We start from the raw sequence: 57,671 nt of genomic DNA, 5'->3' as shown, positions 1-57,671 counted from the left end.
TGCGATTAGGCCAGAGCAGGCTCAAGCAATTGGTTTGGCAGATACTCAACCGGTTTCTACGGGCACAACGGAAGAAGATTATGCTAAAAACAGACGGGTAGAAATCTTAATTACACCAGAAAAGTTTAGACCCAAATAGTTGATTTGATTAGAGCAGCTGTTTGATTACAAAAAAACCGACTTATAGTCGGTTTTTTGTTATATCTAATAATATAGAAAAATAAAAGATTTAGAATAATAAAACTACTAGCTATATTAGCTGGCTTTAGAGACATCTGCCATCTGTGTTGGGATGGTATTACGTGTATGTGTAATCTCATTCTTTTCATTGAAATAGACTAACTTCGGCTTAAAGTTATCCGCTTCTGCTTCATCCATAGAAGCATAGGTAGCAATAATCAATAAGTCTTGTGGATTAGCTTTATGAGCTGCAGCACCGTTCACAGAAATGATACCGCTATTATCTTCAGCACGAATCGCATATGTGGTAAAGCGTTCGCCATTATTCACGTTATATATTTGAATTTGTTCGTACTCACGAATGCCAGCTACATCTAACAGATGCCCATCAATGGCACAAGAACCTTCATAATCGAGTTCGGCATGAGTGGTTGTAACACGATGTAATTTCGATTTTAGTAGTGTAACTTGCATAAGATTCTCTTTAGTTCGAAGAATGGGATCACCATCACTCAGTTTAAAGCCTAGTTAAACAGTAAACTGCGAAAAATTAATTTTTAGCACGACATTATACTGTTTTTTTTACAAAATTCTAATGATTAAGTTTAGTTTGTTGAGCTATAAACAAATATATTTGCGGATTTGAGGCAATAAAAAAACCCCGGATAGAACGGGGTTTATAGGCTTAATAATGTGATTAATTTACCCTGTATTACGCATACCAGCAGCAATAGCATTAATGCTGTTAAGTAGAGGTGTTAACCAAATATCACGTTCTTCATCGGTTGCATCTACGGCTTTGTAACGAGCAAGTAGGGCTATTTGAATATTGTTTAATGGCACCAAATATGGGTTGCGTCTCTTAAGAGAGAGGGCAATTGTAGGTGTTTCGGCCATTAGGTATTCATTACCGGTAATTTCTAAAATGCGTTTTACTGCACGTTTATGTTCTTCAGAAATCATATTATAGATTTTTTGTGCATCTTCTTGGTTTTGACCAAGTTTGCTGTACTCTTTACCAATGGTTAAATCGGTTTTGAATAACGCCATCTGAATATTGCTTAATAATGCTCTAAAGAAAGGCCAATTTTCGTGCATCTCTTTAAGTTCTGCATCACTATGTTGGTTTATCCAATTATCAAGTGCATATCCTGTTCCTTGCCACGCAGGGAAGGTAAGACGAGCTTGAGCCCATCCAAAAATCCACGGAATTGCACGAATTGATGATTTAGAAAGGTTGCCTTTTTTACGGTGCGACGGACGTGATCCAATATTAAGTAAACCAATTTCAGTAACAGGAGTCGCTTCATAGAAAAACTCAAAGAATCCTTTAGTGTGATCAGTTAATTCTCTGAAACAATGTTCACCATCTTTAGCTAAAGTCTTCATCGTTTCTAGATATTTAGGATGATCTTCTTTAATGTCAGACACTAGACATGTACTGGCTTTCATTAAGCCTGTAACCCCTAAAGACAATTCATACATTGCGGTTTCTGAATTGCTGTATTTATAAGAAAGTACTTCACCTTGTTCGGTAAACTTAATCGAACCACGAACGGTACCTGTTGGCTGAGAAAGAATAGCAAAGTGAGTAGGGCCTCCACCACGACCAACTGTCCCACCACGACCGTGGAATAATCGACAGTCAACGCCGTGAGCATCGGCTAACTTCATAATTTGTTGTTGAGCTTGGTATAAACTCCATGCTGAAGATAGGTTACCGCCATCTTTCGCTGAATCAGAATAACCCAACATAATTTCTTGTTGGTTACCAGATGCTTGTAGAAGTGCTTTATAAGTTGCGTTTTCAAATAGAGCTTGGGTTACTGGTACGATTTGTTCTAGATCTTCTATGGTTTCAAAAAGAGGTGCAATTTCAATATCGCAATACGGTTTACCAGAGTTGTAACCTGCTAGTCCTGCTTGGTGTGCCAAGAATAACACTTCCATAACATGACTTGCTTCGTGAGTCATTGAGATAACATAGTTGTTAAAGGCTTTTGGACTAATCTCTTTACGCATCTCACGAATCACATTAAATACTTCAAGTACCTCAGTGGTCATCTTGTCTAATTCGAGATGTTGAGTGTCGATAATAGTTGCAGAAGCGACATGCTTAGCGAGCAGGTCTAACTTTTCAGTTTCACTTAACTTCTTATAGTCGATCTCTAGGTGAGAAAGAAGGTCGGCAACAGCATCACTATGTACATTAGATTCTTGACGAATATCTAAGCGCATTAAGTAAAAACCAAATGTTTTCACTAAACGAATTAAGTCTTGTAGCTCTTCATTGGCGACGTTTTCATCGCCATGGTTACACAATGAAGTGTAAATGAGCTCTAAATCTTCTAAAAGTTCATCTTCTGAGGTGTAGGCAAAAGAAGATTTGTCTTTTTTCTCATCATTTAACCAGGCTTCTATATATTGAAGGTTTTTACTTAGGCGGCCTTCCATTAAATATAGGAAACGACGGTAAGGTTCATCTTTAAAACGTTCAGGACGTTTTTTGAAAACGGCTTCAATTAAGTCAGCATCCACAATCGTAGAGCGGTTAATGATTTCTTGTGAAATGTTACATAAATAGCGAGAGTGGGTAAGCTTAGAACTTAAATCAAATATACGTTTTTTATATTCATAGATTACGGCACGAGACTGAAGAAGAAGGGCTTTGATTGTTGTGTCGTGAGTAACAAAAGGGTTACCATCTCGGTCACCACCAATCCAAGAACCAAAGGTTAAGAAGTTTGGTGTTTTAATTTCAGCTTCTGGATAGTGTTTAGATAAGGCACGCTCCATATAGCGATAAACGGTTGGTACAGCATCAAATAATGATTTACGGAAATAGTAAATACCGTTACGGATTTCATCTTCGACAGTAGGTTTTTGACGGCGTACTTCGTCAGTTTGCCAAAGCACTTGAATTTGTGATTCTAGCTGTTGATATAGAGATTCTTTTACATACTCGTTGTTGTATGCATCCGCTTCATTTAGTGTACCGATATCCAAGAAGATTCTTCTTAGATTATCCATAACTGAACGGCGTTTTGATTCAGTAGGGTGAGCGGTAAAAACTGGAATATAGTGAAGTTTGTTCAGTAGTTCTTGAACTTGATTGGCATCCATGCCTTGTTCTTTAAATTCACCAACGGTATTTAATACAGAACCCATCCATAGAGGGCCATCTGATTTTAGCTGGCTTTGTCTTTCATGGTAGTGATGTTCTTCTTCAGCTAGGTTAACTAAGCTAAAGTACAAGTTAAATGCACGAATGATTAGATTTAATTCATCTGCACTTCTAGACTCAATGAATGCGGTAAGTTCTTGGCGTAATTCTGGATTATCAATTTTTTGTAAACTTATATAACCTTTACGAAGTTTTTCAATCGAGTTATATGTATCTTCACCTACTTGTGAAGTGATTACTTTTCCAAGGACAATCCCTAGAAGTTTAACACGTGCCCTTAACTGCTTATCACGAATATCAGCTGCCATTTTTACTCTCAGTTTTAAAACAAAATTAGTAGGAATTATAGCAGATATTTCTGATGAATTAAGCAGATAGAAGGGAATATCCAGTATATTTGGGTCTATGTGGGGTTTTTAGTTAATTCTTAGGTATGGAAAGCAAAAAGCCCTCTTTAAGAGGGCTTAAAAAGACAGGGTTTCAATGTTGAAAGTTCGAAAAATTATTTTGCTTGGTAAGCTTTTACACCATTCAAAATTTCTTCACGAGCGGCTTCAATATCTCCCCAACCATCAACTTTTACCCATTTACCTGGTTCAAGATCTTTATAGTGGCTAAAGAAATGTTCAACTTGCTCTTTTAAAAGAGGAATATCTTCTACTTTCTCTATTTTAGAGTAGATTGGCGTTAGTTTATCTACTGGAACGGCAATCACTTTTGCGTCTTCACCACCGTCATCCGTCATTTTAAAAATTCCGATTGGGCGACAACGAATTACAGAGCCAACCATTAATGGATGCGGCGTCACAACTAAAACGTCAACTGGATCACCATCGTCAGATAGGGTGTCATTAATGTAGCCGTAGTTAGCTGGGTAAGACATGGTTGCACCTTGTAAACGGTCAACCCATACAAGGTCAGTATCTTTATCTACTTCGTATTTAATTGGTGCTGCAAAAGCAGGAATTTCAATAATAACGTTTACGTCATTAGGAACGTCTTTACCGGCAGGAACTGCTGAATATCCCATGTTTTATTTCCTTTTGTCTTTACCACGAAGACACGAAGACACGAATAAAGAAAGGCGTGAATCGGTCAGTGGTGCTTTATATAGAGTGAATTTTATCGTTTTTATAACGCAAAACACCCGCATTAATTTTCCGTTTAGACAACAAAAACTTCGTGTCTTCGTGGTTAACTTTTGCGGGTGTTTGAGGCTTAATAAGCTAAATAAGCTTATTTATTGTGGTAAGCCACAACTTTAGCCACTTCATTTTTAGAACCAAGTACAACTGGTACACGGTCATGAATACCTTCAGGTTGAACATCCATAATGTCCATACGACCTGTTGAAGATGCACCACCAGCTTGTTCAACAATCATAGACATTGGGTTACCTTCGTACATTAGACGAAGTTTACCAGCTTTTGACGGATCGCGGCTGTCGTATGGGTACATGAAGATACCACCACGGATAAGAATACGGTGAACTTCTGCAACCATAGAAGCAACCCAACGCATGTTGTAACGCTTACCTAAAGGACCTTCTTCACCCTGTAAACAGTCATCAATATACTGCTTCATTTCAGGTTCCCAGAAACGCTGGTTAGACATGTTGATAGCAAATTCAGCAGTATCTTCAGGGATTTCTAATGCTTCTTTAGTTAGAACGAATTCACCAATGTTTGTATCTAAAGTGAATAAGTTAACACCTTTGCCTGTTGTCATTACTAACAAAGAAGATGGTCCGTAAAGAACATAACCAGCAGCTACTTGCTTACGACCATTCTGTAAGAATACTTCTTGGTTGTCACCTGGAGTATTATCTTGAGCTTCTAAAACTGAAAAGATAGTACCAACAGAAAGGTTAACGTCGATGTTTGAAGAACCGTCTAATGGGTCAAAAGTAACAAGGTATTTACCATCTGCGTTAGCAGCGATGGTGTAGTCTTCTTCTTCAGAACCAACACCACGAACATATGGGTTAGCAACTAAGATGTCTTTAAGAAGATCGTTAGAGATAACATCTAACATCTTTTGTGTTTCACCTTGTACGTTTTCGTCTTCAGTTGCTCCTAAAATACCAGCTAACTCACCTTGACCTAGTTTGTATGCGATGTCTTTACATGCAACCATTACGTCTTTGATAACAAGCTCTAATTCAGCATTTACACCATCAGCAGCTAGTACTTGATCTAATCTTTTCATCGAGGGTCTCTCTGTTTTAAATTGAAATAGTAAACTTTAAGAATTTTAACATGCACAAGTCATATTTATCAATTGAATATCAAAATTCATCTATTATGGTAGGGGTTTTATTGAAGTCTCTAGTCATTTTTCTAAAGCGTTGTGAGCTGACATCCTCTTAAGATTAGAGATGGTTAGTGTTGTACAATATGAGCATTCATGGCACTTTTATGTTTAAAGCTGGTTTATCCAAAATTACATTTAAAAAGCAGTGTCAAACAAATTTAAAATTTAAATTAATAAAATTACCAGGCCTGGTAATTTTATAAAAAGTGTTAAAGAAAGAGTTAAAGATGAAGTTTATTGTTAAGTTATTTCCAGAAATCATGATTAAGGGTGGCCCTGTTAAAAAACGCATGATTAATATGCTTACGGATAATTTGAGAACGCTTCTGTACAGAGTGGATAAAGAAATTGAAATTAAACGTTTCTTTGACAAGATAGAAGTTCAGGTTGTTGAACAGCATGTAGATGCTGTGCGAAGAATTTTAAAACAAACACCAGGTGTTGAGCAGTTTTTGGAAGTCATTCAATATGAAACAGGAGAGGATTTAGAAGCCATTGCTGAGATCGTTGCTAAGCATAAAATAGCTTTGATTGACGGTAAAACTTTTGTGGTCCGAGCAAAACGCAGTGGCGAACATCAAATAACTTCTTTTGAAATTGAGCGTTATGTTGGTTCTTATCTTTTTAATAAGGGGAATCCAAAGGGTGTTGATTTACGCAATCCAGAAGTTAAGGTTGAATTTGAGCTCAATCAAAATATTTTGAGTGTGATTACTAAAAGACAATCTGGCTTGGCTGGCTTTCCAATAGGTACACAAGGAGATGTTTTATCTCTAATGTCTGGTGGTTTTGACTCTACGGTAGCAAGCTTTTTAACCATGAAGCGTGGAATTAAAACCCATTTTGTCTTTTTTAATTTAGGTGGGGCAGCTCATGAAGTTGGGGTTAAGCAAGTTGCACTCTATTTATGGAGTCAATTTGGAGCTTCTCATCGTGTTCAATTTATTTCTGTGCCATTTGAAGAGGTAATAGAAGAAATCTTTAGATCAACTCACGAGAGTTATATGGGGGTAACTCTAAAAAGATTGATGATTATGGCTTCAGAAAAAGTAGCGGATGCAATGGGGATTGATGCACTTGTTACTGGAGAAAGCGTGGCTCAGGTAAGTAGTCAAACTTTACGTAATCTAGCGGTTATTGATGAGGTTTCTAATAAATTGATTTTAAGACCTCTTGCGACAATGAATAAGCCTGAAATTATTGACATAGCAGATAAAATTGGCACTCGTGAGTTTGCTGAAAATATGCCAGAGTATTGTGGCGTAATCTCTAAAAATCCAGTGACGAATGCTTCTTTTTCTAGGATGGAAAGAGAGGCTGGCAGGTTTAACTATGATGTTTTGGAAACGGCTGTAGAAAGATCCGTTAGTATTGCGGTTGATAAGATTATTGAGGATGTGAATGCTGCTGCACCTGTTGAGGTTGTTAATTCACCTGATGATGCGATAGTGATTGATATTAGGCGTCAAACAGAAGCAAGTCATTCGCCACTGTCCATTGAAAATACCAATATTCCATTTAACGAATTAAATCGAACTTTTAAAAACTTAGATCAGTCTAAAGAGTATGTTTTGTATTGTGATAAAGGGGTAATGAGCCAGTTACATGCACAGTATTTAAGAGATGCCGGCTTTGAAAATGTTAAGGTTTATCGTCCTTTGGTAAGTTAAGAAGGTTTTGAATTCCTCTTTATTTCTTTAGATTAACGAGTTGTATTATTAATTGCCCGAAGGTTCTTGAGGCAGGTCATTGTCAGTCTGAGAATCTTGATGTTCTTCAAGCGTCTCTTCTTTGAATTGATGTTTTTGAATCGCCAATTCTTTAGCCAGTTTTAAGGCTATCTTGGTTTTTTGAATTTTGGTTACATAGTTAACCGTTTCTTGACCAATCTCTTGTCTTGCAAGTACTTCAACATTGTAATGCCATTTATAAGGGTTTAAGCCTTTGGCTTTTGTCATGCGTTGTAGTTTACGAATACGACCAGGCCCAGCGTTATAGGCAGCTAAAGTGAAGTTGATACGGTCTTCTTTAGAATATTCAGGTTTACTAAAGTAATAGTCTCTAATAAATGCTAGGTATTTAACACCAGCCAGAATGTTATTTTCTAGATTATTAATATTGGGCACATTGACGATTTTTGATCGAGCTGTAGACGGTTTTATTTGCATAATGCCTATCGCATTGGCACGGCTTCTTAAATCTTGTTTAAAGCCTGATTCCTGAAAAGCTTGTGATGCAATTAGATACCAATCAAAATCAAAAAATACGGCATATTTTTCAAAATAATATTGCAAGCAGGGCGTTTCATCTAAAGCATTTAAAGAGAGTGGTTGCTTAACCCAATAAGGGTTTTTAAAATATTTTTTATAAAGGCTGTTTCCTAAAAATTTACCAGGCCTGGCATATTTGGTAATAAAGTCGTTAAGTGTCTGTTTAAGTTCAGGAAGGTTTTGGTTTATAGCCCAGGCGATATTCCCACCATAGTGAAAGGCAAAATCTTTTTGTAATCGAATGTTAGGAAAAACGTTTTGATATATTTCAGCGATATGATCATCAACAACGGTGTAATCAAATATTCCGGCATTAACCATTTCAAGAATATCTTCTGCCTCTAAAAGAGGGTCTGCGGTCACTATTTCAATAGCTGGTAATCCAAGTCGTCCAAGCTCTTGGTTTAATCGTTGTATATGTATGATGTAACTACTATTGCCAACTACAACAATTTGTTTACCTGAAAGTTCTTGAAGTGTTTTTGGAGCGGGGTTGTTTTTGTTGGATATTAAAATTTCGCTTATGTCTGTAATGTACGGCCTGGTAAAGTCAACATAACTCTCTCTCTCAGGGGTGACCGTCAAACCTGCCGCGACTATATCACCATAGCCTGCTTTTAAGTCGGGTACTAGCTGGTCAAAAGGGTGGGCTAAAAACACAATGTGAGTTCGATAACGCTCTTTACGAGGCCCTCGATTAAGATACTTTTCAAATTCTTTCATTAGGTCATGTTCAAGACCTCTATCTCCACGTAAAGTGTGAAAGAAATTTGTTCTATTGTAACTAACCAAAACCCTTAAGATTCTTCGTTCTCTGATTTTGTCTAGATCGCCAATAAATGGTTGGTTAATGCGTTCAGTAATGCTTTTGGGGTTTGTAATTATACTAGCGTTGCATTTTAAGCTAACAAACAGTGTTAAACCGATAAGGGTTATCAGGAATCGGTTTGTCGTAAATAAACTGAATGTTGACCTTTGCAAAAGTCTGCCCCATTAAGGTTTGTGAATGGTTATTCTAGTTGAGTTGTACTGCGAATAAAACCAAAAAAAATTAGGTATTCTATAAATCACGATATAGGTCAGGTTAAACCTCCTGTTTAAGAAAGAAAAATTGAAAAAAATAAGGCTGTTTAAAACCCAATATTTCAATTAAAAAGGCTAGAATTGGTAGTAGTAATAAATACAAATTAAAAGGAGTGCTTAATGCGAAAAGTTAAATATGCCATTTTAGGTGCAGGAACGTCAGGTTTAACTGCATTAGGGATTATTAGAAAACAGACAGATGATTTTGTCATTATTAATGGTGGCCATCTAGGTACAACCTGTGCACGAGTAGGGTGTATGCCTTCAAAAGCAATGATTCAGTCCGCTAATTTGAATTTTAAAAAACATCTATTAAGCCAATTTGGCCTCGAAGGCGGTGAATCTCTTGAGGTTGATAATGTAAAAGTACTGCAAAGAGTAAGGCTGTTGCGAGACCGATTTACCAGTGGCGTTAAAGCTGGTACAACAGAAACTTTAAAACCTGAGCAATTTATTGAAGGGTATGCAAAGTTTGTTGGTGAAAATCAGTTGGAAGTAAATGGAGAGGTTATAGAAGCCGAAAAAATTATTATTGCTACAGGTTCTCGTCCAGTAGTGCCTGCACCATGGTTAGAGCTTGGTGAAAAGTTATTAACCAGTGATGAAATTTTTGAATTAACCGACTTACCAAAGCGCATCGCCGTCATTGGTTTAGGTATTATTGGCTTAGAGCTTGGGCAAGCATTGTCTCGTTTAGGTGTTGAGGTAATTGGTTTTGAAATGCAACATACTGTTGGTGGTTTATCTTCACCTGTGGTGATTGAAAAAGCCACTGAAATGTTCTCTAAAGAATTTCCAGTTTATCTTGGTGCAGCGGCTAGATTAGAGAATGCAGAAACAGGCGTAAAGGTTAGTGTTGAAAAAGAGAGTTTTGAGGTAGATGTGGTATTAGCTGCTCTTGGAAGAAGACCAAATATCGATGGAATTCAACTTGAAAAAGCCGGAGTTAAATTGGATGAAAGAGGGATGCCCTCATTTAACGTAAACACTATGCAGATTGAAGATAAACCCATCTTTATTGCGGGCGATGTAAACGTCTTTAGACCTATTTTGCATGAAGCTGGGCATGAGGGAAAAATTGCTAGTCTTAATGCAATGGATTTTCCAAGTGTTACCGCTTACAAACGAAAAACACCATTAGGTATTGCGTTTACAGACCCAGATATTGGTTTTTTTGGTCAAAGTTATCGTGACTTAGATTTGCAAAAAGTAGAAGTGGTGAACTTTAACCTAGAAAAAAATAATGGCAGAGCGATTGTTATGGCTGAAGACCATGGGGTGATTTCATTGTATGGAGATAAGGAGACCAAGCAGTTAATTGGTGGTGAAATATTTATGCCTCATGCTGAGCATTTTACTCATTTACTAGCCTGGGCTGTTGAGCAAGAAATGACGGTTTTAGAGTTAATAAAAATGCCATTTTATCACCCAGTATTAGAAGAGGCGATTCAATCGGCATTATATCTACTTTACAAAGCCTTATATTCAGAGGGTGAAAGAGTAATTAAAGCAGAGTTAACAGTAATGCAATAAACTTGACTAACTATTTGTTATAATACTGCGAGTTTTTTTAATATAACGCTCTAAATCTAATCACTTTGTGGAGTTTTAAGTCATTAGGTGGAGCGTTTTCAATTTTTAGATGGTATTCGTGAGCAAAGAAAATACATCGGGTCAACAGGATCCACATGCACAGCGTGAAGCTGAGAAGTATGAAAACCCAATTCCTAGTAGAGAGTTTATTTTAGAAGTTTTAGAAGAGGCTCAAAAGCCTTTAAGACTTTTTCAAGTTGCTAAAGCAGTAGATGTTGATGAAGATGATGAAGAGCGTTTTGAAGCTCTTTCACGCCGTATGAAAGCAATGGTGCGTGATGGTCAACTAATTCGTAACCGTCGTGGTGCTTTTGGTCTTTTAAAGAAAATGGACTTAATCAAAGGTCGTGTTTTGGGCCACCCAGATGGTTACGGATTTTTAGTGCCTGAAGAAGGTGGTAAAGACCTATTCCTTTCTGAGAAAGAGATGCATAAAGTATTGCATGGCGATATCGTGATTGCATCGGTGATTGGTGAAGATCGTCGTGGTCGTCAAGAAGGTGCGATTATTGAAATTACCGAACATAACACTAAACAAGTGTTGGGTCGTTTAAATTTTGAAGATGGTTTATCTTGGGTTCGTCCAAACAATAATCGCATTACTCAAGATATCTTCATTCCTAATGACGGGTTACTTGAAGCTAAAGAAGAGCAGATTGTTTTAGTTGAAATTATCCACCAGCCATCTGTACGTTCTGGGCCAATCGGTAAAATTGTAGAAGTTGTTGGCGATTACATGGCGGCAGGAATGGAAATTGATTCTGCTATTCACGCTTATGGTATCCCTAATGAGTGGTCTGAAGAGCTTGAAGCTGAACTAGCAAATATTCCTGATGAAGTAACCGAAACGGATCTTGAAGATCGTAAAGATTTACGTGCTCTTCAGTTAGTGACTATTGATGGTGCTGATACTAAAGATTTTGATGATGCTGTTTTTGCAAAACGTCGTAAAAACGGTTGGCGTTTAGTGGTTGCGATTGCTGATGTTTCACATTATGTTAAGCCAGGTACAGAGCTTGATAAAGAAGCTTTTAAACGTGGTAATTCAGTTTACTTCCCGCAACGAGTTGTACCAATGTTGCCGTCTAAGTTATCTGATGGGTTGTGTTCGTTAAATCCTAAAGTTGACCGATTGTGTATGGTTGCAGATTTATCACTTACCGAAGATGGCAAGCTAGAACGTAGTCAGTTTTATCAAGCAGTGATGAATTCAAAAGCACGTTTAACGTACACGCAAGTGAACGATATCTTAACGAATGAAGACAGTGAATACCGTGAAGAGTTTAAAGAGCAAGTTCCTTTACTGCATGATCTGCATGATCTATATAAAGTATTAAAAGTTGCTCGTGCTGAACGTGGTGCTTTAGAGTTTGAAACTACTGAAACACGTATGGTATTTGATGAAGAACGTAAGATTCAAGAAATCGTTCCTGTCACTCGTAATGATGCTCATAAATTAATTGAAGAGTGTATGTTAATGGCTAACGTTGCAACTGCACGTTACCTAAAGTGGCATAAAATGCCAATACTTTATCGTGTTCACGAAAAACCAATGGAAGAACGTCTTAAAAACTTAAGAACTTTCTTATCAGACTTTGGTTTAACGTTGGAAGGTGGTGATGAGCCTACTGCACATGATTATGCTGCAGTTTCAGCTAAAGTTGCTGGTGAACCTCACGAACATTTAGTGCAAACCGTTCTTTTAAGAAGTATGAGTCAAGCCGTTTATCAACCAGAAAACAAAGGGCACTTTGGGTTGAATTACGAACATTACGCTCACTTTACTTCTCCTATACGTCGTTACCCAGACTTATTGATTCACCGTGCAATTCGTCACGTGTGGAGCAAAGAAGGGGTTGAGAAATTTGATTACACTGAAAACCAAATGGCTGATTTAGGGCAGCACTGTTCTGATACAGAAAGACGTGCAGATGAAGCAACTCGTGATGCCGTGACTTTCTTGAAGTGTGAATTCTTATCTCATCGTATTGGCGGTGAATATGAAGCAGTGGTTTCTGCGGCGACTAACTTTGGTTTGTTTGTTGAACTGCAACCTTTATATGTTGAAGGTTTGGTTCATATTACAGAGCTAGGTGAAGACTATTTCCATTACGATAATGCTCGTCATTGTTTGAAAGGTGAGCGTACAGGGAAAACATATCGTTTAGGTGATCGTATTAAAGTACAAGTGGCTCAGGTGAATTTAGATGATCGTAAAGTTGATTTACGTTTTATTGAAAGCCTCACGGAACATGTTGAACCAGAAATGACTGATGCTAATGGTGATGACTCTGCTGAATCACAAGGTGAAGAAGAGAAAAAACCAGGTCGTAAAAAACGTTTCTACCGTAAAAAGAAACGCTCTGGTTCAAAGCCAAAGGCTGACTAATGAAGCAAGAAGTCATTTATGGTTTACATGCGATTGAAAAGTTTATTAAACAATCACCGCAATCTGTATATAACCTGAGTTTTTTGAAAGGACGATTAAATAATCGCCAACAAGCTTTATATGACCAAGCTAAAAGAGTTGGTTTAAATATAGAGCTTGTGAGTAAATCTGCTTTTAATAAGATTGATGGAAATCATCAAGGTGTTATGGCAACCGTTGCCAAGCAAGCTGATTTAGTAGAATCTGATCTAAAAAAACTGATTGAAGAAACCTCTAATCCACTTTTTGTTTTTCTAGATGAAGTGCAAGACCCTCATAATCTAGGTGCTATTTTACGAACAGCAGATGCGGTAGGAGTTAATGCGGTCATTATTCCTAAGCATAATTCTGTTGGAATGAACCCAGCAGTTCGTAAGGTGGCTTCTGGTGCCGCTGATAATGTTAAATTGATTGTTGTGTCTAACTTAGTTAGAACCATGAAAGAGATGCAGCAAGAAGGTATGTGGATGATTGGTTTGGCTGGAGAAACTGAGCAAACAATCTACGACCATGATTTAACCGGTTCAATTGGTATAGTAATGGGAACGGAAGGCAGTGGTTTACGTCGTTTAACCCGTGAAGCCTGTGACCATTTGGCGGCTATTCCAATGGTAGGTGTTGTTGAAAGTTTAAATGTTTCTGTTGCAACAGGTGTAACCGTTTATGAAGCGTTTAGACAAAGAGCTATAAAAGCAAAATCCTAATAGCAAATTAATTACATATTTTTATTTTATTAGTATTTAAAAAGCCAATTTACCCTATGCTCACACGTCATAGATGGCCATAGGACATGCCAGGCCTGGTAAATTGGCTTTTTGCTTTTGTAGGATATGTTTTAAACAATATGTTGTTTAAGCCAGGAAAATATCACCGTTTTCATCTAACTTGATAGCAATTGATGTCAGAGACTCGTCCCAACACGGTCCCTCAATACATAAACCATCCTCAATATTAAAATAGGCATCATGTACTGAGCATTTCATGGTTTTCTCAAAAGGATTTACATCAATTTTGTAAGCTTCATTTAAAGGTACATCTTGATGTGGGCAATTATTCAAAAAGCAACGCACACCATCTTCATATTTAATTAATACCAATGATCGGCCAGAAGCATCGTTCACAATAGTTGTTTTAGCATTGCTTAATTGTTTAATGTTGGCTAAAGCTTTATTCGCCTCATTTGCCTTCAATAAATTATCTAAGCCTGGTTGCAGGCATTTTTTGGCAGCAAGTTTACTGGCATAACTAACGGCATCAGCAAGTGGTTGTTTTTCTGTTAAAGCGTGAATTAAGCCAGCATTGAATGTATCTCCAGCGCCTAAAGTATCAATTACAGGATTAACTTGCTCGGCTTCAACATGTTCAATAGAGCCTCCAGGCGCTTTCAACCAAACGCCATCTTCTCCCCAAGTACAAACAAGATTAGCATTTGGTAGGTCAAGGCTTTCTAGTAGTTCTTTACCATTTGCAAATCCTTTCGCTTTAGCATAATGATGTGAAAATATGATTAGGTTAACGCTGTTAAATAAGGTTTCGATACCTTCTCTAGGTTTTTCAACTTCAAGAGAAATTGGCTGATAGGTTAAAAACGTTTTAGCAATATTAACCATGCCTGGTAGTTGAGCCATATTACGGCCTTCAAAATGTAACCAGTCATATTCCTCTATTTCTATTTTGGCAAAAAAGTCAAAGCTGATTTCAGGCAGATCACGAAAATGAACAATGGTTCTATGACCGTTTTCTGCATTTAACGTCACAAAAGAGGTTGGCGTTCTACCTTTTATAAATTTTTGAACATGCTCAGTAGAAATGTTACGTTCTGCAAGGCCTGACAAAAGTTGTTTAGATTCACTATCTGCTGCAATGGTAGTGCAAATGTCGGTTTGGTGACCTAGCTGATTAAGCACGTATAAAGAATTGTTAACATTGCCACCAGTAGAGATTTGTTTATTGCTTGCTCGTAACTCTTCATCTTCTTGGGGGTGGTGGTCAACGGTTAAGATGATATCTAAAACTGAATTTCCGATGCCTAAAATTTTTGACATGTCATGCTTTCCAAATTTTTTTAATGAATGTAGTGATTTAAAGGTTTTGTTTAAGAATCTTCAAAGCACCATAGAAAATTGCAAAGAATTTTAACATAGGTATACAAACTGTGTAGATCTTGTGATTTTTGTATAAAGGTGAATAAAATTAAAAAAAGCTTGACAATGCTTTATGTTGATTTAGTTTTCGATAGTTAAAACTAGTTTTATGTTTATGTTGTAACACCTTGTAAATAAAGAGGTATAGGGTGTCCTTATGGAGTTATTTTATAGACTGTTATAATTTGTTTTCTTTTCCACAAAACCTGTGGATAACTTTGTGTGTAAAGTTAATAAAAATGCCTTAAGTGCTTTAAATTAGCCAAAAAACATTAAACTGCTTAAAAAATAAGCAGAATGATTTTTTGATTAAAAAATCCCAAATATTAAATAACTTTATGTGTTCATAAGCACAAAAAGAAGAAAAAATATTCGCTAAAAGATGACAAAAAGATTAAAAACGATACAATCAAAAAAATAGAACAATAAAAATAATATAAAACCAAAAAAACCAATCAAATGATAATTCATTAGGGCTACTATGAATCAAGTCAAATCAGCGTTTAACGCAAGTTGTTTAAATTGCGGGCTACAAAAAATATGCTTTCCTACAGGATTACAAAAATCAGATGTTGATCGTCTTGATGATATTGTTGAGAGAAAGTCCCCTTTAAAAAAGAACCAGCTTCTCTATGAAGCTGGGCAGAAATTTCACTCTATTTATGCCATTCGTGCAGGAGTTCTTAAATTATATTCATACTCTGATTCAGGCGAAGAAATTGTTCATGGTTTTTATTTACCCGGCGATGTCGTTGGGTTTGATGGCCTTGTTGATCAGCATTATTTATACAATGCGGTTGCTTTGGATAGTACAAGTGTGTGCAATCTACCCTATGAAGAATTAAGTGATTTATCGATGAAGATACCAAATCTTAATCATCAAATTATGACCGTTATGAGTAAAAAAATGCAAGATGGGCGTTTACATTCTGAGTTATTAATCAAGAGGAATGCAGATCAGCGTGTAGCACAATTTATTTGGAATATGGCAGAACGCTACAGAAGCAGAGGGTATGCTTATGATGAATTTCGATTAAGCATTTTGCATCGAGACGTTGCATTGTACTTAGGACTAACGCCTGAAACAGTGTCTCGAATATTAGCTAAGCTGAATACAGAACGTATTGTTAGCTGGAAGAAAAAAGAAGTAATTATTTATAATGAAGCGGCATTAAAAAGCTTGGCTGGTATTAGTAGTTGCGATGTTTGTAAAGAAGTTGGTTAAATCTTTATAAATTAAAATGAATACTTAGTATTTATATGGTTTTTTATTGATTTCAATCAATTTGATTCAAGCTCAGTTATGGTCTAATAAAATTATGAAAACGTTGTAATTGGATTTACGTTTTTCATAATGTAGCCCGCTTACCCGGCCTTTCGGTCGGGGTCTTTTTAGCCTTTGCTGAAAACGTTATCTAACACTCCTTATTAATATTCCTTTCAATTTTCTTTCAGAAAAAGTATTTATTTTTAATTAATAGTTTGATTTGTTAAATTTTTACTTTTTTAATGGTCTTTTGCCATTAAGTTCGGTATATTAATACTATCCATTTACTTATAAATTTAGGAATAAAACGATGTCTTTAAAAAGTATTTCACAGTTATTTTTAGTTGGTTTTTTAGGATTTGCCTTAGTTGGTTGTAGTTCTACACCAAAAAATGATTCAGATGACAGTAAAGAGGTTGCTGTTGCTCAAGTTGATACAGATATTGAAGCTGCTAAACGTGCAGCAGCTGAACAGGCTGCTGCTGATTTGGCTGCTAAAAAAGCTGAGTTGCAAGCGATGATTAACGGCAAAGTAATTCATTTTGATTTTGATCGATCTGAAATTCGTCCTTCAGATTATGAGTTAATTAAAGCTAATGCTGATTATCTTAATCTTGAGCAAGACGCATCTGTAACAATCAAAGGTTACTGTGATGAACGTGGTACTCGTGAATATAACCTAGCGTTAGGTGAGCGTCGTGCACAAGCGGTACAAAACGCTTTAGTTGCAGAAGGTGTTAGTCCAAGCCGTATTAATGTTATTAGTTTCGGTGAAGACAACCCAGTTGATGAGGGACATAACGAGGCTGCATGGGCTAAAAACCGTAGAGCTGAGTTTTCTTATTAATTGAAAATTTAGTTTAGTAGCTAACTGTTTTTTTAAAGCCTTCCTGTCATAATGACAGGGAGGCTTTTTTGTTTAAAATTACCGAGTTTACCTATGAAAAATGATACCCCACTAGTTCACTATTTATCTGATTACCAAGCACCTAAACTTGAGATTCAATCAAGTTATTTAACTTTTGATTTACAGCCGACAGCAACGGTTGTAACGAATTCTATGAAAATAATTAATTCATCAAAGCAGACGCAACTGAGTTTGGATGGTGAGCAGTTAAAACTAGTATCGGTTTTCATTAACAGTGAAGAAATTACACAAAAATGCCAGCAAACAACTGAGAGCCTTATTGTTTGTTTACCAGGCCTGGAAGAATTTGAATTAACGATTACAACGGAATCGCCCCACAAAATAATACGGCTTTAGAAGGTTTGTATCGTACAAGTGGTAATTATTGCACTCAGTGTGAGGCGGAAGGTTTTAGAAAAATCACCTACTTTATGGATAGGCCTGATGTTTTAACTTTATTCACGACTAAGATCATTGCAGACAAATCTGAAAATTCCGTATTACTATCTAACGGAAATCTGATTGATTCTGGAGACCTCCCAAATAATAAGCACTACGCTGTTTGGCAGGATCCATTTAAAAAGCCTTGTTATCTATTTGCTCTGGTTGCAGGTAATCTTGAATATATTCAAGATACATACCGTACATTAGATGATCGTGATGTGGATCTTAGAATTTATGTTGAACCAAAAAACATAGATAAATGCGAACATGCTATGAAGTCACTTATCAAATCAATGAAATGGGATGAAGAACGTTTTGGTCTTATTTATGATTTAGATATTTATATGATTGTTGCAGTTGATGATTTTAATATGGGGGCGATGGAGAACAAAGGGTTAAATGTCTTTAACTCTAAGTTTGTACTAGCAAAACCTGAAACAGCTACTGATGTTGATTATGAAGGTATTGAAGCAGTAATTGGTCATGAGTATTTTCATAACTGGACAGGCAACAGAGTAACCTGCCGCGATTGGTTTCAATTAACTCTTAAAGAGGGTTTAACGGTCTTTAGAGATCAAGAGTTTACTGCGGATATGCTCTCTCCAGCCGTAAAACGAATTGAAGATGTAAAGCGTTTAAGAAGTAATCAATTTCCAGAAGATGCTGGCCCGATGTCCCATCCCATTCAGCCTCAGTCGTATATTGAAATGAATAACTTTTATACGATGACAGTTTATGAAAAGGGTGCCGAAGTAGTAAGGCTTTACCATTCTTTGCTGGGTGAGCAAGGTTTTAGAAAAGGAATGGATTTGTATTTTAAAAGACATGACGGTCAAGCTGTGACGGTGAATGATTTTAGAAATGCAATGGCAGATGCTAATGATGTCGATTTATCTCAAATGCATCAATGGTATATACAAAATGGAACGCCTGTTCTTTCAGTAGTCACTTCATATAATCAACGAGCTCAAAGTCTAACCATTGAATTTACCCAAACGATTCCTGCTTTAGAAAATAACTTCACGCCACTTTTATTGCCGGTAAAACTTGCTCTATTCTCAAAACAAGGTCAGTCATTGGCTTTAGAGGTTTCTGAATCGTGTCAAGATTTTGTTAAGATAACGGATTATGAAGCATTAGTTTCTTTAACTAAAAATACACAAATCGTTAAGTTTGAAAACGTAACGGTTGAACCTGTTGTCTCTATGTTACGAGGTTTTACATCACCAGTCATTCTCGATTATCAGCAGAGTGATGAGGATTTAGCAGGCCTGGTACAATTTGATACCGATAGTTTTGTGCAATGGGAATCTATGCAGTCTTTGGCCTTAAGAGAGATTGGTCGTAATATTGTCGCTTATGAGAATGAACAAGATTTGCATCTGTCTAAGAACTTTATAGCAGCGTTTGGCGGTGTTTTAAATAATCATTCTTTAGATAATGCATTAAGAGCACTTGCTTTGACATTACCAGATTTCACTTATATCGGTGAGCAATATAAACAGATTAATGTTGATGCAATTTATCACGTCCACCGCTGGATAAAAACGGCATTGGCAAATCATTATGAATCGGTCTTTACAGATCTGTATAGAGAATTAAGTGATTCTTCAGAGGTGTATCGATATCAAAAAGATGATATTGCTAATCGAAAATTAAAAAATATTTGCTTAAACTATCTAATGAGTGCAGATAATCATATCGATAAAGCCGTAAATCAGTTTAATAACGCACATAATATGACTGATACCTTAGCGGCATTAGAAACCTTGTCACATACTGATAGCCCGCAAAGACAAGTCTGTTTAGAGAGCTTTTACTCTAAATGGAAAGAGGATTCTTTAGTGCTTGATAAATGGTTCACACTTCAAGCCTCTTCTCATCATATTCATGCCTTAGAACATGTTAAGGCACTGGTAGAGCTTAAAGATTTTAGTTATACCAATCCAAATAGAGTGAGAAGTGTTTTAGGAGTATTTGGTCGTTTAAACATGCTGGGCTTTCATCGTATAGACGGTGAAGGGTATACCTTTTTATCACAGCAAGTGATTAAACTGGATGCCATTAATCCACAAGTTGCGGCTAGAATTGTGGCACCATTCACTCACTGGCAAAGGTATGACACTCAACGCCAAGAGATGATGAAACAGGCCTTAAATAGCATCTTAAAAACAGATAACTTATCTAAAGATGTTTATGAGATTGTGTCTAAATCCCTTAATATTACCTAAGCCATGGGTTAATAGATGGCTAATACGGCATCAATAAAATAAGGTTTTTGTAATGCGAATTTGGCTTGTAATGTTTAGTTGGCTAGTGATTTTTTTGCCTATGGCAACCTTTGCCTATGCAAGTGAGTGGGATGAACTGCTAAAAGGGTCAAAACAATCAGGTGCTTATGCGGGTAATGAAAATAGGCAAAATCAATCTAGTTCTCGATTACAACAGGTTAAGCGGTTAGATCAAGAAATCATGATCCTTCGTGCTGAAATGTCTCAAAAGCACGGTGATGCAAAGCAGGTAAAGCAGTATTTAAATCAGCTTGATAAGCAATATATTCTGCCTGGTTTTCAAGCGCGAATAGAAAGATTAAGAAAATATGTTGAGTCTATTCCTAAGAAAAGCTCATCATTTTTTTCGTTTTTTTCATCGGGCAAATCGATTGATTTTCCAATGCATGACAAAAATGCGGTAGTTGCTATAGTGCTTCCTGTGACTGGTGTTTATGGCAGTGTGGGAGCAAGTATTCAAAAAGCGTTACAGAAAGGCCTAACAGAGGCCGGTTTTGAAGGCAAATTAATCGCTTTAGATTTAGCTATTTACGATTCAGCTTTTGAAGCCTGGGAGGTTTTAAAATACTATGATCCGAGTTTTATTTTTGGACCATTGCAAAAAGAAAAAATCGCTCAATGGCAAGAACTAAAGACTGGAGTTCAAACACTTTATTTTAATGATGTGACCTCTTTTACGAATTATGAATTTAGTTTGTCTCCAGGAAAACAAGCGGGTTTAGAGCAGGTTTTTCAAATCCTTAATCAAGCAGGTTATGAGCGTGTATTGGTGTTAAAAGAACCAGAACCAACTTCCCAAGAGCTTGAGGAAGCATTTTTACAGGCCTGGTCTAATTATCCACATGCAGAGAGCTATATTTCTAAAGATATAGAGAAAACAGTTGGTCAGGCAATTGATGATGGTTTAAATATTAATCAGTCTGAGGCTCGTAAAGCTTGGTTACAAAAAGTATTGCATACCCACTTAGAGTTTTCGCCAAGAGCTCGTAAAGATATAGATGCGGTTATTTCTTTTGTACCTCAAAACCTTGCTATCCAAGTTGCACCTTATTTGAATTTTATTGGAAACTCTAAACCCATTACTCATATTTGGTATCCGAGTAAGAACCCGTCAGCTAACTACTTGCTTAACCATCTTGATGCATGGCAAGAAACATTTGCTGTTTTACCTCTCTCTTTGTCAACTGAAATGACAAACAATAAATCAAAATCACAATCATTTTCTAATAATGGCCTATTTTATGCTTTAGGACGTGTGGCGATTGAAATTGTCAAATCAAGCAATCTTTCATCTGATGTAGATACCTTGATTGAGACGGCTAACGGAACTTATATTCGTGATGCTAATGGACAATTTCACTTATTGCCAGATGTTTACTGGGCAGATGATGGTGTCTTCGAAAAGTTTGTTAATTTTTCTGAATGAATTAAACAAACTATCTATCTATTACTCTAATTTGCCCATAAAGTTTGTGCCTTGGGTGGTAACAACTTGTTATTACTCTAAGTATGCTTAAGGAAGGATTAGTGGCAACTACTGACGAAACATTTGATCCTAATGATCTTGAAAGTATTGATGCTTTATTAGACGAGGCAGAGCTGGAAGCTGTGTCAGAAGTTGCTGATGAAGAGGTTGTGCCAGATGATCAGCTTGATGATTTTGACATTTCTGATAATGCCGAAGATATAAAGGCAACTGAAGAAGATTTGCTTGATTCCATCGATGATTTAGTTGCAACCGATGATGGCGAACCTGAAGTGATTGGTGTTTCTGAGCCTGTTTTACAGTCTAAAGAAGTTAGAGAGCCAGCCGTAAAATCAGTAGAAGCTGAAAAAAGTACAGATTCTAAAATTGATAATACTAAGGATCGTTCTATAAACGACGAGATTCTCGCAAAACGAGACTCAGCATCAGAAGCAAAAAATTCCAAGAAAATGGCGGCAGATATGGATTCTATAAAAAAACTTATCATTATCTTTGGTTCTATTCTTAGTGTATTAGCAGTTGTTGGAATAGGTATCGGTGTTTGGAGTGCTTTATCAGCTTCCTCTGCAGGTATAGATGAGGAAACACAAACCTTAATTGAATCGATTAAGGTCTCAAGCGAACATAATGGGCAGTCTGTTAAGTCTGCTGAAAAAAGTGTTAAGTCGATAGAGAAAAAGCTGGATGCTTTAGCATTTCAATTTGAACAACTTTCTGCTGATATCGGTCAAGTGGGTGGCGGCGTTGGTAAGGCGGCACAAAATGAAGTACTTGATCCTCTCGGTTTAGGAAATCAAAACAAGCCTGGTAGTCACGCTAGTAATGCGCATATGGCAAATCAAGGAGCACATGGCACTACACCAATGGTTAATCCAGCTGCAGTAACTGCTGTAACGCATACTGAGGCGATAAAAAATACAGTATCACAAGATCCTGCATTGCTGAGTAAAGTGAGTTCGGTAAATAAGAAGTTAATTACTGCTCAAAGACGTATTGATGAAGTGAATCGCCGAGTGAAAAAAATTCAGGCACAGTACGATTCTTTAATACATAGTGTTAAAACGGTAGAGAAACAGGTCTTATTAGAGCAAGCTGAAAAAATGGCCAAAGAAGAAAAGGCCAAAGAAGCCGCCAATAAACAAAGATACCAATACAGTGCTCCTGATGGAGGTATGTATGACCAGTCGGTTACGGATTCTTATCCATAAATTTAGGTGTTCTTTATGAAGCTAGGACTAAGCGTTTGTGTATTAACTATGTTTTTAACAGGTTGCAGTGATAGTTCCTTATTAACCAACATTAAAAGTAAAACGGTTAAATTTGGTCAAACAGTGGGTCTGGTTGAAGTAAGGACAATGAAAAAACCTGATTATTATTCAACTAAGCAATTGAATAGAAATTATCAGTTTGCAAAAGAATACGATTTAAATGATTTAGATTGCTCTGCAAAACTAAATCAATGTAACTAAATAGCTAAATAGATTAAGTATAAACATTAAATTTTTGAGTAAATATTTGAGTAAAAGTGGAGTATAAACCATGAAAAAACGTTCATTTTTAATAGCAGGGTTAGCCAGTGTAGCTGTTCTGTCCGGTTGTAATGAGATTAAGTCTGATTCACCTTCTGCAGCACCAGTCCAAGCTCAGCAGGCAGCTCCGGTTCAAGTTGTTCCACAGCACCAACCTGAGAAAAAGGCTGAATTATTAAAGATTACAGGTATTGGTTATGGGGCAGAAAGTACCTACGCTGCTTACACTCCTGGGCAAAGACGTTTAATGGCAATTCGAGCTTCTAAATTGGATGCTTATAGAGCGCTTGCTGAACAGTTATATGGTATTAAAATTGACAGTAATACATCTGTCTCTACCTTAACGGCAAAAAATGATAGCTTTAGAGCTCGTGTTAATGCTGTGGTAAGAGGAGCTAGAGTGGTAAGTGTTACTCCAATGGCTGATCAAAACTATGAAACTGTATTAGAGGTTTATGTAGATAAAAAATTCTTTGAAGAGGCTTTTATTTACTCGAGCTCAAAGACGCAAGCTGTAGAGCCTGAAGCCGCTTATAAAATAAGTTCTTACTAAGATTGCCTTATAGCTATATATCCAAAAAATATTTGATATTTAGTTAATGGGTAAGGGACATTAAGGTGTGATGACATGAAGATTAAAAAAGTCTTAGTAGGTTTGTTATTATCTTTGTTTATGTGGCAAAGTGTCGCTGATGCGGCAAGTATTAGTACGCGAGTTCGTATACTAGAAAGTAAGGTGGCAAAGCAGAATAAGGTTATTAAAGACTCTGCTGAATCACAAAAAGACAATGCTTTAAAAGTAGATAGAGGATTGGCTAAGATTCAAGCTTTAGAAAAAAAGCTTTCTGGGTTGTTAAAAGATCAAAACTCACCTAAAAAGGCAGAAAGACGTGATAAGCGTTATGCTTATCCATAATTTAATAACGTTAGTAAGTTAATACCCACAAGCCAATATTTAGATTACTCAAATTACTCAAAATTTATAAAATGCCTCTTAGTTAAAATGAATTTTTTCAATTCAACTAAGGGGCTTTTTTGTGTCTGAATTAAAACTGGGTCGTTAATTAACTTATAAGAGGATTGCTTATAATGAAAAGCGTTTATTTGTTTTTTTCTTCTTTATTGCGTTTTTTCTGAGCAAACTCAATTTCTTTAGCTTGAACAAAATAGACAAGTTTTCTTCGATCATCTTCTGAAAGAGAGGTATATTCTAAGGCAATTGTAGAGCCTGTTGAAGATCCATCTGCTAATGGTGTGATTTTTATAATATTGCAACGCACGAGGATTGGAGATTCATTTGGTAGAGGTTTAATCAGTAAATCAACCTTATCACTCATCTGAACATCTTCTTCTACATCAATAGCAACACCGCTTCCACTTAAATTCACTAATCTTTGCGGAATTGCTCTAGAGAGCTGTTTCTCATCTACCGTTTGTAGTAAGAAATTGATTTTACTATTCATTGCGGTTAACGCAGTGGCTAGAAGAGAACTTTTTTGATTAATATGTGAGATGACTTCATTGATTTGTTCATCTAACTGAGTCAAGTTTTCCATAAAGTAATCTTCAATGTACTTAGCATCTGGAGAAGTGGGCAGTAAAGTATTTTCAGCCTCTTCCTGTGACAAAATACGGTAGCTGCATGGCATGATGACATCAATTCGGTAATAAGAACGTTGGTCTTTACGCATAGTGGTCTCTCTAAATCATATCAAAAGGCTGAGCATATTATTTATGGCTCAATAATGGATTGCGTTAGTTTATTACAAAATAACTCTTAACACTAAAGTCTCTTTAATCATAAAAAATTATTTAGATTCTATTTTAAAGAATAAGTGTTTAATAAAGCTTGAATAAGCATTAAATACGCCAGGGTTTATCTTTAGGGGATTTCTTTTGAAAGGAATTAAAGAAAAAGGTAATGCGGTTTTTATGAAATTCTCAAAAAGAATTTTTTGTTATTAAGCTTTACCTAGAGAGCCCTGAGAACTGCTGCTATTGGTTTTTTCGCCACTTGAACCATAGAGCTTTAAATCTTGCGGCTTTCCTGAGATTAAATCCAAAGCATGCTTGTTGATATTGCTAAGCATTTGAATTGACATGCCGTTGGCAAGGTTTTTATCATGACAGTCTTTAATTTTAACCATTAAGTCTCTAATGTTTGCTTGCGTGTTGGCACTAAGCATCTGAAAACTGTTGTGATCAATTAATGTGGTTAGAGTTAAGTTCAAAGGTTCAAGTTGTTTTTCAATGCGATTAGTTGCATTGCTCAACTGATCAGCTAAGGCATTTTTATTTTGAGCATTTTCAATAAGTTTTTCAGGTAGGTTTTTTTTAATACAGTTTGATTCTGTATCAAGTACATCAGAAAACTGATTCAATAAACGAACTAATTCCTCAATCTGTGAGGGAAATTGATTAGAATTTAATTCGTTTAGTTGATCAGTCATTGTGATGAATTAAGCCTTTGCGAACAGTGCTTCAGTTTGAATCAGTTTTTCAGCGATTTTTTGAGTGTCAACCTGGTATGAACCATCTTGCACAGCTGCTTTGATAGCGGCTACTTTTGCTGAGTTATCTATGTTTACGTCTTTAGATTGAGTCTCTAAATCCATTACTTGAGACAAAACATCGGTTAGCGTGACTTTATCAGTGTTTGCAGTTGAAGAAAGTTGTTTATTGCCTTCTTCCATGCCTTTTAGCTGCGGTTTAACCGAGTCATTAGCTCTATTGGCCGCGACGCTTGTCGTTAAATTTTTAATGTCCATTTCTCTAGCCTCACCTAGTATTTACTGTCATTTTAACAGTATTGTGTATTGTTTCTAATATTTGTAACGGCAGATATTAGAAAGCTTTAGAAAAAAATACTTATTTTTCTAAAAAAGTTTATGGAATCAATACTGCGTTAGGAGCAATAACTATGCCTTTAATGATTTTTTCAGATGCATTGTTTTTAACACGAACTTGTTCATCAGCCACCGCATCATCTAAAGCGGTACCTTTGGTTTTTACCTCAATGCCACCAATACGAGTAATAATATTGACTTGTTTATTTTTAAATACCCAATAAGGTGGTTGCAAGTCTCTTATTTTAATCACGGCATTAGGAGCAATGGCTTTTTTGGTTCTCATGCCAATAACTTTATTGGGGTCAATCATTCCGCCAGAAGGTATATGTTTGTAATTTAATAAAACTTGACGAACATCTCCAGGTTTTATAACGGCACGTTTAAGAATTCCATGAGTCGAAATAACAACAGGTTTTTTGCCTTCAACGGTAACAGGGACAAAAACTCTCCAATTGGGTTTGTTGCAGAAAACGCTAATGGTCATTCGTCCAGCCACATTTTCTAGATTTTTATCAACCAACCGTAATGGTATTAGACATTTTGGAAGTTTTAAATCTGGAGTAAGTTTTCTCAACTGAATTGTTGGGTCAAATATTTTTTGGTCAATTTTTTGCTTAACATGCTTTAAGACCAATTCATGTATTTCCTCAAGCGACTGATAGACTTGTGTTTCAGGCTCTGTTGGAGAAGGATGTTGGTTTATTGATTGGTTTGCTTGAGCATTTATATACATAAATGCCAAATTAAGCATGAGCCAAAACATAATAAATGGTTTAATTTTTTTCATGTGCTCAGTCTAACATGACTGGAGTTGGCTTTTAAAGTGACATGAAAGCAACCTAAGTGGCTTGTTTTTTTTCAAGTCAACCGAATAGTAAGTAAAGTAATACGTAAAACATTTTGAGTTATACAATAGATGCTTTAAGAATGCATACAGATTAAATGGAATAAGGTAGCGTTAACATGGCGAGCTTTTTAAAAGGGGTTGATCAAAGAACTTCTCTAGCAGGTATGAACCGGATGGAGTTGCTTCTCTTTACTATAAAAGGGAAGCAGTTGTTTGGTATTAATGTATTTAAAGTGCGTGAAGTGATTCGCACGCCTGAAATTTCTTCTGTTCCTAAGGCCGATTCTAGAGTAGTAGGAGTTGCTGATATTCGTGGGCAAACCATGCCTATGATTGATTTGGCCAAGGCACTTGATTTAGAGCCAGTGGACCCAGCAAAATATTCAGAGAGTTTGACGATAGTCACGGAGTTCAACAGTTCAATTCAAGGTTTTTTGGTTGAAGATGTAGATCGTATTGTGCATCTTAGATGGGAAGATATCTTGGCTCCACCAGATAGTTTACAAAATGTTAATTATTTGACAGGTATTACCCGTGCTCAAGAGCAAATTGTACAAATTGTTGACGTTGAAAAGGTATTAGCTGAAGTTTCAGGCTTGAGTAATGAAGTATCCGATGAGTTTATTTCATCACACATTGGTAAGACTAAAGATCAAGAGTACTTTGTTTTAGGTGCGGATGATTCAACCGTTGCACGTACTCAGTTAAAAAGTATTCTCGACAAAATGGGTATTGCCAATAAAATTGTCAACAACGGTAAATTGGCTTTAGAGTTTTTACAAAAATGGGCTGACGATGCCGATAAAGGAATTTCCCCTAGGGTGAGTGATCGAGTGTTGATGGTAATCTCTGATATTGAAATGCCAGAGATGGATGGTTATACGTTAACCTCAAGTATTCGTAAAGATGATCGCTTAAAAGATATTTTTGTGGTGCTTAACTCATCGCTTAGTGGCGGTTTTAATGAAACCCTAACCGAAAAGGTTGGGGCTAATGTATTTTTGTCTAAATGGCATTCGGATGAGTTAGCCAATACGGTCGTTAATCGTATTGATGAAGTAAATAGAGCCAAACAACACCAGGCCTAGAGAATTACATATGTATAAAACGATACTTGGTATTTTTTTCTTGATTTATAGCTCAATTAGTTTGGCCAACAATGTCACGCTATATTTAAGCCCAGATTCTTGTATTGATAACCCTAATTCACCAGAACAAAAATGTCCTGTAGATTATGGTGATAATGAAAATAATGAAGATAATAAAGATGATGTTAAAAATAACAACATTGGGCATGATTCAAATTCTTACTCAGGCATGTCTAAGCCTCAAGCTTCAAGGCACGATTCTCAATCGGCAGTAAAACAATCTGATAGCAGCGAGCAATGTGTTGTGGTTAAGGGTTCTGCCAGTTCTAAAGATGTAAGTAAAGCATTTGCCAGAAAAATGGCAATTAGAGACGCTTTACAGCAAGCCAGTTTAAAAAACAATGTTGTGGTTAAAACAGATCAATCAGTTGAAGCCTATCAACTCAAGCTTGATAGTACTCGTTTTATCTCAAATAGTAAGGTAAAAAGTTTTGAGGTTCTTAAAGAAGGGTATGAAGACTCTGATGATATGTATGGCAAAACAAAAGAAGGGTCTTTAAATTACGAGGTGACCATGAATGTTTGTTTAACTGAGGAGCGGGGAGTATGTACTAATTTACCAGGTAACAAGTATCAAACCCGTTTAGCAGTTGCACCTGCTGTATTTGCTCACGCTAGTCAGGCTAATGATATCTCTAATTTGCTGAATGGTTACCAGTTAGAGTTAGATCGTCGTATTCGTAATCAAGGCTATAAAAACTATACCTTATTAAAGCAGCCAGTAGATTTACAACCTAATTTGCAAGTCGCCCCTAATTTAGACCCTGAATTGCTGGCATCAATTCGTAATCAAACAGGAGCACAATATTTACTTTTAACTATTTTGCGTTCAATGTCATCTCATCAAGAAGACTCCGTGTTTAATAGCATGAAACGCCTTTACGATTTAGAAGTTAAACCTACAGAACGTCATATTGAAACGGATTGGTATGTGGTTGATTTAATGCGTAATGAAATTGTGCATCAATCACGTGGCGGGTTTGATATAAAAGGTGATGTTACGGTAGGCCGAGATAGACCTTTTGGAACCAATGCTTTTTTTGCTACTGATACAGGCAAAGTGTTTCATGCTCTTCTTGAGCAAGAGGTGAATGATGCCCTTGATTATTTACACTGCAAATCGTTTGAAAGTGAAATTATTGATGTGCGAGATAATGAGTATGTGATTTACCTAAATGCTAACTCAGGAGCTAAGGTTGGCGACGACTTGGCGGTTTATCACAAAACAGGCCGACCTGTTCGTTTTAACGGCATGAATTTAGGAACAGATCAAATTCCAGGTGCTTTTTTAAAGATTACTCGAATTATGCCAAAATTTGCAATCGCAGAGATAACAGCAAAAAAAGGCATCGTTCAGGTGGGCGATATTGTTAAAGCTTGGTAGTGAATTTAAATTACTGTAAATGTTTTGACAGCAATATAAAACCTGTTTTTAACAGGTTTTTTTATGTCTGCGATTTAAGGAATTTTGAAAATATTCAAAGGTTTTTAAATTTACCAGGCCTGGTAAATTCATCTAAAAGGTATTTTTTTCTTTAAGTAATCAACTGTTTTATAAAGAGAATTTTTTATGTTGTATGCCATGCGGCAATTTTTTCCGTTTTTTTATTAAAGTTTTCAGAAATCAGCCGATAACCGGCAATTTTTTAAAAACTTTAGCCTTTTTTAAAGGAATAGGAGAAAAAAACGAAGTTTGGCATCTCTGTTGCTAACTCTTAACTAATAGATTATTGGGGTGTCAAAAAAATACCCAAATAAAAAACAGATAAGGAAAGTGAGATGTCAGAGTCAATTTTTGGTATTCATGAAGCAGCCTTAAAAATCAGAACGCAAAGAGCAGAGTTATTAGCTAATAACTTGGCTAATGAAGATACGCCTAATTTTAAGGCTAGAGACATCGACTTTAGAAAAGCGATGCAAGATGCGACATCTCATGTAAACAACGGTGATGAAATTAAGATGGCAAAAACCAGTTCGGGCCATATTTCTGGAGATGACTTTACCTCTACATCACAATACTTAATGTACAGACAGCCAACACAACCTTCTTTGGATGGTAATACGGTTGAAACCCATATTGAAAAAGCCCAGTTTATGGAAAACGCCATGCAACAACAAGCCACTTTAGAGTTTATAAATGGCAAGATTTCTGGTATTCGAGGAGCACTTCGTGGTGAATAACCATGAGTAAGGAGAAATAACGATGTCAATGTTCAATATTTTAGATATTTCCGCTTCTGGGATGCATGCACAAACGGTGCGTTTAAATACCATCGCTTCTAATATGGCTAATGCTGATAGTGTCAGCTCTAATAAAGATGAAACCTATAAATCTAAACAACCTGTTTTTCAAACTATTTTAGAGGGGCAGGGTAACGAGCCAACAGGCGGAGTTAGGGTTAAAGAGATTGCTGAAAGCAAAGCACCTCCGATTATGGAGTACAACCCAAATCACCCTATGGCAGATAAGAACGGATATATCTATAAGCCTAATGTAAATGTGGTTGAAGAGATGGCCAATATGATGTCAGCATCGCGTTCTTATGAAACAAATATCGAAGTAATGAATACCTCAAAACAGTTATTACTACGCACCATTCAGTTGGGCAAATAGGTAAAGGAGTAGGTTATGGCAGATTATTTTCCAGGCGTGACAACGGGTAATGCTGATTACGTAAAAGCTATGCAGCAAGACAGTAATCCAAGTGCATCTGCTCCTAAAGATGTTATGGGTCAGGCTGATTTTTTGATGTTGTTAACGACTCAGTTACAAAATCAAGACCCTTCAAAACCAATGGATCCGACAAGTTTTGTAACCGACTTAACTCAAATGAGTCAGTTAGAAGCAACTACCAAAATGAATGCGTCTATTTTGGCGATGACACAGGGGTTTCAAAATTTACAAACCATGCAAGCGGCTTCTATTATTGGTAAGAATGTTCAAGTTAATGGCGAAGATTTTTCCCATACTCAAGATGTTGCATCGCAATTTAGATTATCTGCAGATCAGCCATTAACTGATGTAAAAGTGGTTATTACTGATGAAAATGGTGTTGTAAAAGAATTGGATTTAGACGATATGCAGGCCGGAGAGAAAGTCGTAGATTGGAATGGTTTGGATAATTTTGAACGTTCTAAGCCATCTGGTGTTTACTCGTTAACGGCTTATGGAACGGATGAAAATGGAGATTTAAAATCGATTGATACTGTGGTGGCCTCAAGAGTTAATTCGGTTGGAGTAAGTGCAGATGGTGGCATGACGCTTACGTTAGCAACAGGAGAGCGTGTGGGTATGGATAAAGTACGCGAGATTAGCGGTTAAATATTATAAGAAATGTTAATCAATATTAAGTTGATTAATTCCTTAAGAATAAGTTATGTGAGGTTGTGCTACACAGAGAGTGTCAACCTAATTGATAAACAAAATACAAGCAAAACGGGAGAGTCATTATGGCTTCATTTGATTTAAATGCTTTAAGTGGTATTAATGCTGCATCTAGCGGGTTGGCCGTTATTTCTAACAACTTAGCTAACTCACAGTCTGTAGGGTTTAAAGCCTCGCGAGCAGAGTTTGCAGATATGTTTGCAGGTGCACAAAGCTCTCCAGGAGCTGGTGTTCGTGTAGAATCGATTACCCAAGACTTTACACAAGGTACTGTAAACGGTACTGGCCGAGATTTGGATATGGCAATGAATGGGGAAGGTTTTTTTGTTCTTGAAGACCAAACTGGTAAGTATGACAATGTTTATACTCGTAATGGTTCATTTAAATTGGATAAAGATGGCTTCTTAACAGATCAAACTGGTAATAAGGTACAGGGGTATTTATTAAATGAAGCCTTATCTACTGAAGCCAATCCAGTCTTTAGTACTGCATTATCTTCAATGGATTTAGATGCATTAAATAAAGAGCCTAAAGCAACATCTGAAATGACGTATGACATTAACCTAGATGGTGAAGAGATTAATAACGTTGACTCTAACGGGGTTTCAGTGGGTGCTAGCATTGCACAACTGACTACTCCTGGCGATGATAATTTGAATGCTTATGATGGTTTTCCAGATTATTTTTATCCAATGACAATTCACGATAGTTTAGGTGGTGAACACACTTTAAACTCTAATTTCTATAAAAATGACGTGGTTGATCAGGCGACTTCTTTGATTGATGCTGATGGTAATACCGTTGCGGCTGGTTCTGGTGTTAAATATACGTCTTGGCTTGCTCAATACTCAATTACCGCAACTGATGCTCAGGGCAATACAACCTATACCGGGCATGTAAATGGAACCGGCGATCAAGGCCAGGTTTATGAGCTTCGCTTTGATACTAATGGCGGATTTTTAGGGGCTTTTGACCCTACTAGTGCAACTCCTGATGCAAAAGTTACACCAGCATTAGACTTTGTTATTGATAACCCAGTTACAGGTGCAACCGATCCGCTAGGTGATCTTGCAGGTATCTCACTAGATTTTAGTAATATGAGTCAGTTTGCTGGTAGTTATAATCAGCGCGGTACGACACAAAACGGTTATTCAATTGGTGATTTAGTAGGCTTAAGTACTGCTTCTAATGGTGTTATTGAGGCACGTTACTCAAATGGTCGTTCTATTCCTGTAGCCCAGTTAGCGGTAGCTAACTTTGCAGATAAAAATGCGATGGAAAAATTAGGTGGACAGACTTACGCGCAGTCATTTGCTTCAGGTCCTGTTCAGTTAGGTCAGCCGGAGAATAATGGTTTTGGTTCTATCGTGTCAGGCTCACTAGAGTATTCCAACGTTGATACTGCCGCTGAGTTAGTTAACATGATTCAAACTCAAAGAACGTATCAAGCATCAGCTCAAGTTATCTCAACATCACAGCAGTTGACTCAAACAATTTTGAATTTATAAAAGAGTTAACTAAACCCTTTTCTGGTCTTGCCGGCATTTTTTTGCCGGCTTTTTTATTTAAAAAAACCTCTCTATATAGGCTTATCGGCCGTCTTCTAAAATCTTTAGTTAAAAAAACAATTCTTTTGGCACAATCTCTGCTAAATATTCCTTGAACGTAATAGCGTGACAAAATGCTAACACATAAGGGAAACACATCCGGGCACTTAGACCCAAAATTATATAAAAGTGTTTCAAGCTAACAGGATGAAAGTGATAGGTTTTCATCCTCTTTTTGACTAGAACAGTTTTGGCAAAAACCAAATAAATATGGAGTAAGCATCATGGATCGTATGCTGTATATCGCAATGAGCGGAGCTAAGGAAGTTATGCTTTCACAAGCTAATAACGCTAATAATTTGGCGAATGCGAATACCGATGGCTTTAAAAAAGATTTTAATATTTTTAGAGCACAGCATGTTGAAGGTCCGGGATGGGAATCCCGAGCTTACTCAATGGACGAAAGGCCTGCGACGGACTTTAGTGCGGGTGCCATAAAAGTGACAGGCCGTAATTTGGATATTGCCACAAACTCTGATGGTTTTATTGGTATTCAATCACCTACGGGTGATGAAGCCTATGTTAGAACCGCTAGTATGCAAGTTTTAGAAAACGGTAACTTAGTTGATGTTAAAGGTAATTCTGTTTTAAATGAAAGCGGTACACCCATTAATATTCCACCCACTAAAAGTATAACAATAGGTGACGATGGCACTATTTCTATTGTACCGGCAGATTCACAAAGCAATCAGCTAGTAGTATTAGATCGTATTCGTTTGGTTAAACCTAATATTGCAGATTTAGAAAAAGGTTTAGATGGCTATGCTCGATTAAAACCAGGTACAGCTCCTTTAGTGCAAGAACCAGTTTCTGTAGTAAGTGGAGCTTTGGAAGGGAGTAATGTGAATACCGCTGAAGCTTTAGTGAATATGATTGAGTTATCACGAAAATATGAGATGCAGGTAAAAATGATGTCAACCGCCAAAAGCCATGCTCAAAAATCTGACTCATTATTGTCGATTCGTTAAATTAGGAGATTGAAATGAACAGAGCTTTATATATTGCAAAAACAGGGTTAGAAGCCCAGCAATTTCGCTTAGCGGCAATCTCTAATAACTTAGCGAATGCCAATACTTATGGTTATAAATCTGGCCGTGCTGAATTTGATGATTTACTTTATCAAAATGTTCGACAGCCAGGTGCACAAGCCTCTCAAGATATAGCAAACACTCTGCCTTCTGGTTTACAACTTGGTACTGGTGTTACAGCCGTAGGGGTGCAAAAAATCCATACACAAGGTAACTTGATGGTAACCGGTAATGAATTGGATGTTGCCATTGAAGGTAAAGGTTTCTTTCAGGCCTTGGATCAGGAAGGCAATCTTATGTACACGCGTGATGGTTCATTTCAGGTAAACCAAAATGGTGATGTTGTAACTTCTTCGGGTTATTTATTGGAACCTAATATCAATATTCCTCAAGATGCGACAAATATTTCTATTTCTCGAGATGGTGCGGTATTTGTTAGTCAACCTGGAAATATTGATCAAAACCAAGTGGGTCAAATTGAATTAGCCTCTTTTATTAATCCAGCAGGTTTAGAGTCAATAGGGCATAACTTTTACAAAGAGACTACCGCAAGTGGAACTCCTAACATTAATAACCCTCAAACCGCAGAAGCTGGTGCCGTAACACAAAGATCTCTAGAGGCTTCTAACGTAAATACCGTTGAAGAATTAATTGGCATGATTGAGGCACAGAGAACCTATGAGATGAATTCAAAGGCAATCTCTGCAGCTGATGGCATGATGCAGTACCTAAACAATAATACCTAAGCTAACAATACTAGGTTCAATATGATTTGAATGAGTTACTTAGCAAAAAATATAGGATGAGAATAATGAAAAAGTTAACAGACAAAAAACTATTAATACTGAGTTTTGTATTAAGTTCTCTGGTGTTAACGGGTTGTTCTAGTACACCAGAAAGATTACAGCATATGAGTTATGCTCCAAGTTATCCGTTAAATATACCGCAAGCTGAACAGCCTAAAAATGGCTCACTTTATCAGGCGGGTGCAATGACCTTATTTAACGATGCTCGAGCTCACAAGGTGGGTGATATTATCACCATCTCATTAAGCGAAAGCATGACGGCTAAAAAGAAAGATGAAGCTAAATATAATAAATCAAACAGCCAGGATTATGGGGTAAGCACTCCCTTTAGTGTGACAACGCCTAATAATGTAATTGGTAATGCTATCAGTACGGTTGCTTCTCCATTAAAAGGTTTAAGTTTAGGTTATGGTTCAGAGGGGGCGTTTGCTGGTAAAAGTGATGTTAAACAAAATTCAAGTTTAACGGGGTCTATTGCGGTCACTGTTGTTGAGGTTATCTCTAATGGGAACTTAGTCATTCGCGGCGAGAAATGGATTACCATCCATGATGGCGATGAAGTGATCCAATTTGCAGGTATTATTCGTCCAGAAGATATTCAGCCAGACAACACGATTGCCTCTGAAAAAGTTGCCGATGTTAGGCTTGTCTATAAAGACGTCGGTATGGCGGGAAATAATGCTCGTCCGGGTGTAGCTAGTCAGTGGCTAAGTAAGTATTGGCCACTTTAGAAGGGTGGTAACTATCTGTTAATGCTTGGATTTTTTTAATAAATAAGTTAAAATCCTTATCTGTTCAAATTACATTAAGGTTGTTACTTTGTTAGCAGCCTGTACCATTTTTTACCGGCTTGTTTTTAAATCTCCTTTTTGCAAGTCGGTTTTTTCTTTCCCTTTTATCTCTCTATTTTTGTTTTACCAGGCCTGGTAATTTACTTTGTTTATTTCAATTTTTCGTTTTTAACGTTTCATATTTTATTTGTTCATAAGAAACTGTATCGGCCATATTCTTATATACCTTAGATTTTTTTATTTTTTTGGCACAGGCTATGCTTAAAGTGTTAATAGAAAAGTCCCTCTTTAGAAAAGAGATGGATAAAAATATAAAATGAGCCATTAGAGCTATTCATAACCAGAAAAAACCTTACGCAGGGGATTGTTCGATGTATAACAGAAAAATAGTCATCATTTTGACATTACTGCTTTCTTGGAGTAGCGGTAGTTACGCCGAAAGAGTCAAAGATATCGCCAATGTGGCAGGTGTGAGAGCTAACCAATTGGTTGGTTATGGCTTGGTTGTTGGTTTGAACGGCTCTGGTGATAAGACCCCTTTTGCCGAGCAAAGCTTACTTAGTATGTTAAATAAGTTTGGTATCAAAGTTCCGGCAGGAGTAAAAACTAATTCTAAAAATATAGCCGCGGTTGCCGTTCATGCAGAGCTTCCTGCTTTTGCTAAGTCAGGCCAAAAAATTGATATTACGGTCTCTTCTCTAGGTAATGCAAAAAGTTTAAGAGGTGGTACCTTATTACTAACCCCTTTAAAAGGGGTGGATGGTAATGTGTATGCTTTGGGACAAGGTAATTTGGTTGTTGGCGGGTTAGATGCAAGTGGGGCGGATGGTTCAAGAATTACCATTAACGTTCCAAGTGTGGGCAGAATTCCAGACGGTGCAATGGTTGAAAGAACTGTTAGCACGGGATTTGATCTGGGCAATACTATTACTTTAAATTTAAAAGATGCCGACTTTACTACGGCATCAAATTTAGTGAATGCAATTAATAAAAAACTTGGGGCAGGCACCGCAAATGCATTGGACGGAGAGTCTGTTGAAGTAATGGCACCAAGACTGCCTAATCAACGTGTGGCCTTTTTGTCGCTGTTAGAAAATATTGAAGTAACGCCTGGTGAAGGCGCGGCCAAAATCATCGTTAACTCAAGAACGGGTACGGTGGTCATTGGACAAAATGTAAGAGTTAGCCCAGCTGCGATTACGCATGGTGGTTTGACTGTTAAAATCACAGAAAATACAGATGTTTCTCAACCTAATCCTTTTGCAGGTGGTAATACAGCCGTCACACCAAGCTCAGTTGTAGATGTTCAAAAAAATGGCACAGGACGCATGTTTAAGTTTCCAAAAGGTGCTTCTTTAAATGATATTGTGCAAGCTGTGAATAAGGTAGGAGCCGCCCCTGGCGACTTGGTTGCTATCTTGGAAGCGTTAAAACAATCTGGTGCTCTTAAGGCAGATTTGATGATTATTTAATCATTGAGGAGTAATATGATGGATATAAAAAGTAATCCTTTAACATTGCCAGAAAATAATAGCACGCTTCAGTCGCATCAAAATTATGTCAATATTCAAGGTTTAGAAGAGCTCAAGCAAAAGGCTAGAGAAGACCAGCGATCAGCCTTAAAACCAGTTGCAGAACAGTTTGAAGCAATTTTTGTTCAGCAGGTTTTTAAAGAGGCCAGAAAAGTCAGTTTTGATGATGGTTGGTTAGACGGAAATCAAGGTGATTTTTATAAAGATTGGCATGATAAACAACTCGCTCAAGATTTAGCGGCTAAAGGAACCTTGGGTTTTGCCGATAAGATAGTAGAGGACCTTCTACCTAGTCTTCCTGCTGTTGAAAAAGCTAAGTCACCCGAGATGGTGGAAAAAACGAATATGCAGGGAAAGATTTTAGATAGCGAAAATGTTACGCCTTCTACGGAAGCGGTTCTAAAACTAAGAAATATCAAGTAAATAAAGATTAAAAAATATACTGAGCAGAAATAGGAGTACGTTATGGCTGATATGTTAACGATAGGTTCTTCAGCAACCATGACTTTTAAAAAAGCATTGGATGTAACGAGTCATAATGTCGCTAATGTGAGTACTGAAGGTTATAGTCGTCAGCGTGCTGAAATTTCTAGTAACTCGCCGAATACTGTGGGAACAAGCTTTATGGGTGGCGGGTCTCAGGTTGATTCAGTAGAAAGAATCAGTGCAGAGTATTTGCAGTCTCAACTGAATAACGGTAATGCGATGGTAAGCCGTTATGAATTACAAGCCAGTTTATCAAGTCAGGTTGAAGGCGTAATTGCCGGAAATGATGCTGGTGTGCAAGAGTTTGTGCAAGGTTTTTTTGATTCATTACAAACGTTAGCTAATAGCCCAACCTCAACAACAAGTCGTCAACTTGTATTAGATCAAGCTAACGGATTAAGTAGTCATATCTCAAATTTAACGTCAATACTAAACGATACTCAAGCGCAGGTTAATAACCAAATAAAAGATTTGACCGTAGAGATTAATAATCGATTACAGACTGTCCAGACTATTAACTCTCAGGTTGAAAGAGCTTTAAGTAACTCTCAGCAACCACCTAATGATTTACTTGATCAGCGTGATCAAGCCATTATGGAGCTGAGTAAATACATTGACATTAAATCTTTTCCACAAAAAGATGGGCGACTAGATTTATTTACTAATGATGGTAAATTGCCTCTGTTAGCTGACAATAAAATTGTTCCAATCAAAGCTGCTTTAAGTCCATACCAAGATGAAAATCGTGTTGAATTGTACATGACTATCAATGGCGCGACACAGGTAGTTAGTGATCGAATTTCAGGGGGCGAGTTAGGTGGAGTACTTGATTTTAGAACCAATATGCTTGATCAAGCTCAAAACGATTTAGGGGTCGCTTTAAACGGCCTAGTTGGCTCAATGAATTGGCAGAATTATCAAGGGTATGATGTAAACGATCAACCTGGAGGCAATATCTTTAAACCTCTAGAAATTGATGGGGTTTATGGAGAGGTAAATAACGCACAGGATGGTAGTGCCATTAAGGTGAGTTTTAATCCTAATCAAGGTGTATCAGAACCGCCATATTCTTTACCTGAAGCGGGTACATACATTCAAAAACAAGGTTATTTAGAAAATGCTTTTTCAGCGATAGGCCAATTTGCTTCACGCGAATATGAAATTAAAGCCGATGGTGCAGGGTATAAGTTTTATGATAAAAACACTCACGAAGAACTGACGCCTACTCCTGGAACCGTGGCTAATACCTTTCAGTTAGATGGTTTATTGTTTGATTTAAGTGCTAATACAAATGTAGCTGGAGACAGCTTTTTAGTTAAGCCGCATCAACAAATTTTGCAAGACTTTGCCACCGTAACAACTGATACAGATTCTATTGCGACACGTGGACAATCACCAGATCCAGCGGATACCAATCCAACGCCTGCCGCTGACGGAGATAATGTGAATATTGCCAATATGGCTAGTTTACAGTCGGCCAAAATTTTATTTGCAGATCAAAGCGGTCAAGCTTCAGAAACCTTATTGGGTGGATATTCTAAAATGGCATCTAATGTTGGGATGTACGTAAGAAACTCTGATATTCAACTTACCGCACAAACTAATGTTTTTCAGCAGCTAGTTGATCAAAGAGAGTCTATTTCAGGGGTGAGTTTAGATGAAGAAGCTGCCAATCTAATTAAATATCAGCATGCCTATCAGGCTGCTGCACAAATAATTTCAACTTCACAATCAATATTTCAAACGCTATTAGGCGTGGTAGGAAGATAAAATCATGAGAGTTTCTACTAATTTATTCCAGAGCCAGGGCATTAACTCTATTCAAAAACATCAAACGGATATTTTGGATGCTCAATTAAAGCTCAGCACCGGTAAAAAAGTTAACGCTCCAAGCGATGATCCTGTTGCAATGAGTCAAATTCACTCATTGAATAAAACGATGAGTACCATTGATCAATATGCCAAAAATGGCCAATATGCTCAAATTCAGCTAGTTCAAGAAGAAACGGCGATCAGTGATACTGTAGATTCATTACAGAGAGCCCGTGAATTAACGATTCAAATGCTTAACGGAACCTACAACTCAGAAGATAGACAGGCTGCATCAGAAGAGATTAATCAGATTATTCAGCAAGTTCAAAACAATATGAACTACAGGAATTCAGACGGTGAATTAATCTTTGCAGGTAGTAGTGTGACTGCTGAAAAAGCGTTTGTTGAAGATGTTAATAATCCAGGTTATTACGCCTATATTGGTAGCACTAATGCAGCGGGTCAAGTTGAGTCTGACGGGGTAACTCCAGTAGAAGATTCGTTGGCCAATTATGGTTCTCGTTTTGTACAGATTGGATTTGATGCAGATAATAAATCAGTTCCAAATGATCAAGGTGACTCAAGCCGTGTTCGTATTACCGATAATGGTCAAAGAGTATTTGGTATTTCTACAACCACTACATTTACAGGCACTCCAGACAGCAATATTTTAAATGTACTGGTTGAACTTAAAAATTCATTAAGTGCAGGGTTAGAGCCTCCTGCTGGAATTGCTGAGGATTTGCAGTCTGGTATCACTCAACTATCTCAAGTTAGAGCCGAAATTGGTGGGAGACAAAACCGCATACAATCACAGTATGATTCAGGTGAATCTTTTAAATTAGCATTAGAAGAGCGACGTATGGGTCTAGAAGATATGGATACGGTTAAGGGTGTAACGGATTTAACACGATCTCAAAATGCTCTACAAATGGCACAACAAGTTTTTACTCGTGTACAAGATATGTCTTTATTTAATTATTTACGCTAACTCTAACACTTACTAGTCTATTTACAGACTTTTGGGTATCAAAACGCTACTTGGTATCTGTTTTGCTAAAGCCTCCTATATGGAGGCTTTTTTGTGGATAAACAAATCATAACAATGACAACAACAGTGTTTGTTTCTGGGTTGATATTACTCAGCGCTAGCTATGTCGCACCTTTTCAAAACTGGGTTGTATTAAATTCTGTCTCAGCCAATACCACGCTAAATTCAGGGGCTAACCCAGTTTTTGACGGAGTTGGTATTCGTACGATTGTTTCAGAAAATAGATTGTCACCCGCGCCGTATTCTTTGCCTGTAAAAGCTGAACATTACTCTGTTGATTTAACTACTGTCAAAAATCAAACACCTAAAGAGCAAGAAAGTAATCAGTTAGATAGCGAAGTCTCAAATCGACAAAATCAAAATCAGGTTATTTTTGATAATCAGGATAATCAGGATAATCGGGATAATCGCTCGCATCAAGGTGATTTAATTAAAGATAATCTGATTGAAAATAATGATGGTAAAACAAATTCCGCTTCTTCAACCAAAAATCCTCCTTTAGTTGTGGAGTTAGATAATGAGGTGTTGGTCGAATTTTCAGCAGACTATTCTGAACATGAGATGCAAAAAGCATTATCACGGCTTTTAGTTCAACCAAATCACTTAGATGCAGACGATTTAGTTTCTTCAAACGTTATTAATACCCGTTTAAAACCCTACCTTTATGGCAAAGCACTAAATGAATATAAAAAACCTGTTCGCTACCCTGCACAAGCATTTAGATACGCGGAGTACTTAATGTTAAATAATTCTGAGAAAGTGCAAGATGAACAAGGTGAGTTTAAAGTAATAACCATTCCTTTAACTGAGCATAAGCTTCCTCAGTCAATTAAAAATTACCAGGCCTGGGTAAAAGAGTATGCAAAAAAATATCAGGTTTCAGCGGAATTAATTTTTGCCATAATGCATGTGGAAAGTGCATTTGATCCTAAAGCGGTAAGCCAATCTAACGCCCTAGGTTTAATGCAAGTAAAAGCCAATGCAGCGGGGAGAGATGTGTATAAATACATCGATCAGCGATCAGGCCAACCTACGCAATCAGAATTGTTTAATCCAAAAGAAAATATTAGAGTGGGTACGGCTTATATGAGTTTACTTAATAATCTCTATTTAAAAGGGATTCGTAATTCAGACAATAAAGAGTTAGTCGCTATCTCAGCTTATAATGGTGGATTATCGACTGTGTTAAAACTATTTGGTAAAACACCTGAGCAAGCAATTAAACGAATTAACCAGTTGCACCCACGCCAGGTCTATCGTACCTTAAGATATTCTCATCAGTCTGATGAAACAAAACGATACATTGAAAAAGTGACCCAGGCCAAAAACCGTTATAAAGAACTCCTGAATTTTGCGGCTTAGTCATATTGAAATATTCCATTCAAAGGAAATAAGTTGTGTTTGATAATAAAAGTATTTTAATTACGGGTGGTACAGGGTCTTTTGGACACAAATATGTGCAAACTTTGTTAGAAAGATTTAATCCAAAAAAAATTGTTATATTTTCACGAGATGAGCTTAAACAATATGAAATGCAACAAATATTTTCTTCAAGCAAAATGCGTTATTTTATTGGAGATGTTAGAGATGCAGAACGTTTAAAACAAGCCATGTCAGGGATTGATTATGTTATTCATGCTGCGGCTTTAAAGCATGTGCCAGTTGCTGAATATAATCCAATGGAATGCATTAAAACCAACATTATTGGGGCTGAAAATGTCATTCAAGCTGCTTTAGCAAATAAGGTGTCAGGTGTTATTGCTCTATCAACTGATAAAGCAGCCAATCCTGTTAATTTATATGGTGCAACCAAGTTAGCATCAGACAAACTATTTGTTGCCGCTAACAATATTGCAGGTGATTTACCGACTAAATTCTCAGTTGTGCGTTATGGCAACGTGGTGGGTTCAAGAGGATCTGTTGTACCATTTTTTAAAAAACTGATTGCAGAAGGGGCAACAAAGTTACCGATTACTGATCCAAGAATGACGCGCTTTTGGATTACATTACAAGATGGGGTGGACTTTGTTTTGAAAAACTTTGAACGTATGCATGGAGGTGAAATCTTTGTACCTAAAATCCCATCTATGCGTATTACGGATTTAGCTGAAGCGATGTTGCCTGGAGCAAAACTTGATATCGTTGGTATCAGGCCTGGAGAAAAGTTGCATGAAATTATGTGTCCTGAAGATGATTCAATGCACACCATTGAATTTGAAGACTTTTATGTTATTACACCAACCATCACGTTTACTCAAAGAGGCAATAGCTACACAACAAATGCTTTAGGTGAAACAGGAATACCAGTAAAACAAGGTTTTTCTTATTGTTCAGGGAATAATGACGTTTTTTTAAACGTAGAAGAAATTAAGCAATATAACCAATCAATTTAAATATTGAGACGTCATTGTTTTTAATTGCAGAAAACAAATTAGTTAAACGGAGCAGTCATGAATCTTTGTGTGATTCCTGCAAGAGGGGGGAGTAAGAGAATCCCTCGTAAAAATATCAAAGAATTTAACGGTAAACCTATTATCCAATATTCAATAGAGGCTGCCCAAAAATCAGAATGTTTTGATATGGTTGTAGTCTCTACCGACGATGATGAAATTGCTGATATTGCACTAAGTTTAGGTGCACAGGTTCCTTTTACCAGGCCTGGTAATTTATCTAATGATCATGCTACAACAGTACCGGTTATTAAACACGCGATAGATTGGTTTGAAAATAAAGGACAGCAATTTGACTATGTTTGTTGTATTTATCCAACAGCGCCATTAATCAAACCCGAGTTTATAATTAAAGCCTACAACGAATTAATTGAAAGTAATGCCGATTATTGTTTTACAGCAACCGACTATCCCGCTCCCATTCAACGTGCCTTCAAGGTTGATTCAAACCACTATGTTGAGATGTTTCAGCCTGAGTGTTACAACATGAGATCACAAGATTTACAAGCCGCTTTTCATGATGCCGGGCAATTTTATTGGGGTAAACCGCAAGCCTATCAAAATGAGTTACCTTTTTACTCAAAAAAATCTAAGGCTATGCTTATACCACGTTATTTTGTGCAAGATATTGATAACGATCAAGACTGGAAGCGTGCTGAATTAATGTATTCACTTCTTAAAGAAACAGCAGAGATCTAATGCAAAGGTTTTCAGATAAAGAAAAACTGCTTATTCTAGGTTCTGGTGGATTGTTAGGTAGTTATGTTAGTAAACACTTGGCTTCGGATTTTTCTATATATGAACATAGCCGAAATCCATTTAACACCTTTAAAGCCGATATGCTTAAGCTGGAAGAGGTAAAAAGGTTATTAAATAAAGTCCAGCCTAATACAGTTTTGAATTTGGTTGCTTTAGCCGATGTGGATGCTTGTGCTAATGTTCAAAATGCGTATTTAGGGAATGTTAAAACAGCTGAGAACTTAGCTGAAAGTGTGCAAACACATTCTTCTCAGCCATATGTCCTACATATCTCAACTGATCATGTTTATGATGCCCGTCAGCCTAATTCTGAAAGCCAAGTTTGTTTAACCAATAATTATGCTTTTTCTAAATATGCATCGGAAATGGCTTTTAAAGGCATAAAAGCGAGCTGCTTAAGAACCAATTTTTTTGGAAAAAGTGTGGCACAAAAAAGAAGCTTTTCAGATTGGATTGTAGAGTCGCTCTCTAGTGGTGATCAAATTCATGTTTTTAACGATGTGTTTTTTAACCCTTTATCACTTTGTACATTGAGCAAAAACATTGCAAAAATTTCAAGTTTACAGCCTGTAGGTATTTTTAATTTAGGCTCTCGTGAAGGAATGAGCAAAGCCGAATTTGCCTTTAGTTTGGCAGAAGAGTTGGGGTTGCCAACCAAGTTACTAAAACCAAAAAGTGTTAATGAAGCCACTTTCTTAAAAGAGTATCGGCCTAGAGGGATGTTAATGAATGTAGAAAAAATTGAATCGCTACTAGAACAACAAATGCCAACATTAAGAGATGAAATAAAACTGGTTTCTAAGGAGTATAAAGGTGAGTAAAAACCCGTTTTTACAAATTGAAGATACGCGAGTTGGTAAAGATTACCCCGTCTATTTTATTGCTGATATTGCAGCTAATCATGATGGAGATCTTGAGCGAGCAAAAGATTTAATTTTTTTGGCTGCTGAAGCAGGTGCTGATGCTGCTAAATTTCAGCACTTTAATGCAAAAACGATTGTTAGCGATAAAGGCTTTAAAGATTTAGGAACGCAATCTTCTCATCAAGCTAAGTGGCAAAAATCGGTGTTTGATGTTTATCAAGATGCCACCGTTAACCTTGATTGGACAGAAACCTTAAAAGCATGTTGTAAAGAAGCTGGCATCACTTTTTTTACCAGTCCCTATTCATTTGATTTGGTTGATTACATCGATCCATATGTACCAGCGTACAAAATTGGTTCAGGTGACATTACTTGGATTGAGATGATTGAATACATTGCCTCAAAGCAAAAGCCTTATATCATCGCAACAGGTGCTTCAAATTTAAAAGATGTTGAGCGTGCCGTTAGTGCCGGCCTTGCTGTAAATAAAAGTTTGGGTTTAATGCAGTGCAATACTAATTACACCGCGAGTTTAGAAAACTTTAAGTATATACAGCTTAATGTACTTAAAGAGTATGAGGCTTTGTATCCGAACCTAGTTTTAGGCTTAAGTGATCACACTCCTGGACATACCACCGTGTTAGGGGCAGTGGCGTTTGGTGCAAGAATGATTGAAAAACATTTTACTGACGACACAACTCGTATTGGACCTGATCACGCATTTTCAATGGACCCGCAGTCTTGGAAAGAGATGGTTAACGCTACTCGTGAGCTGGAAAATGCAATGGGTACAGGAATCAAAAAGATAGAAGAAAATGAACTAGAAACTGTTGTTTTACAGAGACGTTCTATCAGGTTAAAACACGACATTACCGCTAACACAACTCTTCAGAAAGAGGATTTAGAAGTGCTTCGACCATGTCCTAAAGATGCGATTCCTCCTTATGAAATAGAACAAGTTATTGGGAAGTCTGTCTGCAAAAATTTAATCAAAGGAGAGCACCTTAAATGGAGCGATCTCATTTAAAGACAGCGATAATTATTCCGGCTTTTAATGAGCAGATGACTATTCAGAAAGTGGTTAACAGCGTTAAGTTTGCAGGTAGTGTAATAGTGGTGGATGATTGCTCTACCGATAACACATCAAAAATGGCCATAGAAGCCGGGGCGATTGTAGTAAAACACAATATCAACAAAGGCTATGACTCAGCACTTGAATCTGGGTTTGCTAAAGCGAATGAACTTAATGTTGATTTTGCCATAACGCTAGATGCCGATGGCCAACATCCTTCCGAGCTTTTGAACACTATGATTAATCTTTTTGAGCAAAATCAATTATTAGTTTTGGGTGTTAGAGACAAGTTACCGCGCTTTTCAGAAAAACTATTTGCTTTTTACACTAAGAAAAAATTTGGTGTTAAAGACCCGTGTTGCGGACTAAAAGGTTATTCCATGACGTTTTATCGACAACATGGGTGTTTTACCCGTTACCCGTCTATAGGTACTGATTTAATGTTTTCTGCTTTACACTCAGGGGCCAAGGCAGAACAAATAAATTTTAAGGTAAAAGAGCGTTTAGACAAGCCAAGATTTGGCAGTGTGTTAACCAGTAATTTAAAAATACTTAACGCACTTATAAAAACAATAAAGTATTACGGACTCTAACAAAATTGGCACATTTATAGGATTGGATATGGAATATAAAACAGAGCAAGAGAAGTTTTGGGCAGGACAATTTGGCGATGACTATATAGCAAGAAATCAGGATGAACGATTACTGATTAGTAAAACAGCCTTATTTTCAAAAATTTTAGCAAAAACAGGATTAATTCAATCGGTATTAGAATTTGGTTCAAATATTGGTTTAAACCTAAAAGCGGTTAATGCACTGTTGCCAAGCACTGAATTATCAGCAATTGAAATTAACAACACTGCCGCACAATCTTTACAGGCCTGGGGTAAGTGCGAGGATATTTTTGAGCAATCAATTTTAGATTTTGTACCTCAAAAAACCTATGAAATGACTATGGTTTTGCATGTGTTAATTCATATTAACCCTGATGAATTAACCCATGTTTATAAAAAACTATACGATGCCAGTCATCGATGGATATTTTTAGCGGAATCCTATAATCCAACACCTGTTGAAGTGAATTACCGAGGAAATACCAGTAAGTATTTTAAACGTGACTTTGCAGGGGAATTAATGGCACAACATCCAGACTTAAAATTAGTTGACTATGGTTTTGTCTATCATAACGACCCATCATATCCACTAGATGATCCTACTTGGTTTTTATTAGAAAAACCGACAGCATAGCTGTTAAAGCGACTCAAGCATTTTTAATCAGTGATTCAAGAACGAAGGCATTATGACTATAACCAACACCGCTTTTAATGAAACCGTTTTGACTGGCTATTATCCTGAGGTCTTTAAACAACACCGTTCCAGTGATGTGTATCGCCAATTTGTTGGAACGTCTTTGCCAGAAAATCAATTGTTTGTTGTCTTGGGAACGGATTCTGGATTGTTGTTGGACTACTTGGCTCAAATTTCAACTTCAGGTCAACGTTTTATCTGTTTGGATTTCCCTGAAGTCATTGAATCTTTGAACTCTACTCGACCAAATTTAACCGCTGAGTATGAAAACTTTAAATTTGAGTTGTTCAATATAGAAGATTTTGATTTGGATCAGCTATATACGGATTATCGTGATTATATTGTACGTAATGCCGTTATGGCTTTGAACTCCATAATGGCCTCAGGTAATGAACAGCCCTACCAAGGGGTGTCTGAGAAAATGACAGAAGCAATTAATCGTTTTTCTGCCGATAGACAGGATAATCAAAATTTTAAACAGTTTTATGATTGTCAGTTAGAAAACTTGAGTGATTTAATGCACCCCATATCCAAGCTTGAAAATAAGTTAGATAAAAATGTGCCAGCAATCGTTTTGGGAGGAGGGCCTTCTCTTGATGGTCTGATACCTTGGATAAAAGAAAACCAAGATAAATTGTGGATTTTTGCAGTAAGTCGGATCTGTGGACGTCTTAAGCAAGAGGGTATTACACCAGATTTTATCGGGGTAGTTGACCCTCAACCATTGATGTTTGACTATTCTAGAGAAATGTATTTATTTCAGGAACAAAGTGTTTTGATTACTGGCAATCATCCTTGCCCAACGATTATTCGGCAATGGGGTGGTTTAAAAACCTATGCACAAAACCGTTTTCCCTGGAGAAGAGGAAGCGAAAATAATTTTGATGCAGGCGGACCAACGGTCTCTAATAGCCTGTTTGGTGCCGCTGTTTGTTTAGGATTAAGAAACATTTATTTGGCTGGTGTCGATTTATGCTTCACACCTGAAGGAAAAACGCACGAGTCTGCAAGTGTTGAAGCACGAAAGCAAGTGGTTGCAAAAGGCGAGGTTCAAGTCACTAATTATTTGGGAGAGATGACGACTACCAATCTACAGCTTTATATGGCTCTCAATAGTTTTGAAAATCAATTGATGAACTTTAAAGCGTTTTGTTCAAACTTAAACGTATTTAACTTAAGTGAAACGGCCGCGGTTGCAAAAGGGATATCCTATCAAGCAACGAAAGAGATTGATTTGGTAAGTAATAAGCAAAATGCCATTGAACTTTTTTCTAAAGAATTGGCTTTTGATGCTGAGACAACACGACATTTTTTAAAAGAAATGAGAGGTCAAATAAATCAACATGTTGGTTGGTTAAATGCATTACAAAAAATATCTCAACAGGGGCAGCAGTTAGCCTCTACACTTTTTGAAAAGCCTGCCTTGAAGCAAAAGCGTATTAACGAAATCATTAAGCTTAAAAAAAGATTGGAAGGAAAGCTAGCCAGTGATTATTCAGTAATGGTCAATTACGCTTATGATGAATTTATGCAAACCTTAAAGCCGCTTGATTCTGAACAAGCGATGTCTAATGATGAGATTAGTCAGTCATTTATCGATTTTTTCTCAGGCATTAGAGTTGCTACAAAACGATTTATTGAAAAGCTAGAAAAGGCTCAAGAAGAAATTAAGTTTAGGGAAAATGAGATAACCCAAAATGTTGATTTTGAGGCTCTAGTGCATCATTGGATTGAGAGTGGGGTTCCTGGGCGGTTTTATGTATGGTTAGATTATTTTGCACCTAACTCAATAGATTACTATAAAGAAAATGTTCCAGGCCTGGTCGCTGATTTAGATGCTCAGTATGCAGAAGTATTTACCTCAAATAAAAACCTTGATGCAAAATTTGAGCAAACGACAATGGAAATAGATCCTGCTGAATTGATTAATAGACTTTTAAAGGCTTTTCAGGCTTCTTCACTAGAAGAGGTACAAGAAATTTATCAACAATTAGAAAACCAACAGGATGCTGAATTACTTTTTTACAAAAAATATACCGCAACTTTAATCATGCAACTTCAAGGTCAAGAAAAAGAAGCATTAATTCATTTAATTACTTTAGATCCAAATTATGAGTTATATCTCATTCAAAACAGTGTTTACCCATTAGCAGTTAAGCTTGAAGATTATGAAGTAGCCATCAAGTCATTACAGTCATTATGCCAAGTTGATATTAATTATCTGCCAAGGCTAGCAAACCTTATCGCCTTTCTAGGGAATTCTGAAGGAGCAATAGAGTTATTAAAACAATACCCTAACCTGTTCAAAGATACCTCAGCGGTTTTAGATTTAATTAATTTATTGGCTTCTGTTGATAAACAACAAACAAATCAAATCATTATAAAAGCGCAGTCTAGTTCAGAGATTAATCAGCAACAACTCTCTGATTTTCTAAATTCTATTCAATATAGCTTATAGATTTAATATAGATTTAAACCCTTTTTTTAAGCCCAAAGCTCCTTTTTTAGGACTTTGGGCTTTTTTTTCGGTTTTTTTTTAATTTTTTCTAAAGTTTTATCTTTCGTGTCCGTTAAAGGTATTGAAGGCAGGAGATACTGTCTAAAAATATAAATAAAACATAAAGTAAACACACAAATTAGTATGTAAAAACATACAGGGAGAAAATATCATGGCAATGGTAATCAACACTAATATGGCAGCTCTAAACGCAACTCGTCAACTTGATGGTTCAAGTCGTGAACAATCAGTTTCTATGGAGCGATTAACTTCTGGTTTGCGTATCAATAGCGCTGCAGATGATGCAGCAGGTCTTGCAGTAGCAACAAAAATGACTTCACAGATTCGTGGAACAGATATGGCAGTGCGCAATGCAAATGATGGAATTTCTTTAGCACAAACTATTGATGGTGCATCAGAAGAAATTGGCAATATGATGCAACGTCAACGTGAGCTAGCTATTCAAGGTTTAAACGGTACTTACTCTACAACTGATATTGCTGCAATGCAGGCTGAATATGATGCCTTAACAGCGGAAGTTGGCAGAATCTCAACAACGACTAAATTTAATGGTGTACCTGTTATGCAGACTGGAGCCGCTATTAATATCCATGCAGGTTGGGAGACTACAGCCAACGATAAAATCGCAGTTACCTCTATTGGAGGAAGTGCCATTGCTACAGCATTAGCATCAGGTACAGCAGGTCTTGTTGGTACTTCTGCTTTAGTGGCATCGTTAGACACTCAAATTACAGGATTAAACACAGCTCGTTCTGGTGTTGGTGCGGTACAAAACCGATTGGAATATACCGTATCTAACTTGCAAAACATAAGTGAAAACATCAGTACTGCAAGATCACAGATTCAGGATGCTGACTTTGCAAAAGAGAGTGCTAACTTAGCTCGTACACAAGTACTACAGCAAGCTGGTATGAGTATGCTTTCGCAAGCTAACCAGCAATCACAGAATGTGATGCAGTTATTGCAGTAATAGCCATAAATAAAGAATTTTTATTCAGAAGATATTCTGATTAAACAACAGATTTGGGATAAACCCAAACAGAATTCGCCACCTAGTTGGCGGATGACATAAAAGTTAGAACGCCAACTAGGGCAACACTAACAATTTATCTAAAAAGGAGATTTATCATGGCAATGGTAATCAACACAAATATGAGTGCAATCAATGCAACTCGTCAGTTAGATGGTTCATCTAGAGAACAAGCAGTTTCAATGGAACGCTTAACTTCTGGTTTGCGTATTAACAGTGCAGCAGATGATGCAGCAGGTTTAGCCGTAGCAACAAAAATGACTTCTCAGATTCGTGGTACGGATCAGGCAGTTCGTAATGCAAATGATGGTATTTCATTGGCACAAACTATCGATGGTGCTTCAGAAGAAATGGGCAACATGATGCAACGTCAGCGTGAGTTAGCAATTCAAGGTTTAAACGGTACTTACTCTACAACTGATATTGCTGCAATGCAGGCTGAATATGATGCTTTAACAGCTGAGGTTGGTCGTATTTCAACAACTACTAAGTTTAATGGTGTTGCGGTAATGCAGACTGGAGCGGCAATTAACGTTCATGCAGGTTGGGAAGCTACAGCAAATGACAAAGTTGCTATCACAACTATTGGTGGTAGTGCTATTGCTACAGCATTAGCATCAGGTACAGCAGGTGCTGTGGGTACTTCTGCTTTAGTTACTGCTTTAGATACTCAAATTACAGCATTGAACACGGCTCGTTCAGGTGTGGGTGCGGTACAGAACCGATTAGAATATACGGTATCTAACTTACAAAATGTAAGTGAAAACGTTTCAGCAGCTCGTTCTGGTATTCAAGATGCTGACTTTGCAAAAGAGAGTGCTAACTTAGCTCGTACACAGGTTCTACAGCAGGCAGGTATGAGCATGTTGTCACAAGCTAACTCTAACTCTCAAAATGTTTTAGCCTTATTACGATAAGCTTTAGCTTAGCAAGAAAGGCGAAGAGCATTATTGAATAAGGAGGGATTGAAATGGATATTAATTCTATGTCATCCCCTGTGATGGAGACTAATTCAGCTAAGCCGGTGGCAACACCGGTAGCCACAGAAGTAGTAAAACCTAAGCAGGTTGAGGCCTCAGTCGTCTCTCCGAATATAAAGACTCAGCAAGAAACTGAGCAGGCAATTCAAGACCAAGTTGATCAACTTAATTCAAAGCTTGATCAAACGGGTTTAGGATTAGCCTTCTCAGTAGATGAAAACACTAGGTCTTCAGTAGTTAAAGTGATTGATAAAACGACTGATGAAATAATAAAGCAGTACCCGAATGAAGACTCGTTGAAAATGATGAAAAACATTCAAGACTATCTAAATTCGGTTCAACAAAGTAGCGCGACAACAAAAGAGGGTTTGACAGGCGTGTTATTCAATGAAATCATATAGATGATGATTTGAATAAAGGAGGGGGTATAGCAATGATAGATTCTATGCAACCTGATAGCCTGTTAAAAAATTCCTCTGTCGAGCTACCAAGAACCATCGCCTCAAATGAGTCGGCTAAGGTTAGTATGCAGAGCGTTTCACAAAATGTTGTGAGACAAAATACTGATATTACTGGAACCAAATCAAAAGAGGCTGATGGCCAAATTAATGCTGCTGAGATTGATAGTCAAATGACAAGTATCAACGCTCAGTTACAAAAACTTCAAAATTATTTGAAGTTTGAACGGGATGAAGATTCAGACAGAATGGTCATCTTCGTTAAGGATAGAGAAACTGGTGAAGTTATTCGCCAGATTCCTACTCAAGAATTTCTTGCTATATCAAAAAGTATTGGTCAATACTTAGATATGAGCAAACAGCTTTCTGAAAAGAATTCGCCACTCGTTGGTATGTTTACCAATGAAACTGTATAAAATAGTGGCATCATTTCCCTTGTGTGTTTAGCGGTCTTTTGGCCGCTTTTTTTATTTCTAATTGTTATTTTTCTTAAAGTATTCTCAATTCTGCCGATATATAAATTATAAAAGAAAGCTAGTTTGGCATTTTTGGTGCTAGTAGTTTTTAATATAATAAAAACATATTCTAATAATATAAAATTTTCCTTTAAGACCAGGAGGGCTGTTATGGCTAATGAAATTGGCACAACGCTTTTAAACACCTTAACAAATAGCACGTTTGATATTGGGAATATGTCAAAAGCTCTTGCAGATGCAGGTGTTGCAGGCCCAAAGTCGATATTGGAAAAAAATCAAACAAAAGTCAATACTGAGTTAAGTGCACTTACCTATTTAAAAACCAATGTTGAAGCTTTTCAAAGTTACTTGGGTGATTTATCTTCACCATCGTTATTTCAAAGCCGTCAAGCGACCTCTTCTGATGATTCAGTTGTCTCTATTCAGACTAATGGAGTGCCTGTTTCAGGCTCTTATCAAGTTCAGTCCTTGCAAATGGCTCAAGCTCACACTTTGGTGGCCAATAAGGTCTTTAGCTCAGCTTCAGATACGATTTCAACAGGAACTTTAACGATTAATGTTGGCGGTCAGTCAAAAGATATTGTGGTTGATGCTAGTAATAACACGCTTGAAGGTTTACAGAACACAATTAATAACGGTGATTTTGGAGTGAATGCCGCGATTATTAATAATGGTGGAAATTATCAGATTATGTTTTCTTCAAAACAGTCTGGGGCGGCTTCAGAGATTTCGTTAAGTGGTTTGGCTGATTTTGATACTAATGGATTAACAACGACTTCAGAAGCTCAAGATGCAGTAATGAGCATTAATGGGTTAACCATTTCAAATAATACCAATAGTTTTAATAACGTAGTTGATGGTTTGCAGATAACTTTAAAATCAGTTTCTCCGCAAACAACACAAAGCCTATCAGTGACCACTGATTCTGAAAAAATAACCAGTGCTGTTACCGATTTTGCTGATGTTTATAACCAATTGGATAGTATTTTAGACGATTTAGGTTCATATAAAGAATTGACACCAGATGAAAAAAGTTCTGAAGATTATGCGTATTTTGGTGATCTAGCCGGAAGCTCTCTATTAAGAAGTTTAAAATCTCAATTACGGGATTCTTTAAATGGAGCGATTTCTGAATTAAGCGATCCAAATACTTTAGCGGCAGCGGGATTAAGTTTTGACAAAACAGGCAAGCTTAATGTTGATACTGAAAAGTTAAATAATTTAGTGAGCAATAACTTAGATGGTTTGGCTAGTCTTTTTTCAAAAAATGGTCAAACTTCAGATCCTTTAATGAAAGTCGTTGGTGGAAATGATCTGACTCAAGCAGGTAACTACTCTGTAAATATTTCTCAGGTAGCTGAAAGAGCGAGTGTTACGGGTGGAGCTGTTACTTATTCTCCTAATGAATATAAGCTTGCCAGTGATAAAGTCATTGATCCTACTGCTGCTTTAACAATTGAAGCTGGTGCAGGCTTTCAGATTGCGGTAAATGGTGGAGCACCATCAGCTGTTACGTTGACAGCAGGAAGTTATTCATCTAAAGAGCTTTTAGCAGCACAAATGCAAACTGATATTAATACTCAAACGGGCCAAAGTGTGAGTGTCACTTACGACGCAGCACAATCAAGATTTGAGATTAGTAACTCAACGGGTACTCTCGATATAACCTCGGCTACTTCAATGAGCAATCAAGGTTTTTCTTCTACTAATAGTTATGCAAGTGAACAACTCATTGATTTGTCAGGTGGAGATGTAAGCTTTAATGTTTCAATTGATGGAGCAACTTCTGCAGCCGCCACTATTGGTGCAGGTAAATATACATTGAATGAATTGGCCCAGAAAATGGGAACAACTATTAATGGTTTAACAGAAGTAGCTTCTGCAGGAGCATCGGTTAGAGTTTCGACTGATGGAGGAGTTTTAAATATCTCTTCTGAGCGTTATGGAATAAACTCTGATGTAACCTTAGATACATTTAGCAATGCTGGAAATGCTGGCCTAACCGCTAATTTAACTGATCAAGGACAAAATGTTGCTGGAACCATTACTACCGCTTCGGGAGATTTAAGTCTTGGAATCTACGTTGATAGTAATGATGGAAGAAAAGTAAAAATTTCTGACTATGCAATTATTGCTGGTGCACCTGCTGAAGTAAGAGGTTTGCAATTTGATATTTTAGGTGGAGCAACGGGTGCTCGTGGTGATATTACTTTTTCTCAGGGGTTTGCGAGTCGTATAGATCAAACGATTAATCGTCTGCTCGATTCAGATAATGGTTTGATTAGCGGTAGAGTGGATTCTTTAAATTCTAAAGTTGATGACTATAGCGAAAAAAGTGATAAGTTGGATGCTCGATATGAAATGTTACTAATGAAGTATCAATTACAATTTTCTTCACTACAATCAATGTTGGCAAGCTCAAAGCAAACAAGTGATTATTTAACCGCAACTTTCTCAAATAATAATAACAATTAAAGAATAATATTAAGTATAAGTAGGTAATTAACATGAATATGGCATTGAAAAAACAATTCATTCAACAATATGCAAATAATTATGTTGAAACAGCTGTCTCTGAAGCTGGCCCACATAAATTAGTTCAAATGCTTTATGACGGTGCAATAAAAAATATGAACTTAGCCAAAGTTTTTATGGAGCAAAAGAACTTTGAAAAGAAGTCTGAACACATTAATAAGGCTTTGGCTATTTTGGCCTCGTTACGCGCTAATCTTGATTTAGAAAATGGGGGTGAAGTAGCAGCCAATTTAGATGGTTTATATGAATATTGTTATAAAACTTTATTTCAATCGTCTGTAAAAAATGACACAGCATTGCTTGAAGAAGTTATTGGCCATATTCAAACCGTGAGTGAGGCCTGGCAACAAATGCCAGACAATATTAAAAATGCTAGTAAAGAACAATTAGATCGATTAAGAGTATAGTTAAGTGAGTTTAGAAAAAATAAAAATTACTTTATTATCACACTCTAAAAACTTGTTGATTGCAGCTGAAGACCAAAATTGGGAACGTTATTCCGAACTTGAGAAAGATTGGGCTGAGATGTTGCAATCTGCCAAGAATAAATATGGTGATGCATTAAATTCGATTGCTAATGAGTTAATTGCTGATAACCAAAAAATACAAAAAAACATAACTGAGTCACAAAAATCTATTCTTAGTGAATTAGAAAAAAGCACTCAAAATACTGCATCAATTCGATCCTATTTAAAATAAACCTACAAAAAACATTGCCAATATTTTGACATCTTGAGAAAAGCCGTATATAAAGGTTAACCAGGAATTAAACAATTAAATGGCAACTCAATGTCTCAAGAAATTTTTACTTCACTCGTGGGCTCTAGTTCCGCGATGCAAAAAGTTAAAAAACTCATTCTCCAAGTAGCACAAACCGATGCAACCGTTCTTATTTTAGGTGAATCTGGAACAGGTAAAGAGGTGGTTGCTCAAGCTTTACATAACTCTTCTGAACGTTCAAATCGTGCTTTTGTACCTATTAACTGTGGAGCAATTCCTGGGGAATTGTTAGAAAGTGAGCTATTTGGTCATGAAAAAGGAGCATTCACAGGTGCCATTACTGCTCGTAAAGGGCGTTTTGAAATGGCAGAAAAAGGCTCTATTTTCTTAGATGAAATTGGTGATATGCCATTACCTATGCAAGTAAAACTTCTGCGAGTCCTCCAGGAACGAATTTATGAACGTGTAGGTGGTAATAAAAGTTTTGAATGTGATGTGAGAATCATTGCTGCTACACACCGAAACCTCGAAGATAATATTGAAGCAGGTGATTTTAGAGAGGATCTTTATTACCGCTTGAATGTTTTTCCTATTGAAATGCCTTCATTACGAGAACGACCAGAAGATATTATTGAATTATTGGATTATATGTTTGCTCGTATTCAGTCAGAGGGTAGAAAGATTCCAACACTGTCTGAAAAGGCGTTAATCGCGTTGCAGAATTATCCGTGGCCTGGAAATGTTCGTGAACTGGGTAACTTAGCGGAACGTTTATCAATTTTATTTCCAGGCCTGTCAGTAGATTATGACGATTTACCAGCTAAGTACCAGGTAGAGATCGATAACTCTGCTCAATTATTAGTTGCAGAAGAGGTTACTGAACCTAAAGTAAATAACCTGCAAATGGATAATGAGAATGCTCAAATTGATACCCAAGAAAATAATCTAGAAAAAGAGAACATGGGACATGACATGGGGTCTCCAAATTTAGATGAAGGCTTGGATTTAAAATCGTATTTGGTAGAAATGGAGGTACAACTCATTCAAAAAGCTCTGTCTCAGACAGATGGCAATGTGTCTCAAGCTGCTAAATTACTACAAACTAATAGAACTACATTAGTTGAAAAAATTCGTAAATATGACCTTTCTTAATACAGAATTTACTATGAGTAAATGGATTTGATTGATATGCAAGAACAAGAGCGTCTCAAGGAGTTAGAAGCGGCTTTTGATCTGTTTAATCAGACCTCTTTACAGCTTACTACCTCCTATGAAGCACTACAAAATCAGGCGGCTCATTTACAAAGTCAATTAGCCCGTAGTGACCAAGAAAAAAAACGAGTAGCAGATCGTCTAAGTCGTCTTTTGGATGTTTTACCTGCTGGAGTTCTTGTGTTAAGTGACAATAATGTCATTGTAGAGATGAACCCGAGTGCCCAAGAAATTTTAGGTGCTGATGCGGTTAATCGCGATTGGGATATAGTTATTAAAAATGTCTTTCTCACTACCAATGATGCGGGTGAATTAATTACACATAATAAAATGGTTTACCAGTTATCTGAGACCACATCAAATAAGGATTCAAGCCGAATTCTATTGATTCAGGATGTTACTGCTGCTAGGCAGCTTCAGGATCATGAAAGCCGCCATCAACGCCTACATTCTATGGGTGAAATGGCGGCTTCTTTGGCTCATCAAATACGAACGCCACTCTCTTCTGCATTGCTCTATGTATCGCAAATGAACTCTGAACACCTTGATGATGATAAAAGAGAAAAATTTGTTGGTAAGGCGTTAAATAGCCTTAATCACCTGGAGTCTTTAGTAAAAGACATGTTGCAGTATGCAAAAGGTGGAAAGGGGAGTGATAAGGCGATTTTACTTGAGGATTTAATAGAGCAGTTAGAACAGAGTGTTGAGGCTCAAATAAATCAATCTTTAAGTAAGATTCGTTTTAATGCATTTATACCAGGCCTGGTAATTACAGGCGATAAAGATGCATTAATGACTGCTTTGCAAAATTTAGTGGGTAATGCGATTG

54 protein-coding genes (2 of these 54 running past the window's edge) are annotated in these 57,671 nt (G+C 36.9%); 44 read left to right on the top strand and 10 right to left on the bottom strand.

Going from position 1 to position 57,671, the window contains the following annotated elements; all coding sequences use genetic code 11:
• Positions 1 to 139, top strand: the final stretch of a protein-coding gene (locus ACORJQ_RS10670) for an OmpA/MotB family protein (RefSeq protein WP_321324387.1). Its footprint begins 611 nt before the window's first position; 139 of the gene's 750 nt are visible here — the last part of the coding sequence; the start codon falls outside the window, past its left edge; its stop codon occupies positions 137 to 139.
• Positions 140 to 255: 116 nt separating this feature from the next.
• Here ACORJQ_RS10670 and panD read toward each other — a convergent pair whose 3' ends face one another.
• The 4 genes from panD to ACORJQ_RS10650 all read right to left on the bottom strand — a co-directional run bounded on the left by panD (position 256) and on the right by ACORJQ_RS10650 (position 5,572).
• Positions 256 to 654, bottom strand: coding sequence for an aspartate 1-decarboxylase (gene panD / locus ACORJQ_RS10665; protein WP_321324385.1), 399 nt, complete (start codon positions 652 to 654; stop codon positions 256 to 258).
• 228 nt (positions 655 to 882) lie between these two features.
• The gene (gene ppc / locus ACORJQ_RS10660; RefSeq protein ID WP_321324383.1) at positions 883 to 3,672 is read right to left on the bottom strand and encodes a phosphoenolpyruvate carboxylase; all 2,790 of its coding nucleotides are present in this window, start codon (positions 3,670 to 3,672) and stop codon (positions 883 to 885) included.
• 194 nt (positions 3,673 to 3,866) lie between these two features.
• Positions 3,867 to 4,394 carry an inorganic diphosphatase gene (gene ppa / locus ACORJQ_RS10655; RefSeq protein ID WP_321324381.1) on the bottom strand — a complete coding sequence of 176 codons (528 nt, stop codon included), beginning with the start codon at positions 4,392 to 4,394 and terminating at the stop codon, positions 3,867 to 3,869.
• 206 nt (positions 4,395 to 4,600) lie between these two features.
• Positions 4,601 to 5,572, bottom strand: coding sequence for a class 1 fructose-bisphosphatase (locus ACORJQ_RS10650; protein WP_321324379.1), 972 nt, complete (start codon positions 5,570 to 5,572; stop codon positions 4,601 to 4,603).
• Positions 5,573 to 5,904: 332 nt separating this feature from the next.
• On the opposite strand from ACORJQ_RS10650, the gene thiI reads away from it, so the two are divergent.
• Positions 5,905 to 7,347: a tRNA uracil 4-sulfurtransferase ThiI gene (gene thiI, locus ACORJQ_RS10645; RefSeq protein WP_321324377.1), complete on the top strand. Its 1,443-nt coding sequence runs from the start codon at positions 5,905 to 5,907 to the stop codon at positions 7,345 to 7,347.
• 48 nt (positions 7,348 to 7,395) lie between these two features.
• Here the strand turns inward: thiI and ACORJQ_RS10640 are convergent, their stop codons facing one another.
• Positions 7,396 to 8,670, bottom strand: a complete 1,275-nt coding sequence (locus ACORJQ_RS10640) for an MltF family protein (protein ID WP_321324376.1) — start codon at positions 8,668 to 8,670, stop codon at positions 7,396 to 7,398.
• Between the two features lie 480 nt (positions 8,671 to 9,150).
• On the opposite strand from ACORJQ_RS10640, the gene ACORJQ_RS10635 reads away from it, so the two are divergent.
• The 3 genes from ACORJQ_RS10635 to rlmB all read left to right on the top strand — a co-directional run bounded on the left by ACORJQ_RS10635 (position 9,151) and on the right by rlmB (position 13,755).
• Entirely contained in the window at positions 9,151 to 10,563 is a 1,413-nt protein-coding gene (locus tag ACORJQ_RS10635) for a dihydrolipoyl dehydrogenase (protein WP_321324374.1), read from the top strand.
• 118 nt (positions 10,564 to 10,681) lie between these two features.
• Positions 10,682 to 13,012: a ribonuclease R gene (rnr, locus tag ACORJQ_RS10630; protein WP_321324372.1), complete on the top strand. Its 2,331-nt coding sequence runs from the start codon at positions 10,682 to 10,684 to the stop codon at positions 13,010 to 13,012.
• A complete protein-coding gene (rlmB, locus tag ACORJQ_RS10625) occupies positions 13,012 to 13,755 on the top strand; it encodes a 23S rRNA (guanosine(2251)-2'-O)-methyltransferase RlmB (RefSeq protein ID WP_321324370.1) in 744 nt (247 codons plus the stop codon). The genes rnr and rlmB overlap by 1 nt, the downstream gene beginning before the upstream one ends.
• A 147-nt stretch (positions 13,756 to 13,902) precedes the next feature.
• Here rlmB and ACORJQ_RS10620 read toward each other — a convergent pair whose 3' ends face one another.
• Positions 13,903 to 15,096 (bottom strand): PfkB family carbohydrate kinase, encoded by a 1,194-nt coding sequence (locus ACORJQ_RS10620; protein ID WP_321324369.1) that lies wholly within the window; start codon positions 15,094 to 15,096, stop codon positions 13,903 to 13,905.
• A gap of 580 nt (positions 15,097 to 15,676) precedes the next feature.
• Here ACORJQ_RS10620 and fnr point away from each other — a divergent pair.
• The 9 genes from fnr to ACORJQ_RS10575 all read left to right on the top strand — a co-directional run bounded on the left by fnr (position 15,677) and on the right by ACORJQ_RS10575 (position 24,035).
• On the top strand, positions 15,677 to 16,420 hold the full coding sequence (gene fnr, locus ACORJQ_RS10615) for a fumarate/nitrate reduction transcriptional regulator Fnr (RefSeq protein WP_321324367.1): 744 nt from the start codon (positions 15,677 to 15,679) through the stop codon (positions 16,418 to 16,420).
• Between the two features lie 352 nt (positions 16,421 to 16,772).
• The gene (gene pal, locus ACORJQ_RS10610; protein ID WP_321324366.1) at positions 16,773 to 17,309 is read left to right on the top strand and encodes a peptidoglycan-associated lipoprotein Pal; all 537 of its coding nucleotides are present in this window, start codon (positions 16,773 to 16,775) and stop codon (positions 17,307 to 17,309) included.
• 93 nt (positions 17,310 to 17,402) lie between these two features.
• Positions 17,403 to 17,726, top strand: a complete 324-nt coding sequence (locus ACORJQ_RS10605) for a hypothetical protein (RefSeq protein ID WP_321324365.1) — start codon at positions 17,403 to 17,405, stop codon at positions 17,724 to 17,726.
• A gap of 5 nt (positions 17,727 to 17,731) precedes the next feature.
• Positions 17,732 to 20,044: an aminopeptidase N gene (gene pepN, locus ACORJQ_RS10600; protein WP_321324363.1), complete on the top strand. Its 2,313-nt coding sequence runs from the start codon at positions 17,732 to 17,734 to the stop codon at positions 20,042 to 20,044.
• Positions 20,045 to 20,096: 52 nt separating this feature from the next.
• Positions 20,097 to 21,530 carry a penicillin-binding protein activator gene (locus ACORJQ_RS10595; protein WP_321324362.1) on the top strand — a complete coding sequence of 478 codons (1,434 nt, stop codon included), beginning with the start codon at positions 20,097 to 20,099 and terminating at the stop codon, positions 21,528 to 21,530.
• 101 nt (positions 21,531 to 21,631) lie between these two features.
• A complete protein-coding gene (locus tag ACORJQ_RS10590; protein WP_321324361.1) occupies positions 21,632 to 22,798 on the top strand; it encodes a hypothetical protein in 1,167 nt (388 codons plus the stop codon).
• Between the two features lie 15 nt (positions 22,799 to 22,813).
• Positions 22,814 to 23,059, top strand: a complete 246-nt coding sequence (locus ACORJQ_RS10585; protein ID WP_321324359.1) for a hypothetical protein — start codon at positions 22,814 to 22,816, stop codon at positions 23,057 to 23,059.
• Between the two features lie 70 nt (positions 23,060 to 23,129).
• Positions 23,130 to 23,672: an LPP20 family lipoprotein gene (locus ACORJQ_RS10580; RefSeq protein ID WP_321324357.1), complete on the top strand. Its 543-nt coding sequence runs from the start codon at positions 23,130 to 23,132 to the stop codon at positions 23,670 to 23,672.
• 75 nt (positions 23,673 to 23,747) lie between these two features.
• Entirely contained in the window at positions 23,748 to 24,035 is a 288-nt protein-coding gene (locus ACORJQ_RS10575) for a hypothetical protein (RefSeq protein WP_321324355.1), read from the top strand.
• A 184-nt stretch (positions 24,036 to 24,219) separates the two neighbouring features.
• On the opposite strand, the gene ACORJQ_RS10570 is transcribed toward ACORJQ_RS10575, so the two are convergent.
• The 4 genes from ACORJQ_RS10570 to flgA all read right to left on the bottom strand — a co-directional run bounded on the left by ACORJQ_RS10570 (position 24,220) and on the right by flgA (position 26,755).
• Positions 24,220 to 24,810 (bottom strand): PilZ domain-containing protein, encoded by a 591-nt coding sequence (locus tag ACORJQ_RS10570; protein ID WP_321324354.1) that lies wholly within the window; start codon positions 24,808 to 24,810, stop codon positions 24,220 to 24,222.
• 270 nt (positions 24,811 to 25,080) lie between these two features.
• On the bottom strand, positions 25,081 to 25,569 hold the full coding sequence (locus tag ACORJQ_RS10565) for a flagellar protein FlgN (RefSeq protein WP_321324353.1): 489 nt from the start codon (positions 25,567 to 25,569) through the stop codon (positions 25,081 to 25,083).
• Between the two features lie 9 nt (positions 25,570 to 25,578).
• Positions 25,579 to 25,887 carry a flagellar biosynthesis anti-sigma factor FlgM gene (gene flgM, locus ACORJQ_RS10560; protein ID WP_321324352.1) on the bottom strand — a complete coding sequence of 103 codons (309 nt, stop codon included), beginning with the start codon at positions 25,885 to 25,887 and terminating at the stop codon, positions 25,579 to 25,581.
• A gap of 118 nt (positions 25,888 to 26,005) precedes the next feature.
• Entirely contained in the window at positions 26,006 to 26,755 is a 750-nt protein-coding gene (gene flgA / locus ACORJQ_RS10555) for a flagellar basal body P-ring formation chaperone FlgA (RefSeq protein WP_321324351.1), read from the bottom strand.
• A 176-nt stretch (positions 26,756 to 26,931) separates the two neighbouring features.
• Between flgA and ACORJQ_RS10550 the strand changes: the two genes are divergently transcribed.
• The 30 genes from ACORJQ_RS10550 to ACORJQ_RS10405 all read left to right on the top strand — a co-directional run.
• Positions 26,932 to 27,903, top strand: a complete 972-nt coding sequence (locus ACORJQ_RS10550) for a chemotaxis protein (RefSeq protein WP_321324349.1) — start codon at positions 26,932 to 26,934, stop codon at positions 27,901 to 27,903.
• A gap of 10 nt (positions 27,904 to 27,913) precedes the next feature.
• On the top strand, positions 27,914 to 29,347 hold the full coding sequence (locus tag ACORJQ_RS10545) for a hypothetical protein (protein ID WP_321324347.1): 1,434 nt from the start codon (positions 27,914 to 27,916) through the stop codon (positions 29,345 to 29,347).
• Between the two features lie 395 nt (positions 29,348 to 29,742).
• Complete coding sequence (gene flgB, locus ACORJQ_RS10540) at positions 29,743 to 30,144, top strand: flagellar basal body rod protein FlgB (protein ID WP_321324346.1); 402 nt, start codon at positions 29,743 to 29,745, stop codon at positions 30,142 to 30,144.
• 22 nt (positions 30,145 to 30,166) lie between these two features.
• The gene (gene flgC / locus ACORJQ_RS10535; RefSeq protein WP_321324344.1) at positions 30,167 to 30,577 is read left to right on the top strand and encodes a flagellar basal body rod protein FlgC; all 411 of its coding nucleotides are present in this window, start codon (positions 30,167 to 30,169) and stop codon (positions 30,575 to 30,577) included.
• A 15-nt stretch (positions 30,578 to 30,592) separates the two neighbouring features.
• The gene (locus ACORJQ_RS10530; RefSeq protein WP_321324342.1) at positions 30,593 to 31,285 is read left to right on the top strand and encodes a flagellar hook assembly protein FlgD; all 693 of its coding nucleotides are present in this window, start codon (positions 30,593 to 30,595) and stop codon (positions 31,283 to 31,285) included.
• A gap of 128 nt (positions 31,286 to 31,413) precedes the next feature.
• Entirely contained in the window at positions 31,414 to 32,856 is a 1,443-nt protein-coding gene (locus ACORJQ_RS10525) for a flagellar hook protein FlgE (RefSeq protein WP_321324340.1), read from the top strand.
• Positions 32,857 to 33,179: 323 nt separating this feature from the next.
• Positions 33,180 to 33,923, top strand: coding sequence for a flagellar basal-body rod protein FlgF (locus ACORJQ_RS10520; protein WP_321324338.1), 744 nt, complete (start codon positions 33,180 to 33,182; stop codon positions 33,921 to 33,923).
• A gap of 14 nt (positions 33,924 to 33,937) precedes the next feature.
• A complete protein-coding gene (gene flgG, locus ACORJQ_RS10515) occupies positions 33,938 to 34,729 on the top strand; it encodes a flagellar basal-body rod protein FlgG (protein ID WP_321324336.1) in 792 nt (263 codons plus the stop codon).
• Between the two features lie 65 nt (positions 34,730 to 34,794).
• A complete protein-coding gene (locus ACORJQ_RS10510) occupies positions 34,795 to 35,520 on the top strand; it encodes a flagellar basal body L-ring protein FlgH (RefSeq protein ID WP_321324334.1) in 726 nt (241 codons plus the stop codon).
• A gap of 431 nt (positions 35,521 to 35,951) precedes the next feature.
• Entirely contained in the window at positions 35,952 to 37,052 is a 1,101-nt protein-coding gene (locus ACORJQ_RS10505; RefSeq protein WP_321324332.1) for a flagellar basal body P-ring protein FlgI, read from the top strand.
• A 15-nt stretch (positions 37,053 to 37,067) separates the two neighbouring features.
• Positions 37,068 to 37,535: a rod-binding protein gene (locus ACORJQ_RS10500; RefSeq protein WP_321324331.1), complete on the top strand. Its 468-nt coding sequence runs from the start codon at positions 37,068 to 37,070 to the stop codon at positions 37,533 to 37,535.
• A 42-nt stretch (positions 37,536 to 37,577) separates the two neighbouring features.
• A complete protein-coding gene (gene flgK, locus ACORJQ_RS10495; RefSeq protein WP_321324329.1) occupies positions 37,578 to 39,368 on the top strand; it encodes a flagellar hook-associated protein FlgK in 1,791 nt (596 codons plus the stop codon).
• A gap of 4 nt (positions 39,369 to 39,372) precedes the next feature.
• Positions 39,373 to 40,401, top strand: a complete 1,029-nt coding sequence (gene flgL / locus ACORJQ_RS10490) for a flagellar hook-associated protein FlgL (protein WP_321324328.1) — start codon at positions 39,373 to 39,375, stop codon at positions 40,399 to 40,401.
• Between the two features lie 93 nt (positions 40,402 to 40,494).
• The gene (locus ACORJQ_RS10485; protein WP_321324326.1) at positions 40,495 to 41,823 is read left to right on the top strand and encodes a murein transglycosylase domain-containing protein; all 1,329 of its coding nucleotides are present in this window, start codon (positions 40,495 to 40,497) and stop codon (positions 41,821 to 41,823) included.
• A gap of 35 nt (positions 41,824 to 41,858) precedes the next feature.
• On the top strand, positions 41,859 to 42,854 hold the full coding sequence (pseB, locus tag ACORJQ_RS10480; RefSeq protein WP_321324324.1) for a UDP-N-acetylglucosamine 4,6-dehydratase (inverting): 996 nt from the start codon (positions 41,859 to 41,861) through the stop codon (positions 42,852 to 42,854).
• Positions 42,855 to 42,911: 57 nt separating this feature from the next.
• Positions 42,912 to 43,610 carry a pseudaminic acid cytidylyltransferase gene (gene pseF / locus ACORJQ_RS10475; protein WP_321324322.1) on the top strand — a complete coding sequence of 233 codons (699 nt, stop codon included), beginning with the start codon at positions 42,912 to 42,914 and terminating at the stop codon, positions 43,608 to 43,610.
• A complete protein-coding gene (locus ACORJQ_RS10470) occupies positions 43,610 to 44,491 on the top strand; it encodes a sugar nucleotide-binding protein (RefSeq protein ID WP_321324320.1) in 882 nt (293 codons plus the stop codon). Before pseF ends, ACORJQ_RS10470 begins: the two co-directional genes overlap by 1 nt.
• Positions 44,484 to 45,560, top strand: coding sequence for an N-acetylneuraminate synthase family protein (locus tag ACORJQ_RS10465; RefSeq protein WP_321324319.1), 1,077 nt, complete (start codon positions 44,484 to 44,486; stop codon positions 45,558 to 45,560). Before ACORJQ_RS10470 ends, ACORJQ_RS10465 begins: the two co-directional genes overlap by 8 nt.
• Entirely contained in the window at positions 45,542 to 46,198 is a 657-nt protein-coding gene (locus ACORJQ_RS10460) for a glycosyltransferase family 2 protein (RefSeq protein ID WP_321324317.1), read from the top strand. Before ACORJQ_RS10465 ends, ACORJQ_RS10460 begins: the two co-directional genes overlap by 19 nt.
• Before the next feature lie 28 nt (positions 46,199 to 46,226).
• Positions 46,227 to 46,853 carry a pseudaminic acid biosynthesis-associated methylase gene (locus ACORJQ_RS10455; protein WP_321324315.1) on the top strand — a complete coding sequence of 209 codons (627 nt, stop codon included), beginning with the start codon at positions 46,227 to 46,229 and terminating at the stop codon, positions 46,851 to 46,853.
• 52 nt (positions 46,854 to 46,905) lie between these two features.
• Positions 46,906 to 49,371, top strand: coding sequence for a 6-hydroxymethylpterin diphosphokinase MptE-like protein (locus tag ACORJQ_RS10450; protein WP_321324314.1), 2,466 nt, complete (start codon positions 46,906 to 46,908; stop codon positions 49,369 to 49,371).
• Positions 49,372 to 49,582: 211 nt separating this feature from the next.
• Positions 49,583 to 50,401, top strand: a complete 819-nt coding sequence (locus ACORJQ_RS10445) for a flagellin N-terminal helical domain-containing protein (protein ID WP_321324312.1) — start codon at positions 49,583 to 49,585, stop codon at positions 50,399 to 50,401.
• A 158-nt stretch (positions 50,402 to 50,559) separates the two neighbouring features.
• A complete protein-coding gene (locus ACORJQ_RS10440) occupies positions 50,560 to 51,378 on the top strand; it encodes a flagellin N-terminal helical domain-containing protein (RefSeq protein ID WP_321324310.1) in 819 nt (272 codons plus the stop codon).
• 68 nt (positions 51,379 to 51,446) lie between these two features.
• Complete coding sequence (locus tag ACORJQ_RS10435) at positions 51,447 to 51,842, top strand: flagellar protein FlaG (RefSeq protein WP_321324308.1); 396 nt, start codon at positions 51,447 to 51,449, stop codon at positions 51,840 to 51,842.
• 32 nt (positions 51,843 to 51,874) lie between these two features.
• Positions 51,875 to 52,315: a flagellar protein FlaG gene (locus ACORJQ_RS10430; protein ID WP_321324307.1), complete on the top strand. Its 441-nt coding sequence runs from the start codon at positions 51,875 to 51,877 to the stop codon at positions 52,313 to 52,315.
• 210 nt (positions 52,316 to 52,525) lie between these two features.
• Complete coding sequence (gene fliD / locus ACORJQ_RS10425) at positions 52,526 to 54,850, top strand: flagellar filament capping protein FliD (protein ID WP_321324305.1); 2,325 nt, start codon at positions 52,526 to 52,528, stop codon at positions 54,848 to 54,850.
• 32 nt (positions 54,851 to 54,882) lie between these two features.
• On the top strand, positions 54,883 to 55,317 hold the full coding sequence (fliS, locus tag ACORJQ_RS10420) for a flagellar export chaperone FliS (protein ID WP_321324303.1): 435 nt from the start codon (positions 54,883 to 54,885) through the stop codon (positions 55,315 to 55,317).
• 4 nt (positions 55,318 to 55,321) lie between these two features.
• A complete protein-coding gene (locus tag ACORJQ_RS10415) occupies positions 55,322 to 55,609 on the top strand; it encodes a hypothetical protein (RefSeq protein WP_321324302.1) in 288 nt (95 codons plus the stop codon).
• 90 nt (positions 55,610 to 55,699) lie between these two features.
• Complete coding sequence (locus tag ACORJQ_RS10410; protein WP_321324300.1) at positions 55,700 to 56,782, top strand: sigma-54 interaction domain-containing protein; 1,083 nt, start codon at positions 55,700 to 55,702, stop codon at positions 56,780 to 56,782.
• 36 nt (positions 56,783 to 56,818) lie between these two features.
• Positions 56,819 to 57,671 carry the 5' portion of a sensor histidine kinase gene (locus ACORJQ_RS10405; RefSeq protein ID WP_321324298.1) on the top strand. Its footprint extends 287 nt past the window's final position, so 853 of the gene's 1,140 nt are visible here — the first part of the coding sequence; it begins with the start codon at positions 56,819 to 56,821; its stop codon lies beyond the right edge, outside the window.

The organism is Thiomicrorhabdus sp. (assembly GCF_963662555.1).
GTDB lineage: Bacteria > Pseudomonadota > Gammaproteobacteria > Thiomicrospirales > Thiomicrospiraceae > Thiomicrorhabdus.
This window is presented reverse-complemented; position numbering and strand designations above follow the sequence as displayed.

Bases quoted from the DNA above. Each gene is read 5' to 3' on its own strand.
- ACORJQ_RS10440 (WP_321324310.1), top strand. From the start codon at position 50,560: ATGGCAATGGTAATCAACACAAATATGAGTGCAATCAATGCAACTCGT.
- ACORJQ_RS10460 (WP_321324317.1), top strand. From the start codon at position 45,542: ATGGAGCGATCTCATTTAAAGACAGCGATAATTATTCCGGCTTTTAAT.
- ACORJQ_RS10585 (WP_321324359.1), top strand. From the start codon at position 22,814: ATGAAGCTAGGACTAAGCGTTTGTGTATTAACTATGTTTTTAACAGGT.
- ACORJQ_RS10545 (WP_321324347.1), top strand. From the start codon at position 27,914: ATGTATAAAACGATACTTGGTATTTTTTTCTTGATTTATAGCTCAATT.
- flgA (WP_321324351.1), bottom strand. From the start codon at position 26,755: ATGAAAAAAATTAAACCATTTATTATGTTTTGGCTCATGCTTAATTTG.
- fliS (WP_321324303.1), top strand. From the start codon at position 54,883: ATGAATATGGCATTGAAAAAACAATTCATTCAACAATATGCAAATAAT.
- ACORJQ_RS10435 (WP_321324308.1), top strand. From the start codon at position 51,447: ATGTCATCCCCTGTGATGGAGACTAATTCAGCTAAGCCGGTGGCAACA.
- ACORJQ_RS10635 (WP_321324374.1), top strand. From the start codon at position 9,151: ATGCGAAAAGTTAAATATGCCATTTTAGGTGCAGGAACGTCAGGTTTA.
- ACORJQ_RS10430 (WP_321324307.1), top strand. From the start codon at position 51,875: ATGATAGATTCTATGCAACCTGATAGCCTGTTAAAAAATTCCTCTGTC.
- ACORJQ_RS10640 (WP_321324376.1), bottom strand. From the start codon at position 8,670: ATGAAAGAATTTGAAAAGTATCTTAATCGAGGGCCTCGTAAAGAGCGT.
- flgC (WP_321324344.1), top strand. From the start codon at position 30,167: ATGTCAATGTTCAATATTTTAGATATTTCCGCTTCTGGGATGCATGCA.
- flgM (WP_321324352.1), bottom strand. From the start codon at position 25,887: ATGGACATTAAAAATTTAACGACAAGCGTCGCGGCCAATAGAGCTAAT.
- flgL (WP_321324328.1), top strand. From the start codon at position 39,373: ATGAGAGTTTCTACTAATTTATTCCAGAGCCAGGGCATTAACTCTATT.
- ACORJQ_RS10410 (WP_321324300.1), top strand. From the start codon at position 55,700: ATGTCTCAAGAAATTTTTACTTCACTCGTGGGCTCTAGTTCCGCGATG.
- ACORJQ_RS10620 (WP_321324369.1), bottom strand. From the start codon at position 15,096: ATGTCAAAAATTTTAGGCATCGGAAATTCAGTTTTAGATATCATCTTA.
- ACORJQ_RS10505 (WP_321324332.1), top strand. From the start codon at position 35,952: ATGTATAACAGAAAAATAGTCATCATTTTGACATTACTGCTTTCTTGG.
- ACORJQ_RS10470 (WP_321324320.1), top strand. From the start codon at position 43,610: ATGCAAAGGTTTTCAGATAAAGAAAAACTGCTTATTCTAGGTTCTGGT.
- pseF (WP_321324322.1), top strand. From the start codon at position 42,912: ATGAATCTTTGTGTGATTCCTGCAAGAGGGGGGAGTAAGAGAATCCCT.
- ACORJQ_RS10530 (WP_321324342.1), top strand. From the start codon at position 30,593: ATGGCAGATTATTTTCCAGGCGTGACAACGGGTAATGCTGATTACGTA.
- panD (WP_321324385.1), bottom strand. From the start codon at position 654: ATGCAAGTTACACTACTAAAATCGAAATTACATCGTGTTACAACCACT.
- flgG (WP_321324336.1), top strand. From the start codon at position 33,938: ATGAACAGAGCTTTATATATTGCAAAAACAGGGTTAGAAGCCCAGCAA.
- ppa (WP_321324381.1), bottom strand. From the start codon at position 4,394: ATGGGATATTCAGCAGTTCCTGCCGGTAAAGACGTTCCTAATGACGTA.
- thiI (WP_321324377.1), top strand. From the start codon at position 5,905: ATGAAGTTTATTGTTAAGTTATTTCCAGAAATCATGATTAAGGGTGGC.
- ACORJQ_RS10605 (WP_321324365.1), top strand. From the start codon at position 17,403: ATGAAAAATGATACCCCACTAGTTCACTATTTATCTGATTACCAAGCA.
- ACORJQ_RS10510 (WP_321324334.1), top strand. From the start codon at position 34,795: ATGAAAAAGTTAACAGACAAAAAACTATTAATACTGAGTTTTGTATTA.
- ACORJQ_RS10565 (WP_321324353.1), bottom strand. From the start codon at position 25,569: ATGACTGATCAACTAAACGAATTAAATTCTAATCAATTTCCCTCACAG.
- ACORJQ_RS10500 (WP_321324331.1), top strand. From the start codon at position 37,068: ATGATGGATATAAAAAGTAATCCTTTAACATTGCCAGAAAATAATAGC.
- flgK (WP_321324329.1), top strand. From the start codon at position 37,578: ATGGCTGATATGTTAACGATAGGTTCTTCAGCAACCATGACTTTTAAA.
- ACORJQ_RS10595 (WP_321324362.1), top strand. From the start codon at position 20,097: ATGCGAATTTGGCTTGTAATGTTTAGTTGGCTAGTGATTTTTTTGCCT.
- fliD (WP_321324305.1), top strand. From the start codon at position 52,526: ATGGCTAATGAAATTGGCACAACGCTTTTAAACACCTTAACAAATAGC.
- ACORJQ_RS10525 (WP_321324340.1), top strand. From the start codon at position 31,414: ATGGCTTCATTTGATTTAAATGCTTTAAGTGGTATTAATGCTGCATCT.
- ACORJQ_RS10455 (WP_321324315.1), top strand. From the start codon at position 46,227: ATGGAATATAAAACAGAGCAAGAGAAGTTTTGGGCAGGACAATTTGGC.
- ACORJQ_RS10575 (WP_321324355.1), top strand. From the start codon at position 23,748: ATGAAGATTAAAAAAGTCTTAGTAGGTTTGTTATTATCTTTGTTTATG.
- ACORJQ_RS10580 (WP_321324357.1), top strand. From the start codon at position 23,130: ATGAAAAAACGTTCATTTTTAATAGCAGGGTTAGCCAGTGTAGCTGTT.
- ppc (WP_321324383.1), bottom strand. From the start codon at position 3,672: ATGGCAGCTGATATTCGTGATAAGCAGTTAAGGGCACGTGTTAAACTT.
- rlmB (WP_321324370.1), top strand. From the start codon at position 13,012: ATGAAGCAAGAAGTCATTTATGGTTTACATGCGATTGAAAAGTTTATT.
- ACORJQ_RS10650 (WP_321324379.1), bottom strand. From the start codon at position 5,572: ATGAAAAGATTAGATCAAGTACTAGCTGCTGATGGTGTAAATGCTGAA.
- ACORJQ_RS10570 (WP_321324354.1), bottom strand. From the start codon at position 24,810: ATGCGTAAAGACCAACGTTCTTATTACCGAATTGATGTCATCATGCCA.
- ACORJQ_RS10445 (WP_321324312.1), top strand. From the start codon at position 49,583: ATGGCAATGGTAATCAACACTAATATGGCAGCTCTAAACGCAACTCGT.
- flgB (WP_321324346.1), top strand. From the start codon at position 29,743: ATGTCAGAGTCAATTTTTGGTATTCATGAAGCAGCCTTAAAAATCAGA.
- ACORJQ_RS10450 (WP_321324314.1), top strand. From the start codon at position 46,906: ATGACTATAACCAACACCGCTTTTAATGAAACCGTTTTGACTGGCTAT.
- ACORJQ_RS10520 (WP_321324338.1), top strand. From the start codon at position 33,180: ATGGATCGTATGCTGTATATCGCAATGAGCGGAGCTAAGGAAGTTATG.
- ACORJQ_RS10550 (WP_321324349.1), top strand. From the start codon at position 26,932: ATGGCGAGCTTTTTAAAAGGGGTTGATCAAAGAACTTCTCTAGCAGGT.
- pal (WP_321324366.1), top strand. From the start codon at position 16,773: ATGTCTTTAAAAAGTATTTCACAGTTATTTTTAGTTGGTTTTTTAGGA.
- fnr (WP_321324367.1), top strand. From the start codon at position 15,677: ATGAATCAAGTCAAATCAGCGTTTAACGCAAGTTGTTTAAATTGCGGG.